The sequence below is a fragment of the Psychrobacter vallis genome, from assembly GCF_904846715.1.
Classification (GTDB): Bacteria; Pseudomonadota; Gammaproteobacteria; order Pseudomonadales; family Moraxellaceae; genus Psychrobacter; species Psychrobacter vallis.
Map to the genome: position 1 here is coordinate 1 of NZ_CAJHBU010000024.1, position 43,342 is coordinate 43,342.

General features: G+C 43.5%; 39 protein-coding genes and 4 tRNA genes. 21 read left to right on the forward strand and 22 right to left on the reverse strand.

What is annotated here, in order from left to right:
- Positions 1 to 293: 293 nt before the first annotated feature.
- Together JMY02_RS12300 and JMY02_RS12305 are read left to right on the forward strand one after the other, a co-directional pair.
- Positions 294 to 926, forward strand: coding sequence for a DNA-3-methyladenine glycosylase (locus JMY02_RS12300; protein ID WP_201598742.1), 633 nt, complete (start codon positions 294 to 296; stop codon positions 924 to 926).
- Positions 927 to 961: 35 nt separating this feature from the next.
- Positions 962 to 1,273 carry an NGG1p interacting factor NIF3 gene (locus JMY02_RS12305; protein WP_201598743.1) on the forward strand — a complete coding sequence of 104 codons (312 nt, stop codon included), beginning with the start codon at positions 962 to 964 and terminating at the stop codon, positions 1,271 to 1,273.
- A 124-nt stretch (positions 1,274 to 1,397) separates the two neighbouring features.
- Here the strand turns inward: JMY02_RS12305 and JMY02_RS12310 are convergent, their stop codons facing one another.
- Both JMY02_RS12310 and JMY02_RS12315 read right to left on the reverse strand, forming a co-directional pair.
- Positions 1,398 to 1,796, reverse strand: coding sequence for a hypothetical protein (locus tag JMY02_RS12310; RefSeq protein WP_201598744.1), 399 nt, complete (start codon positions 1,794 to 1,796; stop codon positions 1,398 to 1,400).
- Positions 1,797 to 2,546: 750 nt separating this feature from the next.
- Positions 2,547 to 2,750, reverse strand: a complete 204-nt coding sequence (locus JMY02_RS12315) for a CsbD family protein (RefSeq protein WP_201598745.1) — start codon at positions 2,748 to 2,750, stop codon at positions 2,547 to 2,549.
- Between the two features lie 440 nt (positions 2,751 to 3,190).
- Between JMY02_RS12315 and JMY02_RS12320 the strand changes: the two genes are divergently transcribed.
- The gene (locus tag JMY02_RS12320; RefSeq protein WP_201598747.1) at positions 3,191 to 3,934 is read left to right on the forward strand and encodes a TetR/AcrR family transcriptional regulator; all 744 of its coding nucleotides are present in this window, start codon (positions 3,191 to 3,193) and stop codon (positions 3,932 to 3,934) included.
- Positions 3,935 to 4,084: 150 nt separating this feature from the next.
- Positions 4,085 to 6,256: a molybdopterin oxidoreductase family protein gene (locus JMY02_RS12325; RefSeq protein ID WP_201598749.1), complete on the forward strand. Its 2,172-nt coding sequence runs from the start codon at positions 4,085 to 4,087 to the stop codon at positions 6,254 to 6,256.
- A 97-nt stretch (positions 6,257 to 6,353) separates the two neighbouring features.
- Here JMY02_RS12325 and JMY02_RS12330 read toward each other — a convergent pair whose 3' ends face one another.
- Complete coding sequence (locus tag JMY02_RS12330; RefSeq protein WP_201598751.1) at positions 6,354 to 7,679, reverse strand: D-amino acid dehydrogenase; 1,326 nt, start codon at positions 7,677 to 7,679, stop codon at positions 6,354 to 6,356.
- Positions 7,680 to 7,770: 91 nt separating this feature from the next.
- Positions 7,771 to 8,523, reverse strand: coding sequence for a CAF17-like 4Fe-4S cluster assembly/insertion protein YgfZ (gene ygfZ / locus JMY02_RS12335; protein WP_201598753.1), 753 nt, complete (start codon positions 8,521 to 8,523; stop codon positions 7,771 to 7,773).
- A 311-nt stretch (positions 8,524 to 8,834) separates the two neighbouring features.
- On the opposite strand from ygfZ, the gene JMY02_RS12340 reads away from it, so the two are divergent.
- Positions 8,835 to 9,188 carry a zinc ribbon domain-containing protein YjdM gene (locus tag JMY02_RS12340; protein WP_320157795.1) on the forward strand — a complete coding sequence of 118 codons (354 nt, stop codon included), beginning with the start codon at positions 8,835 to 8,837 and terminating at the stop codon, positions 9,186 to 9,188.
- A 136-nt stretch (positions 9,189 to 9,324) separates the two neighbouring features.
- The gene (hemL, locus tag JMY02_RS12345; protein WP_201598754.1) at positions 9,325 to 10,626 is read left to right on the forward strand and encodes a glutamate-1-semialdehyde 2,1-aminomutase; all 1,302 of its coding nucleotides are present in this window, start codon (positions 9,325 to 9,327) and stop codon (positions 10,624 to 10,626) included.
- A gap of 105 nt (positions 10,627 to 10,731) precedes the next feature.
- Here hemL and JMY02_RS12350 read toward each other — a convergent pair whose 3' ends face one another.
- Complete coding sequence (locus JMY02_RS12350) at positions 10,732 to 11,148, reverse strand: DUF962 domain-containing protein (RefSeq protein ID WP_201598755.1); 417 nt, start codon at positions 11,146 to 11,148, stop codon at positions 10,732 to 10,734.
- A 453-nt stretch (positions 11,149 to 11,601) separates the two neighbouring features.
- On the opposite strand from JMY02_RS12350, the gene ppx reads away from it, so the two are divergent.
- The 5 genes from ppx to JMY02_RS12375 all read left to right on the forward strand — a co-directional run bounded on the left by ppx (position 11,602) and on the right by JMY02_RS12375 (position 18,083).
- Positions 11,602 to 13,128, forward strand: coding sequence for an exopolyphosphatase (gene ppx / locus JMY02_RS12355; RefSeq protein ID WP_201598756.1), 1,527 nt, complete (start codon positions 11,602 to 11,604; stop codon positions 13,126 to 13,128).
- Positions 13,129 to 13,335: 207 nt separating this feature from the next.
- Positions 13,336 to 14,139: an acetyl-CoA carboxylase carboxyltransferase subunit alpha gene (locus JMY02_RS12360; RefSeq protein ID WP_021814005.1), complete on the forward strand. Its 804-nt coding sequence runs from the start codon at positions 13,336 to 13,338 to the stop codon at positions 14,137 to 14,139.
- A 640-nt stretch (positions 14,140 to 14,779) separates the two neighbouring features.
- On the forward strand, positions 14,780 to 16,372 hold the full coding sequence (gene tilS / locus JMY02_RS12365; RefSeq protein ID WP_201598761.1) for a tRNA lysidine(34) synthetase TilS: 1,593 nt from the start codon (positions 14,780 to 14,782) through the stop codon (positions 16,370 to 16,372).
- Between the two features lie 168 nt (positions 16,373 to 16,540).
- Complete coding sequence (gene proC, locus JMY02_RS12370) at positions 16,541 to 17,374, forward strand: pyrroline-5-carboxylate reductase (protein ID WP_201598762.1); 834 nt, start codon at positions 16,541 to 16,543, stop codon at positions 17,372 to 17,374.
- Positions 17,375 to 17,513: 139 nt separating this feature from the next.
- Positions 17,514 to 18,083 (forward strand): YggT family protein, encoded by a 570-nt coding sequence (locus JMY02_RS12375; RefSeq protein WP_021814001.1) that lies wholly within the window; start codon positions 17,514 to 17,516, stop codon positions 18,081 to 18,083.
- Between the two features lie 99 nt (positions 18,084 to 18,182).
- On the opposite strand, the gene JMY02_RS12380 is transcribed toward JMY02_RS12375, so the two are convergent.
- A complete protein-coding gene (locus JMY02_RS12380) occupies positions 18,183 to 18,986 on the reverse strand; it encodes a hydroxymethylpyrimidine/phosphomethylpyrimidine kinase (RefSeq protein ID WP_201598764.1) in 804 nt (267 codons plus the stop codon).
- 331 nt (positions 18,987 to 19,317) lie between these two features.
- On the opposite strand from JMY02_RS12380, the gene JMY02_RS12385 reads away from it, so the two are divergent.
- The 3 genes from JMY02_RS12385 (at position 19,318) to JMY02_RS12395 (ending at position 20,912) form a co-directional block, all read left to right on the forward strand.
- Positions 19,318 to 19,407: transfer RNA gene (locus JMY02_RS12385), tRNA-Ser, on the forward strand.
- 188 nt (positions 19,408 to 19,595) lie between these two features.
- Positions 19,596 to 19,672: transfer RNA gene (locus JMY02_RS12390), tRNA-Arg, on the forward strand.
- A 577-nt stretch (positions 19,673 to 20,249) separates the two neighbouring features.
- Entirely contained in the window at positions 20,250 to 20,912 is a 663-nt protein-coding gene (locus JMY02_RS12395; protein ID WP_201598766.1) for an RDD family protein, read from the forward strand.
- 74 nt (positions 20,913 to 20,986) lie between these two features.
- On the opposite strand, the gene JMY02_RS12400 is transcribed toward JMY02_RS12395, so the two are convergent.
- The 7 genes from JMY02_RS12400 to JMY02_RS12430 all read right to left on the reverse strand — a co-directional run bounded on the left by JMY02_RS12400 (position 20,987) and on the right by JMY02_RS12430 (position 25,984).
- Positions 20,987 to 21,964: a calcium/sodium antiporter gene (locus JMY02_RS12400; RefSeq protein WP_201598770.1), complete on the reverse strand. Its 978-nt coding sequence runs from the start codon at positions 21,962 to 21,964 to the stop codon at positions 20,987 to 20,989.
- 189 nt (positions 21,965 to 22,153) lie between these two features.
- Complete coding sequence (gene panD, locus JMY02_RS12405) at positions 22,154 to 22,534, reverse strand: aspartate 1-decarboxylase (RefSeq protein ID WP_010196068.1); 381 nt, start codon at positions 22,532 to 22,534, stop codon at positions 22,154 to 22,156.
- Between the two features lie 99 nt (positions 22,535 to 22,633).
- Positions 22,634 to 23,215 carry an aminoacyl-tRNA hydrolase gene (gene pth, locus JMY02_RS12410; RefSeq protein ID WP_021813997.1) on the reverse strand — a complete coding sequence of 194 codons (582 nt, stop codon included), beginning with the start codon at positions 23,213 to 23,215 and terminating at the stop codon, positions 22,634 to 22,636.
- Positions 23,216 to 23,453: 238 nt separating this feature from the next.
- On the reverse strand, positions 23,454 to 24,143 hold the full coding sequence (locus JMY02_RS12415) for a 50S ribosomal protein L25/general stress protein Ctc (RefSeq protein ID WP_201598771.1): 690 nt from the start codon (positions 24,141 to 24,143) through the stop codon (positions 23,454 to 23,456).
- A 386-nt stretch (positions 24,144 to 24,529) separates the two neighbouring features.
- Positions 24,530 to 25,477, reverse strand: coding sequence for a ribose-phosphate pyrophosphokinase (locus JMY02_RS12420; protein WP_201598773.1), 948 nt, complete (start codon positions 25,475 to 25,477; stop codon positions 24,530 to 24,532).
- Between the two features lie 110 nt (positions 25,478 to 25,587).
- Positions 25,588 to 25,663 (reverse strand) — tRNA-Gln (locus JMY02_RS12425).
- Between the two features lie 245 nt (positions 25,664 to 25,908).
- Positions 25,909 to 25,984: transfer RNA gene (locus JMY02_RS12430), tRNA-Gln, on the reverse strand.
- 274 nt (positions 25,985 to 26,258) lie between these two features.
- On the opposite strand from JMY02_RS12430, the gene JMY02_RS12435 reads away from it, so the two are divergent.
- Positions 26,259 to 26,636: a hypothetical protein gene (locus JMY02_RS12435; RefSeq protein ID WP_201598775.1), complete on the forward strand. Its 378-nt coding sequence runs from the start codon at positions 26,259 to 26,261 to the stop codon at positions 26,634 to 26,636.
- A gap of 105 nt (positions 26,637 to 26,741) precedes the next feature.
- Here JMY02_RS12435 and ispE read toward each other — a convergent pair whose 3' ends face one another.
- The 3 genes from ispE to JMY02_RS12450 form a co-directional block, all read right to left on the reverse strand.
- Entirely contained in the window at positions 26,742 to 27,716 is a 975-nt protein-coding gene (ispE, locus tag JMY02_RS12440; protein ID WP_201598777.1) for a 4-(cytidine 5'-diphospho)-2-C-methyl-D-erythritol kinase, read from the reverse strand.
- 62 nt (positions 27,717 to 27,778) lie between these two features.
- A complete protein-coding gene (lolB, locus tag JMY02_RS12445; RefSeq protein WP_201598779.1) occupies positions 27,779 to 28,408 on the reverse strand; it encodes a lipoprotein insertase outer membrane protein LolB in 630 nt (209 codons plus the stop codon).
- A 137-nt stretch (positions 28,409 to 28,545) separates the two neighbouring features.
- Positions 28,546 to 30,486, reverse strand: coding sequence for a tetratricopeptide repeat protein (locus JMY02_RS12450; RefSeq protein ID WP_201598781.1), 1,941 nt, complete (start codon positions 30,484 to 30,486; stop codon positions 28,546 to 28,548).
- A 502-nt stretch (positions 30,487 to 30,988) separates the two neighbouring features.
- Between JMY02_RS12450 and hemA the strand changes: the two genes are divergently transcribed.
- The 5 genes from hemA (at position 30,989) to JMY02_RS12475 (ending at position 37,261) form a co-directional block, all read left to right on the forward strand.
- Positions 30,989 to 32,386, forward strand: coding sequence for a glutamyl-tRNA reductase (gene hemA / locus JMY02_RS12455; RefSeq protein ID WP_201598782.1), 1,398 nt, complete (start codon positions 30,989 to 30,991; stop codon positions 32,384 to 32,386).
- A 280-nt stretch (positions 32,387 to 32,666) separates the two neighbouring features.
- The gene (locus JMY02_RS12460) at positions 32,667 to 33,803 is read left to right on the forward strand and encodes an aminotransferase class V-fold PLP-dependent enzyme (RefSeq protein WP_201598784.1); all 1,137 of its coding nucleotides are present in this window, start codon (positions 32,667 to 32,669) and stop codon (positions 33,801 to 33,803) included.
- Between the two features lie 192 nt (positions 33,804 to 33,995).
- Positions 33,996 to 34,433, forward strand: a complete 438-nt coding sequence (locus JMY02_RS12465) for a YeeE/YedE family protein (protein WP_201598786.1) — start codon at positions 33,996 to 33,998, stop codon at positions 34,431 to 34,433.
- A 69-nt stretch (positions 34,434 to 34,502) separates the two neighbouring features.
- Complete coding sequence (locus JMY02_RS12470) at positions 34,503 to 34,922, forward strand: DUF6691 family protein (RefSeq protein ID WP_201598794.1); 420 nt, start codon at positions 34,503 to 34,505, stop codon at positions 34,920 to 34,922.
- Positions 34,923 to 35,125: 203 nt separating this feature from the next.
- Entirely contained in the window at positions 35,126 to 37,261 is a 2,136-nt protein-coding gene (locus JMY02_RS12475; protein WP_201598795.1) for an NADPH-dependent 2,4-dienoyl-CoA reductase, read from the forward strand.
- Between the two features lie 71 nt (positions 37,262 to 37,332).
- Here JMY02_RS12475 and JMY02_RS12480 read toward each other — a convergent pair whose 3' ends face one another.
- The 6 genes from JMY02_RS12480 to JMY02_RS12505 all read right to left on the reverse strand — a co-directional run bounded on the left by JMY02_RS12480 (position 37,333) and on the right by JMY02_RS12505 (position 42,057).
- Positions 37,333 to 38,694 (reverse strand): HEPN domain-containing protein, encoded by a 1,362-nt coding sequence (locus JMY02_RS12480; RefSeq protein ID WP_201598796.1) that lies wholly within the window; start codon positions 38,692 to 38,694, stop codon positions 37,333 to 37,335.
- Between the two features lie 229 nt (positions 38,695 to 38,923).
- Positions 38,924 to 39,049, reverse strand: a complete 126-nt coding sequence (locus tag JMY02_RS13665; RefSeq protein ID WP_227678518.1) for a lipoate protein ligase C-terminal domain-containing protein — start codon at positions 39,047 to 39,049, stop codon at positions 38,924 to 38,926.
- 34 nt (positions 39,050 to 39,083) lie between these two features.
- A complete protein-coding gene (locus JMY02_RS12490; RefSeq protein ID WP_201598797.1) occupies positions 39,084 to 39,647 on the reverse strand; it encodes a hypothetical protein in 564 nt (187 codons plus the stop codon).
- Positions 39,644 to 40,294, reverse strand: a complete 651-nt coding sequence (locus JMY02_RS12495) for a hypothetical protein (RefSeq protein WP_201598798.1) — start codon at positions 40,292 to 40,294, stop codon at positions 39,644 to 39,646. Before JMY02_RS12495 ends, JMY02_RS12490 begins: the two co-directional genes overlap by 4 nt.
- A gap of 1 nt (position 40,295) precedes the next feature.
- Complete coding sequence (locus tag JMY02_RS12500; RefSeq protein ID WP_201598799.1) at positions 40,296 to 40,835, reverse strand: PAAR domain-containing protein; 540 nt, start codon at positions 40,833 to 40,835, stop codon at positions 40,296 to 40,298.
- A 217-nt stretch (positions 40,836 to 41,052) separates the two neighbouring features.
- Positions 41,053 to 42,057, reverse strand: coding sequence for a lipoate--protein ligase (locus tag JMY02_RS12505; protein ID WP_201598802.1), 1,005 nt, complete (start codon positions 42,055 to 42,057; stop codon positions 41,053 to 41,055).
- Between the two features lie 272 nt (positions 42,058 to 42,329).
- Between JMY02_RS12505 and JMY02_RS12510 the strand changes: the two genes are divergently transcribed.
- Positions 42,330 to 43,226 carry a DMT family transporter gene (locus tag JMY02_RS12510; protein WP_201598803.1) on the forward strand — a complete coding sequence of 299 codons (897 nt, stop codon included), beginning with the start codon at positions 42,330 to 42,332 and terminating at the stop codon, positions 43,224 to 43,226.
- Positions 43,227 to 43,342 lie beyond the last annotated feature (116 nt).

Consider the following 43,342-nt stretch of genomic DNA (forward strand, 5'->3'; position numbering starts at 1 on the left):
TCTTTTTTACTTAATTTACAACGGGTTATCTTCATTTTAGTAGTCTAGCATGGTGCTTATCTACTACAGCCCCTAAAATAATGATTAAGGACAAACTTCTCTCTAGCCATAATTATTGATTTTTACCACAGCGTATTAACATCATCTTTTTAGGCACAGGCTTGTCGCTTAACTCTTATAAAAAATTAAACATAGCACCAACAGTGTCTTCAATACCTTATCTTACTTTTATGCTAATTTATTAATACTCATCCATGTCAATGAGATGATAAAAATAAGAAAAGGTTTCGCTCATGTCTACTGCTTTATCAACTGTCTTAGATTCTAATTGGTTTACTCGTCCTACCTGTGTGGTTGCTGCCGATTTGGTCGGTAAGGTGCTGTGTAGAAAGCTTATAGATACGGATGGCGCAGCCAAAGTATTGCGTATGCGTATCTCAGAAACCGAAGCGTATATCGGTGAGGATGATCCTGCCTGTCACTCGCATGCGGGGACAAGAACTGCGCGTACCGAAATCATGTATGAGCAAGGTGGCGTGTTTTATGTTTATTTGACTTATGGTATTCATCACATGCTTAATGTCATCACAGCCAATGCGGAGTCACCTGAGTCGGTTCTGATACGGGCAGGATTTTTGATAGAAGACAGTGATCGACTATTGGGTGAGCAGTTGCTTAGCGCAGACAAGCATCTTAGCCATCCCAAACAGTTTGCAGGTCCGGGAAAGCTGACCAAGCGCTTACAAATTGATCGCCAGTTATACGGCAAATCTATCGAACCTGCTTCAACCGTTTGGATAGAAGATGATGGCTGTAAGCCGCCTATATCATTGCGTCCACGTATTGGTATCGATTATGCTGGTGAGGCCAAAGATTGGCTGCTACGCTATATATGGGCGGATCATCCCTCTTTATCCAAAAAGTAGCTGTCTTTTTGCTTACTTTATTTAGGATCAGCAATATGTATAAACTAACCGTATTTATTCCCAATGAAGCATTAGAGGTAGTGAAGTCTGCCTTATTTGCGGCTGGTGCAGGAACCATTGGGTATTACGAGCAGTGCTGCTGGCAAGTACAAGGGACAGGACAATTCAAACCGTTGGTAGGTAGTACGCCGCATATCGGCACACAAGACAAGCTTGAAACCGTTGATGAGTGGCGCGTTGAGATGGTGGTTGCCGAAAATGCCATAGAGGCTGTTATCACTGCTTTAAAGAAAGCACATCCTTATGAGACGCCCGCTTATGATGTGATAAAAGTGCTGGATTTTTAAGACGGATAAACTCGCCATAAAAAAGCCAAATAAACCCGTTATCGATTTACTTGACTCGTGCCATGCTCACTATCGTCCTATATTGACCAGTTAAAAGCACTGATCGAATATAGGTTGAAACTTGTTAACGCTTCTTAATTCTAACCACATCATAGCTTGGATAGTCCAGATCGATTTTATAATTATCGCGCCCGCGCTCAGCCTTAACCATAATTTTACGATTGCCTTTGACGTATTTCACATCATTAACGCGGTACCCCATACGCCTTACTTTGTTTGCAGCTCTTTGCTCAATAGCATAGACGTTGACACCTTTATGCGCTGACTTATTCTTATCTTTATATTTTTTATTGTCTTTGTGCTTTTTGTACGCTTTACTATCTTTATGAACATCCTGATAAATATCCTCATATTTGTGATAACCACTAGGGGTGGTGACACAACCAGTCATTGCCAACAGCAACGCGGTGACCATACTGGCAGACACGACATTCTTTAGTTTGGCATAGGATAAAACACGCATGACACTCTCCTAATAAAATTCTTTTGCTAAATACAAATAGTTTTCCAGTACCTTAATGCAGGGCGCTAAAATTATCCAACAATTCGTATCGGCAAACTAATATGCTTTTAACATATTGGCAGAAATATTTGCTTACATTCGATATGATAAAGCACAGAACTTGATAATAAGTGTCTTCTGCGTTAGTAAGTTGTAACTCTTTTAAACAATAAGAAGGTTGTAAGCATATGCTTACACGCAATGACGCTTATGCGACTTAACATCCGCTTAATAATTAGGCACTATAGTCATACGGCATTAGGGAATGTGACTCAAGGATTGAGTTGACCGCATTAAGGATAATGATTCGCTTATTAGAATCAGGATGATAATATTAAGTGAAGTAAGGACGCGTGACCTCTGCTGATAACAGTAGTTAATGCTGTTAAGTGTAGTAAAAGGGCAGGATGCCCAGTATTACAATATACTGAATATCATGCAAGGATGTATGGGAAGCAGTCGTGATAGGTAACATGGATGGTTAACAATAAAACCGCATAACAATTCATTGCTATGCGGTTTTATCGTGTCTGGACAATACTAATTATTCTCGTTCGTTATTATTATTTCTAGGCTAATGCTAGCGATCAGATAAAAGCTAAATCCTACCGCTCTTATAATTCATTATTCGAGTGACATAAAAAAACCGCGTAGTTTCCTACACGGTTTTTATTTTATTTGCTTCAAATTTAATTTTTCAAAGAATATTGATTAGTAATTATTGTCGCGACGCCAATCATCTACTTCGCGCTCAGCGTCTTCTTGAGCATGACCATAACGTTCTTGCACACGGCCAACCAGCTTATCGCGGCTGCCTTCAACTTGGTCCAAGTCATCATCAGTCAGCTCGCCCCATTTTTGTTTTACTGAGCCTTTTAGCTGCTTCCATTCACCTTTTAGAGTATGTTCGTTCATTATTATATTCCTTATTTTATTAGCAGATTGGTTGTTGAGACAATTTTTCCATCTGTCTTTAATTTATTTACTACTCAGTAGCCATAGATAATAGATATTAGCAGACCAGTTAGTAAGATCTAATATAGGCGTTCGAAATCGCCTTGTCTGTATAGGCAATGTTTAGAGTGTTTCTTTATGATAGGGATTCGCTCGCTTATGTTATAAGAAGCTTGTTTGTGTAATGACAAACGTGTTTTGTCATCAACTTATGTAAAAGCCGCCAATAAATAAGAATTAAGCTATGGGTATGATGGTCGCAGCTTAGCAAGATTTTTTAATTAAATGAGTGCTACTGTATTATTTTTATATTGACCTGACTATAGACTTATTATTCAAATGACTATAGGCTTATAGTTGAAATAAAAACGACCATTATATGAAATCAGGATAACTCGACAGTGAATTCATCCGATACCCTCATTGCTACAAACGAAAATTTAGAGCCACTGATGGAAACGAAGCGTGCACTGGCAAAAACCAAAACGCGTCGAGCCTTACTAAAGAGTGCTTTGCAATTGTATGGCTTAGACGGCGCTTCTGGCATGAGTATGAATAAAATCGCCAAAGGCGCAGGAATTGCGCAGCCAAGTTTTTATAACCATTTCGATGATCTAGAGGCGTTGCAAAATGAGCTGGGTGAGCAGCTTAAGCACCATTATCTGTCTCCCATACGTATGGCTTGGATAAACATGCTAGAAGATTATGCAGCGCTGACCAATGAGCAGTTTAATCAGCGTTGCCAGCACTGTTTGACCCTAATTTTTGATGCCGCGTTTCAAAATATTGCTTTGTTTCAACGCTTAATCGAAGACAGTCTAGGCAATAGCTCAACACAAGGAAATCAGCACTCGACAATGGGCTCGTCTAAAAATAGCCATCTCGTCAATAAAGGCTTAGGTCGCTTGATTGGCGAGATAAAAGAAGAGTGGGTAGAGATATTTATTCAAGGACTCTCGTCAGCCGAGCGCACTTTTGATGTGTCTGAGATCAATCTCTGTGTCGATATCGCTACTGCCCAAGTACATGAGTTGATATTGGGCTGTCATCACGGACGTTATTCACGGCAGCAAGCAATTGCCATGCTGTGCAAGAATTTTGATGCACTTTTTAGCAGCTTTGCTCAAGAAAATAGCAAAGTATAAGCGCTTAGTGATTAATTATTAATCACCAAACGTATAAGTGATGAATCATTAAAATTATCTGACCATAAGATAAAAGACACCAAAACGATCAAAACCATTAAATGGATTTAATAGTGAAAACAATAGTCAAAAATAACAGGGAGCGTAACCATGAGCAGTGAACCCACCCAAGTGAACGAGCAGACCCACTTCAGAACCTGTAACTTATGTGAAGCGATGTGCGGTATCGTCATCAAGCACGATGGCGAAAAAGTATTATCGATCAAAGGCGATAAAGACGATCCATTTTCGCAGGGGTATATTTGCCCAAAAGCGACTGCCTTGCAAGACTTGCACGAGGATCCTGATCGCCTGCGGGGACCTGTTGAGAGAATGGCGGACGGTTGGAAAGCGATCAGTTGGCCGGATGCGTTGGATAAAGTCGCTGCGCGTATTCAGTCCGTTCAGCAAAAACATGGTAAAAATGCGTTTGGGGTCTATTTGGGTAACCCCAACGTACACAACATGGGCGGTATGTTGACCATCAAGCAGCTATTAACCAGTTTAAAGACACGTAGTCGCTTTTCTGCAACCTCAATCGACCAGCTGCCACACCATATCGTCAGCATGCATCTGTTTGGTCATATGCTCCGTATTCCTGTGCCTGATGTGAATCGTACGCAGTATATGCTCATTATCGGTGGTAACCCGCTGGCCTCTAATGGCAGTATCATGACCGCACCCAACATGCGCCAAAAGCTAAAAGACATCAAAGCACGCGATGGCAAAGTGGTGGTGATCGATCCACGGCGTACCGAAACAGCAGATATCGCCAGTGAGCATCATTTTATTCGCCCAGCGACAGATGTATTGCTGCTACTGGCTATGGTGAACGAAATCTACGCCCAAGGCTATGCCAAGGTAAATAGCCGAGTAGCAGGTTTGACGCCAGAGATTGATCGTATTGCATCATTTGCAGAAGGATTCACACCTGAATCAGTAGCAGACATTACAGGCATTACCGCTGCTGAAATCAAACGTATCGTCAAAGAGTTTTGTGAGGCCGAAAGCTCGGTCTGCTATGGCCGAATGGGTATCTCAGTGCAAGAATTTGGTTTGCTGAGCCAGTACTTGTCCATGGTCATCAATATCATCACAGGACGCTTAGATGAAGTGGGCGGACTCATGTTCCCGAACCCTGCTGTTGACGTGGTGAATAGCTCGGGTCCTGGCTATTTGGGCAAACGCCACAGTCGTGTGAGTAACTTGCCAGATTTTAATGGCGAATATCCAGTGGTGGCGATGGCGGATGAGATGCTGGTCGAAGGAGAAGGTCAATTAAAGGGCTTTATGAGTGTCGCTGGTAACCCTGTTCTTAGCACGCCGAATGGCGAAAAACTAGATGAGGCCCTATCAGGGTTGGAGTTTATGGTATCGCTTGATTACTTTGTGACCGAAACCAGCCGCCATGCCAATATTATCCTACCGCCCGTATCACCACTCGAGCGCGATCATTATGATGTTACGTTTAATGGCTTTGCCGTACACAATGTTGCCAAATACTCGCCTGCCTTATTTAGCAAAACAGATAATGAAAAGCATGATTGGGAGATTTATCTAGAGCTTGCCGACCGTTTGGATAAAGACGCGCCAGAAGCAACGCAAAAAGAACGTGCCGCGACAAAAGCCTTTGGACCGAAATTCTTACTTGAGCAAGGTCTCAAATATGGACCTTATAAAGACGTTACATTGGATGTGCTCATAGACAACCCACATGGTATTGATTTAGGACCATTGCATCGTATGTTGCCAGAGGCCATCAAGCATGCAGATAAGCAAATCAATCTCAATGTTGATTTTTATGAGGCAGATTTGGCACGGGTCAAAGAAATGATGCAGCAATATGATCATCAGGAGATTTTACTCATTGGTCGCCGCCATGTGCGTAGCAACAACTCATGGCTACACAATAGTTATCGATTGGTCAAAGGCAAATCTCGTTGTACGCTAATGCTGCATCCAGAAACGGCAGCACAGCACGGTATTACAGACGGGCAAGACGTCAAAGTAACGTCTCGAGTAGGCAGCGTGGTCATCGCAGCAGAGGTGACCGATGAGCTGATGCCAGGTGTGGTTAGTATTCCGCATGGCTTTGGTCATGGACGTAAAGGCGTTAAGCAGAAGATTGCGCAAGCGCATGCCGGTGTCAGTGTTAATGATTTAACAGATGATACTTTGATCGATCAGTTGAGTGGTAATGCCGCCGTTAATGGTGTGCCTGTGCAGTTAGAGGCGATTGATGTTAGTACAGAAGAGGCGTTAGTAGACAATGTGATGGCATAAACTCAAGGTTTGTTTTAAAGCAAAAAGAAGGCGCTTACATCATGTAAGCGCCTTCTTTTTTATAAACGTAACTCTAATATATTATTTCAACGTTAGGTCAATTACTTGCGCCCACAAAGTCAAAATCAACGCTGGGCGTTTCGCCTTGCATTAATAAGCTGATAGCTTTTGCCGAGCCGCAAGCATGCGTCCAGCCTAATGTACCATGTCCTGTATTGAGCCATAAATTGTCAAAAGTGGCTGACGCATTGCGACTACCATGCTTAACTTGACCGCAATGTGCACGTCCAATCAAAGGTACGTTCGACGGGGTCATCGGGCGCAATCCTGTCCAGTATTGAACGGAATTTGCGATAATACCTTTTGGAAATAATTGCTGCACGCGGCGAGTAATGGCCTCACAGCGCGTGGCATTTAAATCGAGATTGTAGCCGTTAAATTCTGCTGTCCCAGCCACTCGCAATTTGTCACCCAAACGCGAGGTCACCAGCTTAAACTCATCATCTATTAGGCTGACAAAAGGCGCTAAATGCGGCGCGCGCGGATTGACTTTATAGGTGGCCGAATAGCCCTTTGCGGGAAAGATAGGCACATGAATGCCAAGTGGTTTTAGCAGAGGAACACTATAGCTGCCCAGTGCAACCACATGACTGTCAGCGCTAAAGGTTTGCGCGTTTTCGCCTTTTGGGCGAATAGTAATACTGTGTACATGCGGACGCGCAGAGTGAGCGTCAGTATTGAGTGCTAATATCTCAGTATCATACAAAAACTGCACGCCCGCATCGATGCAGCGCTGTGCTAAGCGCTGCGTAAACAGATGCGCATTACCCGATTCGTCACGGCTGGTATAGGTTGCGCCTGTGAGTTTGTGCGCAATTGGATAAAGCGCAGGCTCCAAGCTAGCCGCATTATTAATATCAATCACGTGGCGCTCGCAACCGAGTGCTTGCATGCGTTCAGTGGGTTCGATAGCGGCATCAAACTCAGCTTGGCTGGTATAAAAATGCATGATACCGCGCGTTTGCTGCTCATACTCGATATCGATATCCGCGCGTAGCTGTTGTAAGGTATCGCGAGAATACAGACCCAAGCGCACCATCTGTACTAGATTGGCATCGGCGCGATCAGCGCGGCACTCTTGCAAAAACTGCATGGCCCATCGCATCTGATCTTTATCAGCACGCAAGCGAAACAGCAGCGGTGCGTCTTCTTTAAACAACCACTTAAGCGCTTTCATTGGCGTCGCAGGATTGGCCCACGGCGTAGCATGTGAGACGGAGATTTGACCACCATTAGCAAAGGACGTCTGCATCCCTGCCGCTGATTCGCGCTCAATCACGGTCACATCATAGCCTGCTTGACGTAGATACCATGCAGTGGTCACGCCCACCACGCCTGCTCCGAGTACCGCAATATGTGTCATGGGATTCTCTATGCTCATGTTAATCATGACGGCAGCCGTATATTAGCCTAACTTCACCGTTGCTGCGCCGCCTATCTGTTTCAGCTTGCTTTTACTTTGGGCGCGCAACATCTACCTGTAGTGCTGCTGGCAAGTCCAGTATGCTAAGCGTGCTTTCTGCCAATTGCTCAGGACGTGCCACGACAAGGGCAGTAAAGCCATTTTCATTTGTCATTGCATTGACCACTTGGATTTTGTCTAGCTTGTCGCCTGCTGTTGGTGCATCACCAGTACCTTCTACATAATGCAAAAACGCCTTTGGTGCTGATTTAAAATAAATACGGGCAATGACTTCTTGACCCAAATAGCAACCTTTATCGTAGTCCATACCACCACGCTGATGCAGGCGCAGTTCTTGCGGTTGGAACTCGCCTTGAGTCGCGGCTACGATCCAATAATTACCAGTGGCGATACTGCATGCTATCCACGCCTGAGTGTCGGTGGCTGTATTATGATCGTCTTTGTGGCTAAAGGTTGGCGCGTCTGCTAGCACACAAGGATAAATCGCTGCTGGTGCACTGGTCTCGAACTTAGAAAATGCTCCGAACTTTTTTAGATGAGCTTGCAGAGAATCGGCGCAATCGGCACTAATGACCACGTCATAATGTTTTTCTGCTTGCTTTTTAAGCCAAATACCAAATTCAATCCGCCCTTTTAAATTGCCAATAGCCGCGGCTTGATAGCTAAGGCCGAGCTTGGTGACGTCACAGGTCAACTGTCCCTGCAAGAATTTTTCGGCATCCTCACCTTGTATGGTCAACTGCGAGAACTGCGGCAATGCTGATGGTTTTGAAGACTGAGTCATTGTTATTATCCTTCTGGTAAGCGCTTGATTATTAAAATATAGAGAGGAAACCTGCGCGATAAAAAATTATACGAGCACTTTTTATATAGGCGCTTTTATCACTGATAGAATGTGTCAGTATAAATCTAAATGAGGCTAAGAAGAGTACCACAAAAACGGTGTCACAAAAACGTCATCGCTAACGGGTGACTTAAGCGTTAAATTGGGCGTAGCGCGCCGTTTTCAACGGTACAAATTGGTTAAAGAGGGCGAGTTACGGTACAATGTAAACTCCACAATGAACCCAATGTCTGATGACTGCCGAGGATATGATGAGCTTACCAAATTGCCCGAAATGTGATGCTGAATATACGTATGAAGATGGTGCGTTACTGGTATGTCCGATGTGCGCGCATGAGTGGACTGTGGCTGAGACGAATGCAGCACAAGCTGAAGACCAAGATGCCGTCATTCGTGACGCTGTCGGCAATGAGCTACAAGACGGCGATACGGTCACTGTGATCAAAGACTTGAAAGTCAAGGGCTCATCAATCGTTATCAAAGTCGGCACCAAAGCAAAAGGCATCCGTCTGTTGCCAGACGCGACGGATGGTCATGACATTGACTGTAAACTCGATGGACATGGCCCAATGAAGCTTAAATCCTCTGTCGTTAAAAAAGCGTAAAACCTTAAAAAATCTTGAAATAGACATTGCTTGAAAGGTTTGAGCATAAATAAGTATAAAACTGACGTCATTTGGAACATACAGAACCGATAAATACAAAGCAGATAAATACAAAATCAATAAATAGAGAGTCACTATGAGTACTAAAAACGAACAGCTCTTTGCGCAAGCCCGCAAACATATTCCAGGCGGCGTGAACTCACCTGTCCGTGCCTTTGCAGGGGTCGGTGGTACGCCAATCTTTATGCATCGTGCCAATGGTAGCAAGATTTATGACACTGAAGACAATGCCTATATCGATTATGTAGGTTCTTGGGGCCCAATGATTTTGGGTCATGCCCATCCAAAAGTCATCGATGCAGTCAAAAAAGCCGCCGATGATGGCTTGAGCTTTGGCACACCAACGCCGTTTGAAACGACGGTCGCTGACAAGATTTGTGAGATCGTTCCAAGCGTTGAGATGATTCGCATGACCAGCTCAGGTACAGAAGCGACCATGAGCGCGATTCGTCTGGCACGTGGTTATACCCAGCGTGACAAAATCGTCAAGTTTGAAGGCTGCTACCATGGTCATTCGGACAGCTTACTAGTCAAAGCTGGTTCAGGCATGTTAGACATTGGCGAACCCACCTCAAAAGGCGTGCCAGCAGATTTTGCCAAGCACACGATTACCATTCCTTATAATGATCCACAAGCAATCAAAGACTGTTTTGAAAAATGGGGTGACGAGATTGCTTGTGTCATCTTAGAGCCTATCGCTGGCAACATGAATATGGTCATTCCAACGCAAGAATTCCATGATACGTTGCGGGCAGAATGTACTGCCAATGGCGCGGTACTGGTTTTTGATGAAGTGATGACGGGTTTTCGTGTGGGACTTGGCGGGGCGCAAGCACACTTCGGTATCACGCCTGACTTGACCTGCTTTGGTAAAATCATTGGTGCAGGCTTGCCTGTTGGTGCGTTTGGTGGTAAAAAAGAGATTATGTCTTGTATCGCGCCCCTTGGCGGTGTCTATCAAGCCGGTACGTTATCAGGTAACCCGCTGGCGATGCGCGCTGGTATTGCGATGTTTGAAGACTTAACGGTAGATGGGTTTTATGATGAGCTTTCAGCAAAAGTAGATCAGCTGATTGATGGTTTTCAAGCCGCGGCTGACAAACATGGCATCAATCTTCGCACCAATAAGTTGGGCGGCATGTTTGGGATGTTCTTTGTCAAAGACAGTGACACGGCAGCACCAAAGAACTTCGATGAAGTCACAGAGTGCGACATGACGCTGTTTAATACCTTTTTCCACGGTATGCTTGATCGAGGTATTTATCTAGCACCATCTGCGTATGAAGCGGGCTTTATGTCTATCAAGCATAGCGTAGAAGACATTGATGAATCGATCAAAGCGGCCGATGACATCTTTGCAGCAATGGCAAAGGCTTAAAGTCTGAGGCTTTAAATTTCAATACGCCCTAAAATAACAACCAGCATGAGTAAATACATTACGATGCTGGTTTTTTTGTGGTTATTATAAATGATAGCTAAAGGCTTAATGAGTTTTTCTGGCTCTGTCGTACTTGCGATCTGTTAAACTGAGGTTGCCGCGCAGCACATCTCCATACATCCGAAAATCACTGGCAAAGCTTTTTAGGGGGAATTTAAAAGACGCTGGCTTGTTTTTTTCAAAGAAAAAGTGACCGACCCAAGCACAAGCGTAGCCAGCAGCAATGCCTTTGAGTAAAGGTTTTGGTGAGCGGGTTTTGACAGATTTTGCCAACCCTAATAGACCAAAGCTACTGCCAGCAAAATGCAGACGACGGCACGCCATGTTTTGATGCTCTGCTAAGTAAAAGTCATAAAAATTTTGTTTTGCGGGTTTATCAATTTTTATGAGGTCTTTTTTCGTATGAGCCTTCGTCGGAGTATCTGCTGTCGTTATCGGATTTTGCGTGTCAATTTGGTTCATTGTATTAGCATCCTTGCTAGTCGTTTATCAAATACCAGCCGCACTTGGCTATTCGCGTATCGAGTTTATGTTGAATTATCTATATATTAGATATTGATAAATAATCGGATAAGTTGCTGTTATTTATTATAATATTAATGGCTTTCAATGTAGCAAACGAATCGGGTTAACACAAGTGATAGATGCTGAGCGTGCGGCTGTTATTTTATGGGTTATGGAATTGTCCTTGTACCAAGGTTTTGTGTCACTTGCCAGTGTTTGGCATAAATGCTTTAATGGCAAAAATTGTGTCGATTCGTATGGATGTGATTCGCTTGCGCTCCAATGATTTCGTAGACGACAAGCGAAAAAAGTCATATCAGTGGTACACAACTACTCAGGTATCAATTTTATTTTTTACTGACTATTAACCCTTTCTTTTTCCATTTATCTAACATGGTAATGACCTCTCTTATGCCTATTGACTATCTTACGAAGCCACCACTCACTGACGATGAAATGATGGCAGCTATTGATATCGGTTCCAACAGTTTTCACTTAGCCATTGCTCGCCTCGATCATGGTGAAGTGCGAAAAGTAGTCTCTATGTCTGAAAAAGTGCAGCTTGCGGCTGGATTGGATGAAAACAATATTTTGAGTGCGGCGGCTGAAAAGCGCGGTCTTGAATGTTTGAGTCGCTTTGTCGCTCGCTTGGATTCGGTGCCGCCTGAGCGCCTTCGTGTGGTCGCGACCAATGCGTTACGCCAAGCCAAAAACGCCAACGATTTTATCGCTCATGCCAATAAAATTTTGCCAAAGCCGATTGAAATTATTGCAGGACGTGAAGAGGCGCGATTGATTTATTTGGGCGTGTCACACACCAATGCCAGTAGTGACAAACGGTTGGTCATCGATATTGGTGGTGGTTCGACAGAATTTATCATTGGTCAAGAGTTTGATCCGTTATTGACCGAAAGCTTACAGATGGGCTGCGTCGCTTTTACCCAAAAATATTTTGCTGATGGACTGATTACCAAAGAAGCCTTCAATAACGCTATTTCAGGTGCTCGCAAAGAAGTATTGGCAATCAATGGTCGTTATCAAAAAGTGGGCTGGAGTAGTGTGGTTGGCTCTAGTGGTACGATTAAAGCGGTGCGTAGTGTCTTGGTTTCCAAAGGCTGGGCCGATGAGCAAGAACGCATCACTTATGCAGGCGTAAAAAAGCTTGAGAAGCTCCTACTCAAAATTGGCAACGTCGATGATATCAATTTGGAAGGGGTAAAAGAACACCGCAAAGCCATCTTTCCAGCAGGCGTGGCGGTTCTACGGGCGGTGATGAAGGTACTGGGCGTTGATACGATTGTGTACTCAGATGGTGCGCTACGCGAAGGCGTCATGTATGACATGCTTGGTCGTTTTGCTAGTGAAGATGTGCGTGATCGTAGTGTCCTCGCGTTGATTAAGCGTTATTCAGGGGACAAAAAACAAGCCAAACAAGTGGTAAAAACCAGTCGCTATTTGTTTGAGCAAGTAAAAGATAAGCTGGGCCTCAGTAATGATGACGGTGATTTGCTCAGACGTGCTGCATTTTTGCATGAAATAGGGCTGGCGATTAGTCATAGTAGCTATCATAAACACAGTGCTTATTTGCTCGAATATTCAGATATTCCAGGATTTTCGCAAGTCGATCAAAAGCGCATGGCGCAGCTGATGCTCAATCATCGCCGTAAGCTCAAAGCCGATATGCTAGAGCAGACTTGTAGTATCGGTGGCAATCAGCTCGTTTATCTATGTTTGCTACTGCGCCTCGCGGTTCTGGCGCATCATAGCCGCAGCGATCAGGAATTGCCAGAATTACAATTAACAGTGAATGATGACAACAGCTGGCAAATCGCCGTGGCCGACAGTAGTGAGCATTATGCTTTTTTGTTGCCTGATCTGCATACTGAGATTGATCAGTTCGCTAAATGGGGTGTGGCGCTAAGTATTATCGAGGTTTAGATCTCAGGCTTTTATAGATTACTATTGTGATTATCGCGTTAAAGACTAACGTAACAAAAGCGGCTTTGTCGATAATGCCATGCCATATAAGATGTGCTACTATAGCTTCTATTGAGTTTACAACTGTACTTTCATTATCTTAAAATCGATAGCGATATTATTCTTAAACATAAATACATTAAGTATCATTATTAAAGGGAAGCGTCTATGAGCACTGTCTGGGATAGTGTGCAGCTTGCACGACATGCCAAGCGTCCATTATTTATGGACTATGTTAATCAGCTATTTACTGAATTTGATGAGTTGCATGGCGACCGAGCTTATGCCGATGACAAAGCCATTTTGGGTGGACTGGCGCGTTTTGATGGTATGCCAGTCATGGTCATCGGTCAACATCGTGGTCGTAGCACTCGCGAGCGTATCGCTCACAATTTCGGTATGGCCAATCCTGAGGGTTATCGCAAAGTGATTCGTTTGGTCAAAATGGCTGAGCGTTTTAATATTCCGGTGATGACTTTTGTCGATACCCAAGGCGCATACCCCGGCATTGGTGCCGAAGAGCGCGGACAAGCGCAAGCAATTGCCGAAAGTATCGCCGTTTTTTCTAGCCTAAAAGTGCCTATTATTGTAACCATTATTGGTGAAGGTGGTTCAGGTGGCGCGTTGGCAATTGGCGTGGGTGATAAAGTCAACATGCTACAAAACAGCATTTATTCAGTCATCTCTCCTGAAGGTTGTGCGTCTATTTTGTGGAAAACGGCTGAAAAAGCGCAAGATGCCAGTGAAGCCCTGAAATTAAACGCGATCAACCTCTATCAGATGGGCTTGATTGATGCTGTGATCGAGGAAGGCGAGGGCGCTCATATTCAGCCGCAGCCAGTGATGACTGCTTTGAAAGCACTTATTGCTGAGCAACTGGATGAGATTAAAGATTTAGACGCACAAGCGCGTTGTGAGCTGCGTTATGAGAAGCTAAAAACCTTTAACTCAGAAGTGATGTTGCCTTGCTAATGGGCTAACGTGTTCGCTACTTTTTATATCGTAACTATTTAATGTATCGTGAGTTTAGTATAAAAACGAGTCAGCGGGACTGGTGTAAATTTTTTGTAGCCTCTGTCGGCGTAGGCACAGCAAGCCAGAAAAATTTGTGCCAGTCTCGCGTTATAATGCCTGGTATCAGTTTTATTGAGTATCGACTATAGCAACGTTTGGTGTTGTCCCGATTTAATATTAAGCATTTTATAAACAGTTTTTAAGAACACGCTTTTCATATTAGAGACCCAGCCTTAATGCTAAAATAATAACGTGTCATTCGATGGCGCGTTTTTTTATGTCAAATAACTAGGGGCTGTATAGAATTCACAAATAGGCACTGCTGATCGCTAAAACGGTTCCAGACAAGGCGCAAATCGATGATAATGTTAATACCTTAGCGAGACTTGCAACACCGTATGGGGCAGTTTTAGCATCAGCCCCAATAATAAAAACAGGGGACAGGACTCTTTTTTGCCGCTTCATTGCTAAAAATAGCCGTATAGAATGACTATACTTACTATTTTTACCTTCGAATCGTCTAAAAAATAGTCTCTGTCAGTGCCATGTTCGAATCCTATACAGCCCCTATAGGATCTCCACATAACTAAGGCTCATTATGACCAGCAGCGCAATCATTCCCAATGCTATTGAGCCAATAGCAGACCTACCGATTGATGAAGGCTTGGCAGCGGCATTATTGAACAGTGTGGCTGAGTATGGCGCACAATTGCACGGTCGGCGTGTTTGGCTGGCCTGTAGTGGTGGCCGTGATTCATTGGCACTTGCGGCGCTATGCGTGCAGCTGTATCGCCAAGGTAAGCTGCCATTTTTACCACAGCTTTTACATGTCGATCATCGTCTGCAAACCGATAGTCAGCATTGGGCTGTACATGTCGCTAATTGGGCACAAGCGCAGCAGATACCGTGTTATATTTTGCCAGCACACGTAAAAGGCCACGACGAGCAAGCGGCACGGCAAGCACGCTATGACGTTATGCGCGAGCATATCAATCAAGAGGATGTTTTATTGTTAGGGCATCATGCCGATGACCAAGCAGAAACTGTATTGATGCGGTTGATTCAAGGAGCAGGCGTCAATGGTCTGTCAGGTATGCAGCCTTGGCGAATACAAACGCAAGGCGCGCATCAGATGGCGTTATGGCGACCTTGGCTCACTGTACAGCGTGCTAGTATAAGCGCCTATGCCCAGCGTTTAAAGCTGCCTTATATCGATGATCCTACCAATGATACTGGCGATAATGTTCGTAGTGGGCTGCGCCGTGACATCATGCCAGTATTGGCAAAATATAATCCAAATGTCATAGAAAATATTGCTCGTAGCGCTCAGCTATTGGGCGATGCAGAATCAACCATCCGAGCACAAGCGGTACAGGATTTGCAGCAGATGACCATCGGTTCGTTGCAATTGCCTCCAGCACAGCGGGTGCTAAAGATTAATGAGTTAGAAGGGTTACCTTTTTATCGACAGCGCCAACTACTGCACTATTGGTTAGGACAAGATGAGCCATTACCGCCCACCAAGCAATTGATAGATGAGGTGTTAGGGCTAAGTCAGCGTAAGGATCATGACCATCAGACCGAGCTGTTTTGGCAGGGTCGCAAGCAGTCATATACCATTCGTCGCTATCGTCAGCAGCTGTATCGCCTAAGCAGTGAGTGGTTGACATGGCTTAAGATGCCGCTTGATGCACAAACGTATAACTTATCTGATCTTGCTGTATCTGATCTCATTGTGGCTGCTGCTCATTCAGCGGACAATCCCTCCGTCTCAATCTCTTTACGTACAAGCAAGCACTTTACTTGGCAAGTGCAAATGCTGCCACACGCATTGGCGGAAATGTTAAAAATTGACACAGACAAAGTTGAGATTAAAATTGCGCCATTAGATCGGCAGCAGCGCGTACAAATTGCAGGGTCATCACGTCCTCAGTCAGGCAAAAAATTATACCAAACACTTGGCGTGCCTATATGGTTACGCGAGAGTTTGGTTGTGGTCAGTGTAGTTTTTCTCAGTGACGACAGTATTGAGACTGAGCGACCAATTGAGCTACCTATTTTATTATTATCGCCTTTTGAGAGCTGGATACTAGGCCAGATATTAGATTCTGACGATTTTATCCATCATAGTGAAAATGATGTATTTTCTAAATACATTCATAATCATTTAAGCGTAGATAATAGCTGCTAAAAGCGTGGTTTGTACATGCTGTTTGCTTGGGGGCTCGTCAGCTTGATGCGATAAGACACTGTTCGAATTTGTCAAACGATGGCAGTAGCAGTATGGTAAACTGAATGTCATTTTACCTATGATTGTGTTAGTTTGAACATCTTTGAATTTTTTGCGTAGGAGCGAAGTATGTCAGTATTGGATAATAAAAAAATCAGCTTTATCGGCGGCGGTAACATGGCGCAGGCTTTGATTAGTGGGCTTGTGAGCTGCGGTATCCAACCGAATTTAATCACAGTTGCCGATCCAAGTAGCGATGTACGTGAGCAACTGGCGGCCAAAGGATTGAATACAATAGATCCAATTACTGATCCAAAAGCAGCGGTGATCGATGCTGACATTATCGTACTGGCTGTCAAGCCGCAAGTAATGAAAGCCGTTGTTGGCGCTTTTACTGATGTACTGGACAATCAATTGATCATTTCGGTCGCAGCAGGTTTATCGACCGAAATTTTATCTGCTATGCTAAATGGGTATCGTAATATCGTGCGCGCGATGCCGAACACTCCAGCTATGATTCAGATGGGTGCCACGGGTCTTTATGGTGCTGATAATATCTCAGCTGAACAAAAAGAGCTGGCAACTGCGGTGATGGAAGCCTCAGGGCTGGTCATGTGGGTTGAAAACGAAACGCACATGCATGCGGTCACAGCCGTATCAGGTTCAGCACCGGCTTACATGTTTTATTTTATTGAATCGATGGTCGATAGAGCGGTTGCTTTAGGCTTAGATCAAGAACAAGCATCAGCGCTGGCGCTGCAAACCATGATAGGTGCGGCAAAAATGGCCATGGATAGTGATGATGCGCCCGCTGAATTGCGTCGCAAAGTAACATCACCGAATGGTACGACCCAAGCAGCAATTGAGTCAATGCAAGCCAATGAAATCGGTCGCCAAATAGGTGAAGCCATGCAGGCTTGTTATGACCGTAGCCAAGCCCTAAGTGAAGAGATGAGTAAATAAACATCGATATCAGGCGCGTTATTTGCTAAAAGTGAATGACGCACCTGTATGCCGCGCTTGCATGACACAGTACTAAGCATCTAATCATGACACTCGTCATCCCCAAACCTGTTAATAATGTCACATTGAGTAGCACTTCATGAACAACATGTTATTTCAAATCTTTGATTTGGTCACCACTTTCGCCATGATGTTGGTGTTTATTCGCTTTATGCTACAGTTTGCAGGCATGGATGCGAGCAATCCTATGATTGCGCCTGCTTATAAAGCGACCCATATTGTCGATGTGTTTGGGCGTATTTTTCCAACGGTTGCACAAGGGCGTATCAGTCTGGCTGCTATCGTGCTAATGTTTTTGATTCGCTTGATTGATATCTCTGGTAAAGCAGCATTAACGCATAAAGGTATTGCGCCTGTACCGTTGTTTTTTACTGGTACGACCAGCTTAATTTTAGACTTTTTGCGCCTGTGTCGTTATTTGGTGATAGGGTCTATTATCGTCAGCTGGATTGTGGTGTTTACCAGATCTGAGCATCCAATTATCGGTATTATCATTAACCTCGCTGAGCCTATCTTGGCACCGTTTCGCCGTATCACACCAAACTTAGGCATGCTTGATTTATCGCCAATGGTCGCTTTCCTTGCTTTTTATTTACTTGAGATCTTCATTGGTGGTTTGACAGCCAGCCTTATGCCAATGTTAGGCTAAGGCTAGTCAGTGTCATAGAAACTGGTTAAGTACTTGGTTAGATAATAAAAAGGCGGTCTATTGATATAGAACGCCTTTTTTTGTAGCTATTAATCGATTTTACTTTTCACTATCTCTAACAAAACGATTGGGTATTAATTGGGCTTCAGCATTATCAGGATGCGGTGCATCAGCGGCGCGCAAGGTTTGAGTAATCCAGCTGTCTGCGGCTTTTACGGCATTGACAAGCACATCTCCCATTGCCAAGCGCCCAGCGATAAAGCTGGCCAGTGAGCAGCCTGAGCCATGAAACTCGCCTTGTAGGCGTGGCAAAGTGCTTTGATGTACCATTTCACCTTTTACATATAGATACTGCTCAATATCGCCGCTGTCAAAGTCATGTGAAGTTTTTACCAATACCGCACAAGTGCCCTGCGCACACAACTTTTGCGCCCCGATGTGTAAGTCTTGTTCACCGCTCAAAGCGCGAAGTTCGTGGGTATTTGGGGTGATTAAGGTGGCATAAGGCAATAGCTCTCTAAAGGCCGTCACCAAGGTTTTTTCATCGCCTAAGCTGCCACCACTGTTGGCGACCAATACGGGGTCTAATACAAAAGGCACATCATCAGCGATAACACGATCGGCAAACAAGCGGGTCAGCATTGCAATATTGTCGGTGGTGCCAAGCATACCTGATTTGATAGCGGCAACAGGTAAGTCATCCAGTACGGTTGTGGCCTGTGCTCTTACTAGGCTTGCCGCACAAGCTTCAAAGCCAAACACTTGCTGCGAGTTTTGTATCGTAATCGCTGTACAAGCGATGGTGGCATGTGCGCCTGCTTGGCCGACAGCCTCGATATCTGCTTGTAGGCCAGCACCACCGGATGGATCCAATCCTGAAAAACACAGTACCACGGGTCGCATAAAAATTCCTTTTGTATACCCTAAATGAATAGCAAATACTATAACCATCCACTACCAAAAAAGCCATAGCCGTCCAAACAGTGCGTTTAGAGGATCAAGCCACTAATAAATGCAATTTTGAATAGATCGAATGCTATTTTTACTGATACTTTGATTATTTAAAAGGGTGTAAACACAGATAAATAAATAATTATGCTAAAACCTTCATTAAATTGGTAGACAAGGCTTGCAATTCGTTTCGGCTTTGTTATAATACTCGCCCACGACGTAAGACGTATCATTAGCATCGATACTGTGTTTATAGTTACTTTATAAGCGTTTTATATCGTTCGGTGAAGTGGGTGAGTGGCTGAAACCAGTTCCCTGCTAAGGAACCATACGTGTAAGCGTATCGAGGGTTCGAATCCCTCCTTCACCGCCATTTATTCAGTTGTTATTAGAGTAGTAACGCAGTATATTGGCGTTAATAATCTTCTTTTTTATTAAAACAAAAGTTAATTTGATTTTAATAAAAAAAGATATTGACACAAGCGATATTATCTATATAATGACCAACCTAATTTACTGCAAATGTTATTTAATAAATGCAGTAGATGATGTGCAAAGTACGCGCTTGTAGCTCAGTTGGATAGAGCACTTGGCTACGAACTAAGGGGTCGGGAGTTCGAATCTCTCCAAGCGCACCATTTGCATAATAGCTTATCTTTAAGCTTAAGAAACACTAAATCAATCGCCTGTCTTATGACAATTTGGCGATTTTTTTATGTCTGTAATTTTTCAATGGCTCTATGTTCAAGGTCATATTATGTTGATGGCTATATAGTCGATGAAAAGTAATATCGATACAACACGTACTGCTGGTGTAAATTTTGCTTGCTTGCTTGCTTGCTGTGCCTGCGCAGACAGAGGCTGCAAAAAATTTACATCAGCAGCACTGTAGCGACTCTAAAATATTTTAACTATAGTGAGTTCACTATAAAAACGAGTCAGCGAAACTAGAAAGAATACAGAGCGACTAGGGCGTGTCCTCATTTTGAAAATGGTTATAAAAATGAGATAAATTGAAGCCAAACAAGGAAAATAGCGCTGATAATATCGGGATATTAACCAGCTATTTGACGCAGTTTGGCGAACATTTAGCCATTTTTAACTCATTTAGTCGCTATCGTTCAGATTGAAGACACACCCTAGGATAATATACGATAAGACCGTGAATTACGGTACAATAGAGCCACTATTCACTGCTTGCTATGAGCTTTTACCATGCCAAAGAGTTTACCTAAACGCCCGTCAAAAGCTGCCATTAAGTCAAAGCCTCAGCGAAATCCCTCCATGCAGCAAATCTCTGACGAAGAACCCACGATTGCTAAGCCAACAACTCGCGTTGTGGCCATTCTCTATGATGGTATGTTAATTTTGGCCTTGTTATTCTTAGTAGGGACGGTGTTAACCGTGATTGGTACGCTGCTAACTATGCAGACAGGCACGCAATCATCGCAAGCCCAGTCATTGCCGACATGGTATCAGAACGTTATCATGACACCGTCTTTTGTACTGACGCTGGTGGCATTTTATGGATTGTTTTGGCGGCGGGGTGGGCAAACGCTAGGCATGCAGACATGGCGTTTAAAGACCGTAAATAACTCAGGCCACTTACTGACATGGGGACAATCTTTTAAACGGATCTTGGCGGCTTGTTTGATGCCGTTACTTTTTGGCATTATTGGCAGTTTGATCGGTGGCTCACGCGCTTTACTATTAACCAGTGCTTTTTTGGGTTTGATATTTAACTACGTGTTTTGCTTGTTCAATCGACGCGGCTTAGCAGTGCAAGACATGCTATCCAACACCATCACCCTAAAAATGCCAAAAGTGGCGCATGAAGGGTTATGGCGTGGCTTTAAAAATCGCAAAAAAAACCAATAACGTTATCAATGTATAAATGAGCTAAGCTTACAAAATTTAGGTGGCTTAGCGTTTGCTATTCTAAAGAGTAAAAACTACATATTAACAGTTTGAATGAGCCACGCTGTGTAACCCACAAAAAAGAGCACCAGTGTGGAGCCAGCAACGCGGCTAAATTGACGCTTAGCCGTGAAGGCAAAGACGCACAGGGCAACAAGTAATAAAGTGATCGCGCCCATTGCCAGTACGTCGCGCGACAAGATAATTGGATTGACGGTGATGGGTGCAATCAAGGCTGCGAGACCAACGACGGCCAAGGTATTGAATATATTTGAGCCAATGATGTTGCCCAGTGCCATATCGTGCTCGCCCTTACGTGCCGCTGATAAGCTTGATACCAGCTCAGGTAACGATGTACCAACGGCGACAATCGTTAAGCCAATGATCAGCTCGCTGAGTCCCCAAAACGTGGCCAACTCGACAGCACCCCAAACGATCGCCCGTGAGCTTATTACTAGCATTAATATACCAAGAAATAAGCTGCCGACACCTCGTCCAACGCTTGGTTCTACATGATTTGGATCAGTATTCTCTGCTGCCATCGCATCATTTTCATGATTGCCTTCGCGTAGGCTGAGCACGATCTGCATTCCCAAGACGATGACCAATAACGCCAATAATATCAGACCATCGGTTAAACTTAGCATCCCATCACGCAACTGCCATGCTGCTATCGCTGTTATGATCACTAAAAGAGGCAAATCACGCTTGACGATGGCTTTACGGATGATAATAGGGCTAATCAGTACCGTTGCACCCAATACCAAGGCAATATTGATGATATTAGAGCCATAGGCGTTCCCTAAAGCCAGCTCAGGACTGCCTTCTAACGCGGCCAATACAGACACCACCATCTCGGGCGCTGACGTGCCGATGCCTAATATCAACACCCCAATCAAAAAGCTAGGCACACTAAATTTCTTTGCTATAGCGGTCGCCCCATCGATAAAGACATCAGCGCTCCAAACTAAAATTGCCAATCCAACCAGTATTGCAATCACTGCCAACCACATCAGTATGTTTCCTTGTTTGTCATAAAAAGTATAGATTTGCCATGTAGAATGGTATAAAAAAAGCCGAATCTTATTTTGGATTCAGCTTTCATATTAGCATAAAGGTTTTGGTCAAATAATAAGAATAACTTCAACAGTTTAGTTGATTGTTTATACTTGCTTTATCCAAAAACTCTTTATTTTTCCATCTTACGCCACTTGCACAGGAATAATATTGGCAGTGTCTTTGACTGTATTGTCTTCGTTGCAATAAACCAGTTTTGGTTGATACGTCGATGCTTCTACTTCATCAAAGTGGGCATAAGCACAGATAATCACGATGTCACCTAAATCTGCCATGTGAGCCGCAGCACCATTTAACGAGATAATTCCAGAGCCTGCTTCAGCACGGATAGCATAGGTGCGAAAGCGTTTGCCATTGGTCACATTATAGATATCGATGGACTCATTCTCGCGCAGACCAGCAAGATCTAATAAGTCACCGTCGATACCACATGAGCCTTCATAATGAAGTTCGGCATGAGTGACGCGAGCACGGTGTAATTTGCATTTAAGCATATTAAGTAGCATAAGTTGCTTCCTTGGCGTAACGGAGATAAATTAACTAAATCAAATGGTTAATGGGGATTGACTTGCTAAAATAAAAGGCCACTATAACTGATGTGCTATTTATTCAGGCATTTTAAAGCTATTGATCTGTGAGCGTGCTTTTTCGACATCACCATCTAGCAACAATGGTAGCGCCTCAAACGCAGCGGTTAAAGCGCTGTCAATGGCAATTTGCTCGTCGGGAGATGCTTTGGATAGGACGTGTCCACTGACTTTCGATTTGTGACCAGGATGCCCGATGCCCACACGCAGGCGATGAAAGTCATTGCCGATATGCGGGGTAATGTCACGTAGACCATTATGACCACCATGACCGCCATCGGTTTTGAGCTTGATACTGCCTGCTGGAATATCGAGCTCATCATGGGCAATCAGCAATTCGTCATTTTTGATGCCATAAAACTTCACCATGGGCACGACTGACTGACCAGACTTATTCATAAAAGTCAATGGCATGAGCAGACGCACATCAGACCCGTGGATTTGCCCGCGTCCTGTCACTCCATGAAACTTTTTGTCATGAGCGAGAGTGATATTAAACTGCTGAGCCAAATGATGGACAAACCAAAATCCAGCATTGTGACGCGTAAACATATACTGCTGACCAGGATTACCAAGACCGACAATAAGCTTTATGGCCATAAAAACACCCTACTTGGATTTAATAAATGAGTGATTAGGTTTGTCACAGCACAAGTCACAGTCGATCTCTATCAAAAGAAAGGCGCTATCGCCAAAAATTCTTTATCTTGATCTGACTAATCGTTGTTTTCAAACCTTAGTTACAAAAACAGCAGGAGATATGAATCACCTGCTGTTTTCTTGACTGAATACCTCATGAACCATACACACTACCATAGGTAGCTATATGGCTGTATGATTATTCGCCGTCTTTGTTGTCTTCAGCGTCAACTTCGCCATTTTGCTCAGTGGCAGGTACATCAGCAGCATCCACGTCGTCAGCAACTTCGTCAACTTCTTCAACCGTTGGTGGCTGCATGTTAACGATAGTACGGTCATGGCCGTCTTCCAGCTCTAGCTCATGAATAACAACGCCTTCAGGAAGTTTGATGTCTGATAAACGGAACAAATCACCGATTTCCATACCAGATACATCTATTTCTAGATACTCAGGTAACTGTGATGGTATGCAGATGATTTCGATATCAGATACTAGGGTAGATAGTACACCAGCAGCCGCAGTACCTGGCGCATCTTCACGACCAACGAAATGCACAGGAACATTCATGTGGATTTTTTGACCTTTTACAATGCGCTGGAAGTCAGCATGCATTGGGAAGCCTTTTGCAGGATGACGTTGCAAGTCTTTGATAACGGCTTGATGCTCGGTACCGTCAACATTGATGGTCAAAATGTGTGAGAAAAACGCTTCAAACTCAAGTGCTTTTACTAGCTCGTTGATTTTGATAGAGATAGAAGTAGGTTCTTCGTTACCACCATAGATGATAGCTGGCACAAGTTTCTGCTTACGTAGGCGGCGGCTCGCACCTTTACCTTGTTGTTCAGCAGAGCGGTCAACAGCGTTTAGTTCAAAATGATTAATGCTCATGGATATAATCCTATAAAAAGAATGATGAAGTGTCTGGTCATAAAAAAGTGGATTTGCGACCAATCCACTAATACGTGATGATAGCTATGATTTGTTATTGCATAAAAACCGTACAATTTCCAAATATAGCCATTTGCTTACTAGTAGTGATTTTTATGATAACAATTACCATAACCGTCACTATTATTCAGCACGATCAGCACTTTTAATAATGCCAACCTAATGAAATCAAAAAAAAGGTCGGCACAGGCGCGCATTATACGTGTTTTTATAACAATAATAAAGACCTACGAAAAATGACTGCGCAACACGAATAGGCAAAAAAAAGCGCCAAGTAGTTACACTTGACGCTCTAGTTGTACTTTTTTTATTTTTAACCGACTGTATTAAGAATCAAACATTGCGCTGATAGATTCTTCGTTATTGATACGGCGTAAGCTTTCAGCCAGCATCGGTGCAATGCTTACTTGACGGATTTTGCTACAAGCTTTGGCAGCAGCTGATAACGGGATCGTATCGGTCACAACCACTTCATCTAACGCCGATTCACTGATGTTTTGTAGCGCATTACCAGATAAGACAGGGTGGGTAATATACGCCAAGACGCGGCGTGCACCATTTGCTTTTAGGGCTTCTGCTGCTTTACATAACGTACCAGCAGTATCGACCATGTCATCCACAATCACGCAATCACGGTCACGAACGTCACCAATGATATGCATGACTTGTGACTCATTGGCACGGGCACGGCGCTTATCAATAATCGCCATGTCGGTATCACCCAATTGCTTAGCCATTGCGCGCGCACGAACCACACCGCCGACGTCAGGTGAGACGACCATGATATTGTCATAATCTTGTTTTTGTAGGTCGTTCAACAGCACAGGCGTGCCATAGATATTATCAACAGGAATATCAAAGAAACCCTGAATCTGATCTGAATGCAAATCAACCGTCATCACGCGATCGATACTGACGATGTTTAACATATCAGCGACCACTTTGGCCGAGATAGGAACGCGAGCTGAGCGTGGGCGGCGATCTTGACGGGCATAACCAAAGTAGGGCATGACGGCGGTAATACGGCCAGCACTAGAGCGACGCAAAGCATCGGCCATCATCATGATTTCCATCAAATTGTCGTTGGTTGGTGCACAAGTAGGCTGCATGATAAACACGTCTTTACCACGTACGTGTTCTTTGATTTCCACGGCAATTTCGCCATCAGAAAAACGCGTGATGTCAGCTTTACCAAGAGGTATATGAAGATGATCGGCTACGGTTTTTGCTAATTCAGGGTGAGCATTACCCGTAAAAATCGCCAAATAAGGCATGACAGAAGTCCTATTGATTGACTCAAGCAGCGACCGCTAAGCAGTGTCAAACTGCTCAAATTCAGAAAAGAGTGGTGAAAAGTTTTGATGACTACTATTACAGTAAAAAATGGCAGGGGTAGCTGGACTCGAACCAACGGATGTCAGGATCAAAACCTGATGCCTTACCAACTTGGCTATACCCCTGTAATGTCTAGGCTGCGACTGTCCGATATCTAATAGCAACTGGTAATACTTAGTCACTCTCAGAATGGCGTCACGACCTTTCGTTATCTAAGAAACGGATGAACCGTTTAAAACATAACTTTTCCCTAGCGGTGTCCATTGCGAACTATACCGAAACTGGGATAACGTTGTCAATGACATTAACATAAGAGGCTGTTGATAAGCCGTCTATAATCAATACATATCAAACGCTTTGAGCTTAAAAATGGCAGGGGTAGCTGGACTCGAACCAACGGATGTCAGGATCAAAACCTGATGCCTTACCAACTTGGCTATACCCCTATTGAGGCGACCTATTATAAGTAAATTTTCAGATTTTGCAAGTTATTTGCGCCTTTTTATGGCTTTTATTCGTAATCAGTTGGTGATGAGGTGATTTTGGTAGATTAATGTTTAAGAGCATAACTATATTTGATGTTGATGATTTATATTTGTTTGAAGCTTAGGTAAAGTAAGTCTCGCGGAGATTTTTCAAAATGTATGTGTCTTTCGTTGCTTAGAATTCATGTTATACAAATTTTTTTCACTTTATATACCATTATATATCGAGTCGTTTATGCAATTTATTAATGTTTTAAGAAGACCATCCCAGTCTGAGAGCTCAAATAATAGTGAAAAAGGCAAAATTATATATAGTGTGTTTCATCCCAGAAACGGTGATGTTCTAGAAAGGGAAAATGACAAAGACAAGTTCGAGATCTTAAGATATACCGATGATTGTGACCCTTCCGCCCTAATGACAACTTTAGATATATTAGATTTTATGAAGGAGATTCAAATAGTAATGAGTGAGTCTGAAAACGACAATGAAATGAGTAATCATTTAAAAGAAATTATATTTATGTGCAAATTATGCATTTGGAATATTGATGAATATTATTTAGAAATAACACCGTTCGGAACTAATATCAATTACCCTACGAATCTACTTTAATAAATAATACTATAGAAGATAAGTTTGCCGCCCTAATAAGTAGTGTGCGCCCTGCGGCATTGATAGTAGCCATAACTGAGTGCCGATCTACGAGACGAGATAATCCTAAATATTGTCTTGAAAACTCCCAACCACATATCCCGCACAAGGCGCCTCTTCAACCCACTTTGCCAAAAGCGCTTTATTATCAACAACGCTGGCATCCAATGGTAAGAACACCGCGCTACCAGAGCCAGTCATGCGTGCTGTGCCAAGTGCTTGCGTCTCTAAACCTTGCAAATAATGCAAAGCTGCTTTTACAGCAGGGGCAAGGCTCGTAACGACTGGCGTAAAGACATTTTGGTAGGGGACGAGCAAATTTTGGAAGTAATGATGAGACTGATTTTGTATGGTCTGTATCGATAGCGGCGCGATATCTCGTGACAGTTTGGGATGGGTGAACAGCTTGGCAGTATTCACATGCGCGTTTGGTGTGAGAAGCAAATATTGCTGGTCGGGTAAATCAATGGCGGTTAATTGCTCGCCAATGCCCATAGCGATGGCGTCTTGGCCAAAGATAAAAATGGGTACATCTGCACCCACTTTTGTGCCAATTTCTATCAGCGTATCGCGTGTTAGATTCAGTTGCCAAACTTCATTAAGCACAAGCATGGTCGTTGCGGCATTAGACGAGCCACCGCCCAATCCTGCGCCCATTGGCAACTGCTTGTCTAACGTAATGTGGACTGGTGGTAGCTGCTCAGGTAGCGCATCTAACGCTAAGGCAGCAGCTAGCAAGGCACGTGTTGCCTTAAAGATGAGGTTGTCTTCGAGGCTGGTCGTGATTGTTTCTGCGCCAGTTAACACGAGTAACTGATGACAGAGCTTATTAGCATCTAATTCAATATCAGATGTCTGTATCACAGCATTACCGATCACCGAAAAATGCAAATAATCGCCCCAATCAAGCAAGCGAAAAACCGTTTGCAAATCATGATAGCCATCAGCCCGCTTGCCAGTGATATGCAAAAACAAGTTGATTTTTGCGGGTGATAGGCGGGTGATAGCAGAGGCGGTCGGTACGGCTAAGTTTTCAGTCATAAACAACTATCTTGATAAGCAGGGTTTATTCGGTAAAGGTGTCATGATCAATCGATGACTGATTAATGGTTAATCGTCATGACGACCTTGTTGCCTTGTGGTTGAACAGCACTGATCTTGCTTGGTAATTTATCAGCGCCACTATAGGTAAAGCTGGCACGCCAATCGCCATTGACCGAACTGATTAAACGGTTTTGTGCATCGAGCTGCGGCTCACTGTCTGAAGGGGCAGGACGACCAGATATCCAGTAAGGCATTTGCGAGATAGGCGCTTGCCAGCCAGTGGCTTTTTTGAGCAATGTCTCAGGATCATCGGCTGTCAAGGTGCCTGTTTTTTCACTGACCAACGTGGCAGTTTGTCCGTTGTATTCGATGTTGGTTTTACCGATACCCAGCGCCCCAATCAGTTCAATCGCAAAACGATCGTCTTCTTGTCCCCACGCATAAAACGCACTACCGCCTTGAGTTCCTGTGTTGTCATTAGCAGGCGTCGTCACGCCAATCTTGCCCGTGATATTAAAACTTTCAAGCTTTTGCGGTTGTGCCGTGTTTTGACCTTGTATAGGCGTCGGCTGAGCGGTGGCACTGCCGGTTTTTAATGACTGACAACCAGACGTGATTGCAATCGCTGCGGCCATGGCAGTGAATACAGTCAATTTATTAGGCTTATACGAAGCGGTTAGTACCGACATGATGTTTCCTCAAAAATGGACAAATTTATAAAGTAGCTTAAATCTTATTTGTTACTCAGTTATGCGTGGCTGTTAGCTTCTTATACAGGCCTTGTAATCGTAAGACTTCAATACTGTATCTCGTACAATATGCGTTATCAATATAGTTGTATGCGATCATTAATATTATGCTGGCCAAATGAGAACCGTTGCTGCAAATCTGTAAGTAACGATTCGACTTTTTCATTGTCACCTAGGCCTTGATAAGCGCGCAGTAGCAGAGTTCCTGAACGTAATGTAGGCAGGACATCATAAGGTGTTTGTAGATAGTCGATGACTTGCTGATAGTTTTTGTTGGCTAAGGCGCTGCCTGCCAGCACATTGAGCGCTTGTAACTGTAGCTCATTATCATAACGTGGGTCATCGTAGCGAATTTGCATAATAGTCGTTGCCAGTGCCAAACCTTGTTCAGAGCGGTGGTCATTGGCCAGCAGCAGTTGAGCATAGCTAAGCTGATAAGCCAGATTGCTAGGATCTAGTGTTTGCAAATGCTTGAGCAACGTTCGTTTGACAATATAATCATTCTGATCATCAAGTAACTGCGTGCGTGCAAACAATAACGGCTCATTGTCAGGGTACTGACGTGCCGCCTGAGTTAATAGCTGTAAGGCTTCTTCTGGCTCATTTTGCTGCCATAAAATATCGGCTTGTAGCACAAACGTATCAGGCGCAAAAACAGTAAAGTCTTTACGCAGTTTTTCTAGGGTGGCGACGGCAGCATCGACATCGTTGTCAAGCAATTCAAAGTAAACGACTTTTTTGCGTGCTTCTAGCACCAAGTCTTCTTGCATGACACCATTGAGATAGTATTTGGCTTGTTCAAAACGCTGCTGGCGCTCGGCACTGATACCAAGATAATAATAAGCTTGATCAAGGTAAGACGGAGATTTGGCGAGCATATTGAGCAGCTGATCGGCGCGCTCGTATTTTTCAATATCCAAACTGACCAAGGCAGCGAGCAAGGTAATTTCGGCATCATCACTAAAACGATTGTGTGCTTCAAGCAACAATTGCCATGCTTCTTGGCTTTGCTTTAAATCCAGTAAATAGCGAATCTCATATAGATATAGGCTTTTATCATCAGGATTACGCAGGCGAGCTTGACTGACATAATTGATCACGGTTTCAGCCGTGACAATTTTGCGCAATATATCGGCCTTTAAGGTAATAAAAGGCACATAATCCGGTTGATGCTCTAATGCGCGGTTGATGTGCACAATGGCAATCTCAGGCTCGTTAAACTGGTAAAGTAAACCTGCTTTTAAAACCGACAACGAGGCGTTTTGTTCGCTATCTATGGGCTGTAAGGCGGCGAGGAGTTCGCGTTTGTCTTTATCATTATTGGGATAGATGCCAATCAGGATTTCACTTAAGTCGGCGCGCGGATCATAACGCAAAATACGGTTTAGCGTTTCACCAGCGAGTAGATAATCATGTGCTCGTAGGGCTAAATGCGCCACATAAAACCAAGCAGGTACGTGATCAGGGTTTTGGTCTTGCCATGATTTGGCAAACTGTAATGAATTCTCAACCCGTTCGAGGCGCAAGGATAGGCTAAGGGCTCTCTCAAACACTGCTGTCGCATCGTCCTTGAAAGATTGCTGTTTATAGATAGTCAGTGCTCGTTGTTGGTTTCCACGATCTGCGGCAAACTCCGCATCCAATAACGCATACAAGCTTGGCTCGCTTAGTTCAGGTTGCCATAAACTTGCTGGTGCTAAGCCGTTAATATTCTCTACATTACCTGTTCGCGGCGCACTTTTATAAACACGTGTGACAGTCACGACGCTGTTATTGAGCATGTTTTCGCCTTGGCTGGCGAGTGATACTTTAGCAGCATTTGCCTTTGGAGAGACATTCGGATGACTGGCATGGACGGGTGTTGATAGGCACAGACAAACAGCCAACGATAACGTTAGCTTGTAATATTGGTACAACCGTTCAATGACGATCTTTAATAAGTCACGAAGGCCAGATTGCTCGCCATGTGCACGTTGAGATCGAAACTGTAATCGAAATAATGATCCAAAAAAAATCATAGATAGCCGCATTCGCCCATTGCTTTATCTATAGGTAAAATACAGATAAAGCAATTATATGTTAATCATTTCAAACCAAATATTGCTAACGAGTACTCATGGTAAGCATTATATGAGTAGAGTGATGTGATAAACAATAGTGCCCGTGTTACTGCCCTTTAGTCGCTCTCGTTCCGATTGAGGACACGCTCTATTATTAACTATATAAAAATATAGCAAGTTAGCGGGTAGTAAGCGAATAATTTATGCCTATTTCTATTGCCCTTCGCTAAAATTCAACGATTGGTTTTATAAATCATATAGGTAGTTGATTTGTTAAATCCGTGCCCAGATACAAGCAAATAGCCGTCATAGATGGGTGAGTGTTAATTAAAGCTGGCAATAATGATATAATAAGCGGTTTTTAGGGTCTTCCTTTCAGCGCTGTCGTCAAAAACTGTCTTTTAAAAATAATAAGATAGCTTGGCTGGCAGGTGAGCGTCATGTTTATGGTCTATCAATAATGAGATTAGTGGTCATTGGGGTCAATCACAAAACTGCACCAGTCGCTCTACGAGAGCGCTTGGCACTTGTGGGCGACGACGTGAATGTCGCTCTCAAGCAGCTAGAGGCATTCACTGATGGTTGTGTGATTGTGTCGACCTGTAATCGCACTGAGATTTACGCGCTAGTCCCGCAGACCCTAACGTCACAAAATTTAGAATCACAGCCTATAGACACGCAAGGCGTAGAAACAGCTGGGCAGGCAGTTGCTAGTCAGACATTTAGCAGCAGTGCCAATGTCTCCTCTGCTGTCATCAGCGCTCACATTGTCAAGATTAAAACATGGCTGGCCAATTTTAAGCAGTTGTCACTCACTGAGATTGACTCCTATCTCTATGTACATCGTGATACTCATGCCTTAACCCATTGGCTCAGAGTTGCCGCTGGGCTGGACTCGATGATATTGGGTGAGCCGCAAATACTCGGGCAAATCAAGCGCTCAGTACACCTTGCACAAGATCAAAAAGCGTTGAGTAATCAGCTCGGTTGGATCGTCGATCAAGTGTTTGCGGCGGCAAAGCGCGTGCGCAATGAGACCAAAGTTGGCGCACAAGCGGTATCACTCAGTTTTGCAGCGGCGAAGCTAGTCACGCAAATATTTGATGACTTGCCCAGTCGCACATTGCTGATTGTCGCAGCAGGTGAAATGAATCGCTTGGTGGCTACCCATATCGCTGGGCTTGGGGTGGGGCGCGTGATCATTTGTAACCGCAATCCTGAGCGAGCAGAGGCGCTGGCTGCTGAACTGCGTCATCCTGACCGCCGAGTGGAAGTCAGAACATTGCAAGACTTACCGCATATACTGGCAGAAGCCGATATTGTCAGCAGCTGTAGTGGCAGTATGGATATGTTGATTGATAAAAACATGACGTTGCAAGCGTTAAAGCGTCGTCGCTACCAGCCCATGCTGATGATTGATTTGGCCGTACCTCGCGATATTGACCCCACGATCAGTCGAATAGATGACGTTTATCTGTATTCTGTCGATGACTTACAACACGTCATTGCAGGTAATATTGAGCAACGTCGACAAGCGGCAGTGGATGCCGAACTACTGGTCAGTCAGCTAGTCGTTGAGATTGACCGTCGTTTTCGAGTGCGGCAAGTGGGTAAAGACATTCAGCAATATCGCGTGCGTACCCATGATCAAGTGGACAAGCTCCTACATGAGTCCATTGCCAAGTTACAGCAGGAAAATGTCAATCCTGAGGATATTCTGCTTGAGTTATCACACCGCTTGACTCAGACATTGACGCACGCCCCATCAAAACTCATGCGCAAAGCTGCTCGAGAAGGGGATAGTGACTTGCTGGATTTTGTGGTATCAGGATTGCAAGATGCCCACCGCGGTCGTTAGGGGCTGTATAGAATTTACACATAGGCACTGCTGAATCCAAAAACCTCGCGGTATCCATGCTCTCTCGTTATATAAACATATCGTTGTCAACCTATAATATCAATGCTAATATCAAACTGTTATGAGTATCATAAGTGCTGATAATTTTTTGTTATAGTTGATGCTAAATAAAACAAATACCTTATATTTTAATGCTGAACTCACTATATAAGTCAGCTGTTTTTCTCTAACCAAATGTGAGAAGCATCAAATTACCTAACCATTAATCTGGGAGCGTTCCATGACTGCATTACGTCAAGACATTGATCCAAACGGCTTATTAGAATACTCAGTGGTCTACACTGACCGCGCGCTCAATCACATGTCTAAAGCCTTTCAGCAAGTGATGAATGACCTATCTAACGATTTAAAGTCGGTCTATAACGCTGAAGCTGTCGTGATCGTGCCTGGTGCTGGAACTTATGGGATGGAAGCGGTTGCGCGTCAATTGGCACAGAATGAAGACTGCTTAATCATCCGTAATGGCTGGTTTAGCTATCGCTGGACGCAAATTTTGGAAAAAGGCAAAATCGCTAAGTCATCTACCGTGTTAACCGCTCAGCGTACTGATGATAGTGAGTTGCCAAAACCGTTTGCGCCAGTTGATATCGACACGGCTGTAGCGACAATCAAAGCAGACAAGCCTGCCGTTGTTTTTGCCCCGCATGTTGAAACCTCATCGGGCATTATCTTATCAGCCGATTATATTAAAGCCTTGAGTGACGCTGTTCATAGCGTGGGTGGTTTGTTGGTTATTGACTGCATCGCCTCAGGTTGTGTGTGGCTGGATATGAAAAATTTGGGCATTGACGTCCTTATCAGCGCCCCACAAAAAGGCTGGAGCAGTACCCCATGCGCGGGTTTAGTAATGCTAAGTGATGCCGCCGTCAAAAAAGTAGACAGTACCGAATCGGATAGCTTTAGCCTAGACCTAAAACAGTGGCTAAACATCATGCGTGCTTATGAAAATGGCGGACATGCTTATCATGCAACCATGCCGACGGATAGCTTGCGTCAATTCCGCGATACCATCTTAGAAGCTAAAAACATTGGCTTCGATAAACTGTGTGATGCACAGTGGGAATTGGGCAATCGTATCCGTAAAATTTTGGCAGAAAAAGGCGTTGAAAGCGTCGCAGCCAAAGGCTTTGAAGCGCCAGGCGTGGTCGTGGCTTATACGGATCGTGACGATATGCATAAAGGCAGTGCTTTTGCTGAAGCTGGCGTGCAAATCGCTGCTGGTGTCCCCTTAAAGGTCGGCGAGCCTGATAATTTTAAAACGTTCCGCTTGGGTCTATTTGGTCTTGATAAACTGACGGATGTGGATGGTGCGGTACAGCGTTTTGAATCAGCGCTTGATGAGGTGCTTGCTAAGTAGCACTCATTCAAGAAGCACGATTGGCGGTATCCGGCTTAAAAAGTACTGAACCTATGTAATTGTACTGAACCTATATAATTATGATGTGGGTTCAGTATTTTTTTACCTTTTCATTATATTTTATAATATAATGTATTAATATAAAATGAATAATAAATCTACTTTTAATCATAACCCGTTTAGGTACAAGTCATGAGTATAGAAATAGACTGGCAAGCATTTACCCCAATCTCCTTAGTTGGAGGCCTGATACTGGGCGTAGCGACGGTCATACTGCTGCTGGGTATCGGCCGTATTGCTGGTATTAGTGGTATTTTCTCAAGTTTGCTTAAGCCCAAACGGGTGGAGATGTGGCAGGTACTATTTATACTGGGTCTTGTCGTCTCGCCAGTGTTATATGGTTTGGTCAGACCGGTACCTGATGTAGAGATTAGTACGTCTTTGCCATTGCTCATTGGGGCAGGACTGCTGGTCGGTTTTGGTACGCGTCTAGGCTCAGGCTGTACCAGCGGGCATGGCATCTGCGGTAATGCGCGACTGTCACCACGATCGATGGCAGCGACGGTGACCTTTATGTTATTTGGTATCGTGACCGTCTATATTGGTCGGCAGGTCTTAGGATTAATTTGAAGGGCATAGCCGCACGTTGCGCAGACGGCGTTTAGTACTATTCATACAAGATAATAGTGAGACAGAGCAATGCTAAAAAATATAATTGGATTACTGGCGGGATTATTATTCGGCTTTGGATTGCTGATATCCGGCATGACTGACCCTGTCAAAGTACAAGGGTTTTTGGATGTTTTTGGCGCGTGGGATATCTCTCTTGTGCTGGTAATGGGTGGCGGCTTAATAATCGCGATTGTGGGCGTACAGCTTGCCAAATGTCAACAAAGCAGCTGGATTGGTACGTCAATTGATCTGCCAAACAAAACCACCATCAATAAAAACCTGCTTATCGGCGCGATGCTATTTGGTATTGGTTGGGGGCTGGTGGGTATTTGTCCAGGACCAGGTATTGTGCTGTTAGGGACGGGGCAGTGGCAAGCATATGTATTTATCCCAGCGATGGTAATGGGTATGTTGATTTATCAATGGTTTGAGCCTAAGCTTGGGTAATGCTGCAAAAAATTTGCATCAGCAGTACGTGTTGTATCGATATTACTTTTCACCGACTATAGAGCAAGTAGTTTGACGAACATAGTGTTCACTCATCAGTCGCTTGTCTGCGTAGCTGAGAATAATGGCGGTGTGTTACGATGACAGTAACGCTAACTCCTATCGCATGTTTAGTCTTACAACCGCTTCATAAGGAAAATGATATGCCAGCCAGCTCGACTGCCAATACGATTGACACTGCCAGCACCAATGAACATTATCCGCATTTGTTCGAGCCGCTAGATTTGGGCTTTACCACCCTAAAAAACCGTTTGGTCATGGGTTCTATGCATACTGGGCTTGAAGACCGTTTTTATAATTACGGTAAACTGGCTGCGTATTTTGCGGAGCGTGCCAAGGGCGGCGTCGCCATGATGATTACAGGCGGTATCTCGCCCAACCGCGAAGGCTGGTTACTCCCTGCTGGCGGCACGATGAACACAAAAGCTGACGTGATGAATCATCAGCGTGTCACCCGTGCAGCACACAAATACGACAGCAAAATCATCATGCAAATCTTGCACAGTGGTCGTTACGGATATCATCCATTTGTGGTGTCAGCCAGTCCAATCAAATCGCCAATCTCACCTTTTAAACCACGCAAAATGAGTATCAAAAACATCGAGCAAACGGTGAAAGATTATGCTCGCTCAGCAAAACTTGCCAAGCAAGCGGGTTACGATGGTGTCGAAATCATGGGGTCTGAGGGTTACTTGATCAATCAGTTCTTATCGCGTCACGTCAATAAACGTAAGGACATTTATGGTGGTGATATTCAGGGTCGGATGAAATTTGCTGTCGATGTGGTGAAAGCCGTACGCGAAGCAGCAGGAGAGGATTTTATTATCCTGTTCCGCCTGTCGGTGATTGATTTGGTCAAAGATGGCAATGTCATGGATGAAGTCATCACTGTGGCCAAAGCCCTAGAAAAGGCGGGCGTGACTATTATGAATACAGGTATCGGCTGGCATGAAGCGCGCGTACCGACCATTGTCACCAGCGTACCGCGTGCTGCCTTTGTTGATTTTAGCGCCGAAATCAAAAAGCATATCAGCATTCCAATGATGGCGGCCAATCGTATCAATATGCCGGATACGGCGGAAGAAATCATCGCCAGTGGTCAAGCAGATATGATTCAAATGGCGCGTCCCTTCTTAGCTGATCCGGACTGGGTAAATAAAGCTAAAAATGGCGAATCCAATCGCATTAATACCTGTATCGCCTGTAATCAAGCCTGCCTCGATCATACTTTTGAGCATAAACGCTCGACCTGTTTGGTCAATCCACAAGCGTGCTACGAAACTGAATTGGTTTATAAAAAAGCGAAAAAACCCAAAAAAGTTGCAGTCATTGGTGGCGGTGTCGCTGGTATGTCGGCGGCGCACGTGGCAGCGCTGCGCGGTCATGAAGTCACGCTGTTTGAAGCCAAGGATATCTTGGGTGGGCAGTTTAACTACGCCAAAGTCATCCCTGGTAAAGAAGAATTCTTTGAGACCATTCGCTACTATATCAATGAGCTTGCGCACTTGGGCGTTGAGGTTAAACTCAATACCAAAGTCGATAAAACCATGTTAGAAAAAGCCAAATTTCATCATGTCATCGTCGCGACTGGCGTCGTCCCAAGAAGCCTAGCTGGTAAACTTGAAGGCGCTGATTTGCCACAAGTGATGAGCTATGCGGAATTGCTCTCTGGTGAAAAATCTGTCGGTGATACCGTCGCCGTTATCGGCGCTGGTGGTATTGGTTTTGATGTTAGTGAGTATCTCACCGCACGACATGGTCAGCCGCTTGATGAACTAGGCCCTGAGTTGCTAAAAGACCCAAGCTATCGTCCAACAGCGCAATCGATCAGCGAATGGCGCGAAGAGTGGGGCGTGACCGAGGATACGGACTATCAAACGGATGGAGGACTGATAAAGCCTGAAGCCATCAAACCGATTCGCCAAGTCTATCTGATACAGCGAACCAAAGGGCGCTTGGGCGGTGGTCTCAATAAAACCACAGGCTGGGTACATCGCGCCCACGTCAAGTCGCACGGTGTCATCCAAGTATCGGGTGCTCAGTATAATAAAATCACCAATGAAGGGATTTGGATTACCAACAATCAAGGTCAAACGCAATTATTACGTGTGGATAGCGTTGTCGTCTGTGCTGGTCAAGAATCAGTCGTCGAGCTGATGCCAAATGTCGGTGATGCGCCAGACGCGCAATATCATCTAATCGGTGGTGCTAAGCTCGCGGCTGAATTGGATGCCAAACGTGCGATTCGTGATGGGGCTGAGGTTGCGGCGGGGATTTAACAAGTAATTTAAAGTAGCAAATTAAAAACGGTAGGGGAGCAATTTCCTGCCGTTCTTTCTTGATTTAGTGATTATGAACTTATAATTTTCTTTGTTTTATATTTTTCATCTTCACATATTTCTGATAGTTTAGAATACATACTTTTTAGCTTTGTTTCATAAGAGTCAAACTCTAAACCTAACTCATAAAACCCTATACATGCAGAAAGTATAGCTGGATATGCAAGCTTAAAAGGGTCAAAACCTAATTCTGTGTCATAAGTTTTGTAAATACTTTGTGATCCGTGAACAAAATCTGATCTTAACTTATACATTTTTTTCGACTCCTTATACCTTGCGTCAATTTCACTATGATATATAGCAATCAGGCAGGAAACTCTGCGACAAAAGTTTTCTGTTATATCTTTATTTTTTTCTTCATTTTTTACAGTGACTAGCCTCTCCATTGCTGTGACTAGCTTAACAACTTGAGCGCTACTATTATTGTCTCTAGAAGCATCACCGAACCAATAGAAAGCATCAATGAGACGGTCAGCCAAACACTCTTTATTAGTAGGAGATGCTGCTCGTAATATAAGTTTTTTAATGACGAGCCCTAAATCTGTTTCTAAGTCTTCTTCAAAAGTGTTCCAAAAATCTTGTAAATCTTCGCCAAACGCATATGAGCCTCCAATCCAATATTTATCGCGACTACTAGCAATATAATGATTGATATTATTTTTGATGGGATTGTTCATTAAGTTTACTTGATTAGCTTTGATCTCATAAGAAGTAGTAAAAACTTTAATAACGCCATAGATAAATGCTGCAACATTTTGCGCTCTACTTTCACTCATTTTATTTGAGCATTTTGGTATTGTAATACTAAGAAGACAATTGAAACTATTAGGGTTGTTGTTTTTTATAAAAGGATCATAGTCGCTATCATCTTTAACTTTCGCATAAATATTATTCTTGTGAATTATTTTCGCACTACCTATCTGTATCTCTTTTTCAGGACTGAGACTAGGTGCATTAAAGGGGAAGAAGTATGTAATATCCTTAGCTTCTCTATATATGTTTTTACGTACTTTTGATATCAACTTTATGCATCCAGACGTATCAAAACTTCCATCATTTTTCAAATGAAGATACATTTCATTTCTAATTTCACAGATACACTCATCTATTGTTATATCATCTAGCGATAGACACTGTCTTTTAGCAATTTCATGTAGTTTTCTCTGAGCTTTAGAGGAAAGAAAGAACTGAACTTGATTTTGAATTGCTTCTCCAGCATTCTGAGGAGATTGTAATACAGCTGTCATAAGGTCAATATCATTATCAAAACTATTCTTATAAAGTTCTGGAGACTGATTGAAAGTATCTTTAAGGGACTGTATCTCATGGAAGATAATATTTAAATCTTTAACATCCTCTTTAGAAGCACTCATAGTATTGATTCCTCTTTTATCCTATGACAAGATATTGTTAGTAGTAACGTTTCTTAAGCATATAGAAAATTCAATTTTATTTCTCCAGCTCTCCATCTAACCACTTCTCGACGTCATCAATTTGCGCTGCTAACTCAGGATTTACTTTACCCGATTCATCGAGCTTATTTTTGATGTCACCTTTGTTGTATTTAATCCCTGTCAGCGTGTCTTTTAACAGGTCGATTAGCTAAACATTTAACGCATCAGAGAAAATTACGACCTCGCGAATGACGGCTTGCTTCAGATCAAGGTGCAAATCAATAATGACCCAGTCAAAGTGCGTCTCAATGTGTTGGCTAAACTCAAAGGCTATTTCTAATAGGTTAGTCTTGGTTCATTATATATTTTTATAGAAAAAAGCCTTTTACCCACTCTTTCAGCTTTTGAAACCAAAACTTCCTCTCTTCTAGTTCTTTATCAGTACAGTAGTTAGTGACTTCATCTGAATTTGGAGTGACTCTTCCACGATCTGCTTCAACAATTTTGTAGGTGTTATTATTTTTAATGATACAGAATTCCGAAACATAATTAGCACCATTTGCATATTCGTTTCGAATTCCTAATTTTAACTCGATCCCATAAGGCTTATTGAGACGGATAGTAGGTTGACTCGTTAAAGCTTCCATCTGCGATATTGGTAAGCAGCTCTGTGGGCTATTAGGTATATCTAAGTAAGTATTGTGTACTATGAACAAGTCTTTCGAGCCTTCAAATACTATTGCATATGTCAGTTTGTTAATATCTTTTTCTAATTCAACTTCCCTTGTATAACCTGATAAATAGAGGCAAGGTTGGTTGTTTTTAACAGTAATATCAACTTGTCCATAATCAGGCTTTGACATGGCTTGACATGTGATGGATGTTCCTAGTATTAAGGTAAAGATCATTATTTTTTGAAAGTTATGGTTCATATCGTTACTCCTGTAGGGAGTAAGTCTCTGTTAAAAGGGTCGGAGAAAAATGCTTTTAAAATTTTATAATAATCATCTCGATACTGATAGTAGTCTGATCTAGTTTTCCTTATAGATATGTCGTAATAATGAGCTATAATTTCTGCTTGCTGTTCCATGTTAAAGTTCGGAAAATTCTTATTATCTTTAACGATATGAAAGTTATAGGCCATAGGTTTATTTACAGCCTTACCATTATGCTGAGCATCCTCTCCAAAATAATCACCGCGCGCAAAAATACATGCTCCTGCTAAAAGAGTGTTATAGCTGAGTTGATATTGCCATATATGTGCCATTTCGTGAATAAACCAATTCTTTTTAGTTTGTGATACTGAATTGTTAGAAAAATCAGGATAATTATCATAAGACTTCGATGGAAGAGTAATCTCGTTACCTAGTGTCCTAGCGTTTCCAGTCACGTCGTGAAATATTCCACCTCTACATATAAAGACCAAATCGTAATTTATCGAACCTTGAAACATAGTACGAGCCATCTGCTTCTCACCAGAAGTAAGTTTTCGTTTCGTTTCAACCTCAATGCACTTATGACCGTTATTATCTTTCCTAGTAAGTCTGTAGCTACCGCAGCTAATTTCTTTTTGTGCCATGCTATCTCTCCTCGTCTATCAGTAAATGAACACTTACTTCAGCAGGATGGTTTGCTTCAATAGTTTCAGTAAAACCTTCTTCGTCGGTCTGACCTTCAATCGATTTATTATCATAATCTAGCCGATACTTAACATAACTTAGGGGTTGTTGAGTGGTTTTATCTAGTAATTGAAATCTATCGTCATAGGTCTCATTATCTACCGTTTCACTAAACGAGTCACTCACATCCGACTTAGGAAACACCAAAGGCGCAGCCTGCGCAATACTTCCTACATCAAAATCCGATTCCGCAAACGCTTGCTGAATCGCAATCAGCTTAGCCCCGCAGCTGGTGACATCGCCGCCACGGGCAATGGGTGCACCATCGACGATAAAAGAGGCATCGCCACTAACAATAGTGGTCACCTTTTTGCATTTTTTACACATGACTTTATCGCCCTTGCGAGCGACAGGAATGCCGTTATGAGTGGTGTGCGGTGAGCCAGTGATTACTGTCCCACCATGAGAAGTCTTTGCGCCAACGGTGATATAGGCTGCCATGTTGCCACCTTGCTTAACTGTCCAAAGTTTAAATTCTTATAGCGACTCTTATGTGCATGACATTATAGAGGGCTAAAGCATTAAATATCAAACTTAAGTTCATTTAAAGGTGCGGTTTGTATGGCAGGCTTGATCTATATTGAGATTAAAAGCATGGTAAGTATTGATAATAATAAACATCTGACTATTTTGCTCAGTAGCAATAACAAGCAAAAATCTAACCTTGCATCTCATCAGTCAACCAATCAGACACATCTTCAATTTGCGCTGCCAGCTCTGGCTGCGCCTCTTTTAACGCATCAAGCGCCAATTTCACGTCATTTTTGTTGTACTTAATGCCAGTCAACGACTCTTTTAACCACTCAATTAATTCAACATTCAACGCATCAGAGAAAATGACCACATCGCGAATCACTGCTTGCTTTACATCAAGATGCAAATCGATAATACCCCAATCAAAACGCGTCTCAATATGATGACTGAACTCAGGGGTTTTGCCAAAGCGCCAGTCCCAGTCCGCCATTTGCTCATAGTATTTATTGAGCGTGGGCTGCTTGGCAAGGCTGGCTTCATCCAATTCTTCTACTGGTGCAGTATCGCCATAATATTCACAAAATGCCTCAATAATTGCCTCAGATAACGTCTCGTGATTAATGTTTTCATTGAACTCAATCAAGTTGGCGACGCGGGCGCGGACAGATTTGATACCTTTGGCTTTGAGTTTCAGCGGATGCGGATTGAGGTAATCACCCAGTTTTTGCATATTGGCATTCACTAATAATGTGCCGTGGTGAAAACTGCGATCGGCTGCATGTTTGAAAGCGCTGCCTGATATCTTGCGGTCGCCCACTTGCATGTCGTTACGTCCAGACAGCGCAGCGTCTATGCCCGACTTTTTTAGTGCATTGATGATGATGGCGAAGTTCGCTTCTTGGTCGTAGCTGTCTTTGGGCGATAAAAAGGTGAAATTGGTGTTGCCCAAATCATGAAAAACCGCGCCACCGCCACTCTGACGCCGCGCCAAAAAGATATCGTCCGCTTGCATTTTATCGATTTTACATTCTACCCATGGATTTTGTGAGCGCCCGATAACCACAGTTTCGCTGTTGCGCCACAAGAATAGGGTGTGTGAATTGGCGTCCAATGCTTGGAATATCCAATCTTCGGTCGCGAGGTTAAACCAAGGGTTGGTCACGGCAGACTTTAAGATGCGTAGGTTCATTTGTTTTCCTTTTTATTATGCGTTTAGGTGTTATAAATAGGCCTGTAAATTGGGTGCAACCATTTTTACCGATGCGACTTTAAAACTCAATTATTATCTGGTGAGATTGTTTGAGACATTTGAATGCCATAAAAACCTCGATAAATACAAAAAATACAACACCCATTGAGCGCGTAAAAAGTTATCATCGAGGTTTTTTACTTTCCCGCCACTTTTCACGACTGAGCATTTTTCATTTAGCAATGCCGTCCCACGCTCGATAGGATCAACCCATGACCAACCGCGACCTCATCATTTTCATAACACTGTCCTTTATGTGGTCGCTGTCTTTTATCTTTTATCGTATTGGCGTGCCTGAGTTTGGCTCCTTGGCTTTTGCCAGCCTGCGCGTGGTATTGGCCGGACTCACCATGCTGGTTTTTGTGTTGTTAAAAAAGAAAAACAGACAAGGCATTCGTGAAAACTGGAAGGTGCTGACGCTGGTCGGACTGTTTTCTGCGGCCGTGCCATTCATTCTATTTTCTTTTTCGGCACGTTCGGTAAACGCTGGCGTACTGGCAGTGCTTAATGCCTCAGTTCCTATGATGAGTGGCTTTATCGCCAGTACATTCTTTAAAGATCGATTGTCAAAAAAGCAGATTTTGGGCTTGGTGATTGGTGTGATTGGTGTAGTGATTTTGATGAGTGAAAACTTATTTGGCGAGCAGGGTGCCACGTCTGGGTCTGGGTTATTGCCGATGGGCTACGCATTACTGGCGTGCGTTGGGTATGCGGTTGGGGCAAACATTACCAGAAATTATTTGGACAACGTTTCACCAGTGGCGATCACCGCAGGTTCGCTCATCATTGCCAGTGTCATCATGCTGCCGATTGCGCTGTATGAATTTCCTTATGGCAAGAGCATCAGTGTGACGGCGTGGGTTTCTGTCATTTGTATTGGCGTGTTTTCGACGGCCATCGCGCTGATTTTTATGAATCAATTGATTAAAAGCATTGGGCCGATGCGGGCGACCAGTATTACGTTGGTGATTCCTATTTTTGCGATTATTTTGGGTTATCTGTTGCTTGGTGAAGCTTTGGATACGCCAGCGATTATCGGCTCGGTGGTGATATTGTTTGGCACGTATTTGTCTTTAGAAATCTCTATCAAAAAAATGTTTAAGTCATAATTTAAAAAAAATTTATCCCAGTCTCGCTGACTCTCTTTTAGGGGCTGTAGTAGATAAGGATTAAATATCACACCATTTCCTCAGAGTTTTAAGCTGATTAGATGGTGACCCGTAGT

Bases quoted from the DNA above. Each gene is read 5' to 3' on its own strand.
- JMY02_RS12450 (WP_201598781.1), bottom strand. From the start codon at position 30,486: ATGATTTTTTTTGGATCATTATTTCGATTACAGTTTCGATCTCAACGT.
- JMY02_RS12490 (WP_201598797.1), bottom strand. From the start codon at position 39,647: ATGAACCATAACTTTCAAAAAATAATGATCTTTACCTTAATACTAGGA.
- JMY02_RS12460 (WP_201598784.1), top strand. From the start codon at position 32,667: ATGACTGCATTACGTCAAGACATTGATCCAAACGGCTTATTAGAATAC.
- JMY02_RS12300 (WP_201598742.1), top strand. From the start codon at position 294: ATGTCTACTGCTTTATCAACTGTCTTAGATTCTAATTGGTTTACTCGT.
- JMY02_RS12470 (WP_201598794.1), top strand. From the start codon at position 34,503: ATGCTAAAAAATATAATTGGATTACTGGCGGGATTATTATTCGGCTTT.
- pth (WP_021813997.1), bottom strand. From the start codon at position 23,215: ATGGCCATAAAGCTTATTGTCGGTCTTGGTAATCCTGGTCAGCAGTAT.
- JMY02_RS12310 (WP_201598744.1), bottom strand. From the start codon at position 1,796: ATGCGTGTTTTATCCTATGCCAAACTAAAGAATGTCGTGTCTGCCAGT.
- JMY02_RS12350 (WP_201598755.1), bottom strand. From the start codon at position 11,148: ATGAACCAAATTGACACGCAAAATCCGATAACGACAGCAGATACTCCG.
- JMY02_RS12325 (WP_201598749.1), top strand. From the start codon at position 4,085: ATGAGCAGTGAACCCACCCAAGTGAACGAGCAGACCCACTTCAGAACC.
- lolB (WP_201598779.1), bottom strand. From the start codon at position 28,408: ATGTCGGTACTAACCGCTTCGTATAAGCCTAATAAATTGACTGTATTC.
- JMY02_RS12315 (WP_201598745.1), bottom strand. From the start codon at position 2,750: ATGAACGAACATACTCTAAAAGGTGAATGGAAGCAGCTAAAAGGCTCA.
- JMY02_RS12340 (WP_320157795.1), top strand. From the start codon at position 8,835: ATGAGCTTACCAAATTGCCCGAAATGTGATGCTGAATATACGTATGAA.
- ppx (WP_201598756.1), top strand. From the start codon at position 11,602: ATGCCTATTGACTATCTTACGAAGCCACCACTCACTGACGATGAAATG.
- JMY02_RS12500 (WP_201598799.1), bottom strand. From the start codon at position 40,835: ATGGCAGCCTATATCACCGTTGGCGCAAAGACTTCTCATGGTGGGACA.
- hemA (WP_201598782.1), top strand. From the start codon at position 30,989: ATGAGATTAGTGGTCATTGGGGTCAATCACAAAACTGCACCAGTCGCT.
- ispE (WP_201598777.1), bottom strand. From the start codon at position 27,716: ATGACTGAAAACTTAGCCGTACCGACCGCCTCTGCTATCACCCGCCTA.
- proC (WP_201598762.1), top strand. From the start codon at position 16,541: ATGTCAGTATTGGATAATAAAAAAATCAGCTTTATCGGCGGCGGTAAC.
- JMY02_RS12435 (WP_201598775.1), top strand. From the start codon at position 26,259: ATGCAATTTATTAATGTTTTAAGAAGACCATCCCAGTCTGAGAGCTCA.
- JMY02_RS12415 (WP_201598771.1), bottom strand. From the start codon at position 24,143: ATGAGCATTAATCATTTTGAACTAAACGCTGTTGACCGCTCTGCTGAA.
- JMY02_RS12505 (WP_201598802.1), bottom strand. From the start codon at position 42,057: ATGAACCTACGCATCTTAAAGTCTGCCGTGACCAACCCTTGGTTTAAC.
- JMY02_RS12475 (WP_201598795.1), top strand. From the start codon at position 35,126: ATGCCAGCCAGCTCGACTGCCAATACGATTGACACTGCCAGCACCAAT.
- ygfZ (WP_201598753.1), bottom strand. From the start codon at position 8,523: ATGACTCAGTCTTCAAAACCATCAGCATTGCCGCAGTTCTCGCAGTTG.
- JMY02_RS12375 (WP_021814001.1), top strand. From the start codon at position 17,514: ATGAACAACATGTTATTTCAAATCTTTGATTTGGTCACCACTTTCGCC.
- JMY02_RS12420 (WP_201598773.1), bottom strand. From the start codon at position 25,477: ATGCCTTATTTGGCGATTTTTACGGGTAATGCTCACCCTGAATTAGCA.
- JMY02_RS12305 (WP_201598743.1), top strand. From the start codon at position 962: ATGTATAAACTAACCGTATTTATTCCCAATGAAGCATTAGAGGTAGTG.
- JMY02_RS12360 (WP_021814005.1), top strand. From the start codon at position 13,336: ATGAGCACTGTCTGGGATAGTGTGCAGCTTGCACGACATGCCAAGCGT.
- JMY02_RS12510 (WP_201598803.1), top strand. From the start codon at position 42,330: ATGACCAACCGCGACCTCATCATTTTCATAACACTGTCCTTTATGTGG.
- JMY02_RS12465 (WP_201598786.1), top strand. From the start codon at position 33,996: ATGAGTATAGAAATAGACTGGCAAGCATTTACCCCAATCTCCTTAGTT.
- JMY02_RS12395 (WP_201598766.1), top strand. From the start codon at position 20,250: ATGCCAAAGAGTTTACCTAAACGCCCGTCAAAAGCTGCCATTAAGTCA.
- panD (WP_010196068.1), bottom strand. From the start codon at position 22,534: ATGCTACTTAATATGCTTAAATGCAAATTACACCGTGCTCGCGTCACT.
- JMY02_RS12495 (WP_201598798.1), bottom strand. From the start codon at position 40,294: ATGGCACAAAAAGAAATTAGCTGCGGTAGCTACAGACTTACTAGGAAA.
- JMY02_RS12330 (WP_201598751.1), bottom strand. From the start codon at position 7,679: ATGACACATATTGCGGTACTCGGAGCAGGCGTGGTGGGCGTGACCACT.
- JMY02_RS12380 (WP_201598764.1), bottom strand. From the start codon at position 18,986: ATGCGACCCGTGGTACTGTGTTTTTCAGGATTGGATCCATCCGGTGGT.
- hemL (WP_201598754.1), top strand. From the start codon at position 9,325: ATGAGTACTAAAAACGAACAGCTCTTTGCGCAAGCCCGCAAACATATT.
- JMY02_RS12400 (WP_201598770.1), bottom strand. From the start codon at position 21,964: ATGTGGTTGGCAGTGATTGCAATACTGGTTGGATTGGCAATTTTAGTT.
- tilS (WP_201598761.1), top strand. From the start codon at position 14,780: ATGACCAGCAGCGCAATCATTCCCAATGCTATTGAGCCAATAGCAGAC.
- JMY02_RS12480 (WP_201598796.1), bottom strand. From the start codon at position 38,694: ATGAGTGCTTCTAAAGAGGATGTTAAAGATTTAAATATTATCTTCCAT.